This is a genomic window from Neoroseomonas oryzicola (genome assembly GCF_012163135.1).
Lineage (GTDB): Bacteria > Pseudomonadota > Alphaproteobacteria > Acetobacterales > Acetobacteraceae > Neoroseomonas > Neoroseomonas oryzicola.
Genome location: NZ_JAAVUP010000004.1, coordinates 389,230 through 445,298, shown reverse-complemented (window position 1 = coordinate 445,298; position 56,069 = coordinate 389,230). Strand labels below are relative to the sequence as shown.

Annotated in this window: 52 protein-coding genes and 1 riboswitch (2 of these 53 only partly in view); of the genes, 22 read left to right on the top strand and 30 right to left on the bottom strand. The window is 70.7% G+C overall.

Annotated elements, in window-relative coordinates:
* Both GWK15_RS16940 and GWK15_RS16935 read right to left on the bottom strand, forming a co-directional pair.
* Positions 1-369 carry the 5' end (the start) of a lytic transglycosylase domain-containing protein gene (locus GWK15_RS16940; protein ID WP_168042523.1) on the bottom strand. Its footprint begins 420 nt before the window's first position, so 369 of the gene's 789 nt are visible here — the first part of the coding sequence; the start codon lies at positions 367-369; the stop codon falls past the left edge of the window.
* Between the two features lie 260 nt (positions 370-629).
* Entirely contained in the window at positions 630-1,508 is an 879-nt protein-coding gene (locus tag GWK15_RS16935) for an N-formylglutamate amidohydrolase (protein ID WP_168042522.1), read from the bottom strand.
* Positions 1,509-1,596: 88 nt separating this feature from the next.
* Between GWK15_RS16935 and GWK15_RS16930 the strand changes: the two genes are divergently transcribed.
* Both GWK15_RS16930 and motA read left to right on the top strand, forming a co-directional pair.
* Positions 1,597-2,640 carry a flagellar motor protein MotB gene (locus GWK15_RS16930; RefSeq protein WP_168042521.1) on the top strand — a complete coding sequence of 348 codons (1,044 nt, stop codon included), beginning with the start codon at positions 1,597-1,599 and terminating at the stop codon, positions 2,638-2,640.
* A complete protein-coding gene (gene motA / locus GWK15_RS16925; RefSeq protein WP_168042520.1) occupies positions 2,637-3,503 on the top strand; it encodes a flagellar motor stator protein MotA in 867 nt (288 codons plus the stop codon). The genes GWK15_RS16930 and motA overlap by 4 nt, the downstream gene beginning before the upstream one ends.
* Before the next feature lie 16 nt (positions 3,504-3,519).
* Here motA and GWK15_RS26350 read toward each other — a convergent pair whose 3' ends face one another.
* From GWK15_RS26350 to GWK15_RS16885, 9 genes are all read right to left on the bottom strand, one after another.
* The gene (locus GWK15_RS26350) at positions 3,520-3,642 is read right to left on the bottom strand and encodes a hypothetical protein (RefSeq protein ID WP_272870054.1); all 123 of its coding nucleotides are present in this window, start codon (positions 3,640-3,642) and stop codon (positions 3,520-3,522) included.
* Between the two features lie 207 nt (positions 3,643-3,849).
* Complete coding sequence (locus GWK15_RS16920) at positions 3,850-4,599, bottom strand: bestrophin-like domain (RefSeq protein ID WP_168042519.1); 750 nt, start codon at positions 4,597-4,599, stop codon at positions 3,850-3,852.
* 108 nt (positions 4,600-4,707) lie between these two features.
* On the bottom strand, positions 4,708-6,381 hold the full coding sequence (locus tag GWK15_RS16915; protein WP_168042518.1) for a hydantoinase B/oxoprolinase family protein: 1,674 nt from the start codon (positions 6,379-6,381) through the stop codon (positions 4,708-4,710).
* Positions 6,381-8,456 carry a hydantoinase/oxoprolinase family protein gene (locus GWK15_RS16910; RefSeq protein ID WP_209442248.1) on the bottom strand — a complete coding sequence of 692 codons (2,076 nt, stop codon included), beginning with the start codon at positions 8,454-8,456 and terminating at the stop codon, positions 6,381-6,383. The genes GWK15_RS16915 and GWK15_RS16910 overlap by 1 nt, the downstream gene beginning before the upstream one ends.
* A gap of 64 nt (positions 8,457-8,520) precedes the next feature.
* A complete protein-coding gene (locus GWK15_RS16905; RefSeq protein ID WP_168042516.1) occupies positions 8,521-9,318 on the bottom strand; it encodes a putative hydro-lyase in 798 nt (265 codons plus the stop codon).
* Between the two features lie 85 nt (positions 9,319-9,403).
* Positions 9,404-10,291 (bottom strand): LysR family transcriptional regulator, encoded by an 888-nt coding sequence (locus tag GWK15_RS16900; protein ID WP_168042515.1) that lies wholly within the window; start codon positions 10,289-10,291, stop codon positions 9,404-9,406.
* Between the two features lie 83 nt (positions 10,292-10,374).
* A complete protein-coding gene (locus GWK15_RS16895; RefSeq protein ID WP_168042514.1) occupies positions 10,375-11,013 on the bottom strand; it encodes a VOC family protein in 639 nt (212 codons plus the stop codon).
* An 86-nt stretch (positions 11,014-11,099) separates the two neighbouring features.
* Positions 11,100-12,365 (bottom strand): Zn-dependent hydrolase, encoded by a 1,266-nt coding sequence (locus GWK15_RS16890; protein WP_209442247.1) that lies wholly within the window; start codon positions 12,363-12,365, stop codon positions 11,100-11,102.
* 12 nt (positions 12,366-12,377) lie between these two features.
* Positions 12,378-13,169 carry an SDR family oxidoreductase gene (locus GWK15_RS16885; RefSeq protein ID WP_168042512.1) on the bottom strand — a complete coding sequence of 264 codons (792 nt, stop codon included), beginning with the start codon at positions 13,167-13,169 and terminating at the stop codon, positions 12,378-12,380.
* A gap of 126 nt (positions 13,170-13,295) precedes the next feature.
* On the opposite strand from GWK15_RS16885, the gene GWK15_RS16880 reads away from it, so the two are divergent.
* From GWK15_RS16880 to GWK15_RS16845, 8 genes are all read left to right on the top strand, one after another.
* Positions 13,296-14,273 (top strand): 2-hydroxyacid dehydrogenase, encoded by a 978-nt coding sequence (locus tag GWK15_RS16880; RefSeq protein ID WP_168042511.1) that lies wholly within the window; start codon positions 13,296-13,298, stop codon positions 14,271-14,273.
* Between the two features lie 23 nt (positions 14,274-14,296).
* The gene (locus GWK15_RS16875; protein WP_168042510.1) at positions 14,297-14,929 is read left to right on the top strand and encodes a flavin reductase family protein; all 633 of its coding nucleotides are present in this window, start codon (positions 14,297-14,299) and stop codon (positions 14,927-14,929) included.
* A gap of 134 nt (positions 14,930-15,063) precedes the next feature.
* The gene (locus GWK15_RS16870) at positions 15,064-15,969 is read left to right on the top strand and encodes an aldo/keto reductase (RefSeq protein WP_168042509.1); all 906 of its coding nucleotides are present in this window, start codon (positions 15,064-15,066) and stop codon (positions 15,967-15,969) included.
* Positions 15,959-17,275: an NTP/NDP exchange transporter gene (locus GWK15_RS16865; RefSeq protein WP_168042508.1), complete on the top strand. Its 1,317-nt coding sequence runs from the start codon at positions 15,959-15,961 to the stop codon at positions 17,273-17,275. Before GWK15_RS16870 ends, GWK15_RS16865 begins: the two co-directional genes overlap by 11 nt.
* Before the next feature lie 95 nt (positions 17,276-17,370).
* Entirely contained in the window at positions 17,371-18,348 is a 978-nt protein-coding gene (locus GWK15_RS16860) for a Bug family tripartite tricarboxylate transporter substrate binding protein (RefSeq protein WP_168042507.1), read from the top strand.
* A gap of 66 nt (positions 18,349-18,414) precedes the next feature.
* Entirely contained in the window at positions 18,415-19,383 is a 969-nt protein-coding gene (locus tag GWK15_RS16855) for a Bug family tripartite tricarboxylate transporter substrate binding protein (protein WP_168042506.1), read from the top strand.
* Positions 19,384-19,411: 28 nt separating this feature from the next.
* Positions 19,412-21,088, top strand: a complete 1,677-nt coding sequence (locus GWK15_RS16850) for a thiamine pyrophosphate-dependent enzyme (protein WP_168042505.1) — start codon at positions 19,412-19,414, stop codon at positions 21,086-21,088.
* Between the two features lie 205 nt (positions 21,089-21,293).
* Positions 21,294-22,064 carry a TorF family putative porin gene (locus GWK15_RS16845; RefSeq protein ID WP_338147273.1) on the top strand — a complete coding sequence of 257 codons (771 nt, stop codon included), beginning with the start codon at positions 21,294-21,296 and terminating at the stop codon, positions 22,062-22,064.
* 482 nt (positions 22,065-22,546) lie between these two features.
* Here the strand turns inward: GWK15_RS16845 and GWK15_RS16840 are convergent, their stop codons facing one another.
* Genes GWK15_RS16840 through GWK15_RS16825 form a run of 4 tightly spaced genes read right to left on the bottom strand, consistent with a single transcriptional unit; the run spans position 22,547 to position 25,983 of the window.
* The gene (locus GWK15_RS16840) at positions 22,547-23,977 is read right to left on the bottom strand and encodes an NAD(P)-binding domain-containing protein (RefSeq protein WP_168042503.1); all 1,431 of its coding nucleotides are present in this window, start codon (positions 23,975-23,977) and stop codon (positions 22,547-22,549) included.
* Between the two features lie 18 nt (positions 23,978-23,995).
* Complete coding sequence (gene hpxZ, locus GWK15_RS16835) at positions 23,996-24,376, bottom strand: oxalurate catabolism protein HpxZ (protein WP_168042502.1); 381 nt, start codon at positions 24,374-24,376, stop codon at positions 23,996-23,998.
* A gap of 3 nt (positions 24,377-24,379) precedes the next feature.
* A complete protein-coding gene (locus GWK15_RS16830) occupies positions 24,380-25,789 on the bottom strand; it encodes an AtzE family amidohydrolase (RefSeq protein WP_168042501.1) in 1,410 nt (469 codons plus the stop codon).
* The gene (locus tag GWK15_RS16825) at positions 25,786-25,983 is read right to left on the bottom strand and encodes a DUF4089 domain-containing protein (protein WP_168042500.1); all 198 of its coding nucleotides are present in this window, start codon (positions 25,981-25,983) and stop codon (positions 25,786-25,788) included. Before GWK15_RS16825 ends, GWK15_RS16830 begins: the two co-directional genes overlap by 4 nt.
* 107 nt (positions 25,984-26,090) lie before the next feature.
* Between GWK15_RS16825 and GWK15_RS16820 the strand changes: the two genes are divergently transcribed.
* Positions 26,091-27,056: a Bug family tripartite tricarboxylate transporter substrate binding protein gene (locus tag GWK15_RS16820; protein WP_168042499.1), complete on the top strand. Its 966-nt coding sequence runs from the start codon at positions 26,091-26,093 to the stop codon at positions 27,054-27,056.
* Positions 27,057-27,121: 65 nt separating this feature from the next.
* Entirely contained in the window at positions 27,122-28,084 is a 963-nt protein-coding gene (locus GWK15_RS16815) for a glycosyltransferase family 2 protein (protein WP_168042498.1), read from the top strand.
* A 25-nt stretch (positions 28,085-28,109) separates the two neighbouring features.
* On the opposite strand, the gene GWK15_RS16810 is transcribed toward GWK15_RS16815, so the two are convergent.
* Complete coding sequence (locus GWK15_RS16810) at positions 28,110-29,717, bottom strand: DUF6311 domain-containing protein (RefSeq protein WP_168042497.1); 1,608 nt, start codon at positions 29,715-29,717, stop codon at positions 28,110-28,112.
* A gap of 273 nt (positions 29,718-29,990) precedes the next feature.
* Between GWK15_RS16810 and GWK15_RS16805 the strand changes: the two genes are divergently transcribed.
* From GWK15_RS16805 to GWK15_RS16780, 6 genes are read left to right on the top strand one after another with little or no spacing between them, the layout of a single operon-like run.
* A complete protein-coding gene (locus GWK15_RS16805; RefSeq protein ID WP_168042496.1) occupies positions 29,991-30,692 on the top strand; it encodes a sugar transferase in 702 nt (233 codons plus the stop codon).
* Positions 30,693-30,720: 28 nt separating this feature from the next.
* Positions 30,721-32,232 (top strand): flippase, encoded by a 1,512-nt coding sequence (locus GWK15_RS16800; RefSeq protein WP_168042495.1) that lies wholly within the window; start codon positions 30,721-30,723, stop codon positions 32,230-32,232.
* Positions 32,229-33,305, top strand: a complete 1,077-nt coding sequence (locus GWK15_RS16795) for a glycosyltransferase family 4 protein (protein WP_168042494.1) — start codon at positions 32,229-32,231, stop codon at positions 33,303-33,305. The genes GWK15_RS16800 and GWK15_RS16795 overlap by 4 nt, the downstream gene beginning before the upstream one ends.
* Positions 33,302-34,426 (top strand): glycosyltransferase, encoded by a 1,125-nt coding sequence (locus GWK15_RS16790; protein WP_168042493.1) that lies wholly within the window; start codon positions 33,302-33,304, stop codon positions 34,424-34,426. The genes GWK15_RS16795 and GWK15_RS16790 overlap by 4 nt, the downstream gene beginning before the upstream one ends.
* The gene (locus tag GWK15_RS16785) at positions 34,423-35,298 is read left to right on the top strand and encodes a glycosyltransferase family 2 protein (protein ID WP_168042492.1); all 876 of its coding nucleotides are present in this window, start codon (positions 34,423-34,425) and stop codon (positions 35,296-35,298) included. Before GWK15_RS16790 ends, GWK15_RS16785 begins: the two co-directional genes overlap by 4 nt.
* Positions 35,298-36,167, top strand: coding sequence for a glycosyltransferase family 2 protein (locus GWK15_RS16780; protein ID WP_168042491.1), 870 nt, complete (start codon positions 35,298-35,300; stop codon positions 36,165-36,167). The genes GWK15_RS16785 and GWK15_RS16780 overlap by 1 nt, the downstream gene beginning before the upstream one ends.
* A gap of 131 nt (positions 36,168-36,298) precedes the next feature.
* Here the strand turns inward: GWK15_RS16780 and thiC are convergent, their stop codons facing one another.
* Positions 36,299-38,113 carry a phosphomethylpyrimidine synthase ThiC gene (gene thiC / locus GWK15_RS16775; protein WP_168042490.1) on the bottom strand — a complete coding sequence of 605 codons (1,815 nt, stop codon included), beginning with the start codon at positions 38,111-38,113 and terminating at the stop codon, positions 36,299-36,301.
* Between the two features lie 68 nt (positions 38,114-38,181).
* Positions 38,182-38,291, bottom strand: a riboswitch (TPP riboswitch).
* Positions 38,292-38,401: 110 nt separating this feature from the next.
* On the opposite strand from thiC, the gene GWK15_RS16770 reads away from it, so the two are divergent.
* The 3 genes from GWK15_RS16770 to GWK15_RS16760 all read left to right on the top strand — a co-directional run bounded on the left by GWK15_RS16770 (position 38,402) and on the right by GWK15_RS16760 (position 41,016).
* On the top strand, positions 38,402-38,818 hold the full coding sequence (locus GWK15_RS16770; protein WP_168042489.1) for a Zn-ribbon domain-containing OB-fold protein: 417 nt from the start codon (positions 38,402-38,404) through the stop codon (positions 38,816-38,818).
* 4 nt (positions 38,819-38,822) lie between these two features.
* The gene (locus tag GWK15_RS16765) at positions 38,823-39,974 is read left to right on the top strand and encodes a thiolase C-terminal domain-containing protein (protein ID WP_209442246.1); all 1,152 of its coding nucleotides are present in this window, start codon (positions 38,823-38,825) and stop codon (positions 39,972-39,974) included.
* A 70-nt stretch (positions 39,975-40,044) separates the two neighbouring features.
* Positions 40,045-41,016, top strand: a complete 972-nt coding sequence (locus GWK15_RS16760) for a tripartite tricarboxylate transporter substrate binding protein (protein WP_168042488.1) — start codon at positions 40,045-40,047, stop codon at positions 41,014-41,016.
* Between the two features lie 26 nt (positions 41,017-41,042).
* On the opposite strand, the gene GWK15_RS16755 is transcribed toward GWK15_RS16760, so the two are convergent.
* Both GWK15_RS16755 and GWK15_RS16750 read right to left on the bottom strand, forming a co-directional pair.
* A complete protein-coding gene (locus GWK15_RS16755; RefSeq protein WP_209442245.1) occupies positions 41,043-42,251 on the bottom strand; it encodes an LLM class flavin-dependent oxidoreductase in 1,209 nt (402 codons plus the stop codon).
* A gap of 45 nt (positions 42,252-42,296) precedes the next feature.
* A complete protein-coding gene (locus tag GWK15_RS16750; protein WP_168042487.1) occupies positions 42,297-43,004 on the bottom strand; it encodes an NUDIX hydrolase in 708 nt (235 codons plus the stop codon).
* Between the two features lie 82 nt (positions 43,005-43,086).
* On the opposite strand from GWK15_RS16750, the gene GWK15_RS16745 reads away from it, so the two are divergent.
* Positions 43,087-44,637 (top strand): AMP-binding protein, encoded by a 1,551-nt coding sequence (locus GWK15_RS16745; protein ID WP_209442244.1) that lies wholly within the window; start codon positions 43,087-43,089, stop codon positions 44,635-44,637.
* On the opposite strand, the gene GWK15_RS16740 is transcribed toward GWK15_RS16745, so the two are convergent.
* The 11 genes from GWK15_RS16740 to GWK15_RS16690 form a co-directional block, all read right to left on the bottom strand.
* Positions 44,624-45,589 carry a Bug family tripartite tricarboxylate transporter substrate binding protein gene (locus GWK15_RS16740; RefSeq protein WP_168042486.1) on the bottom strand — a complete coding sequence of 322 codons (966 nt, stop codon included), beginning with the start codon at positions 45,587-45,589 and terminating at the stop codon, positions 44,624-44,626. The two genes, GWK15_RS16745 and GWK15_RS16740, sit on opposite strands and share 14 nt — an antisense overlap.
* A gap of 34 nt (positions 45,590-45,623) precedes the next feature.
* Complete coding sequence (locus tag GWK15_RS16735) at positions 45,624-46,784, bottom strand: acyl-CoA dehydrogenase family protein (protein ID WP_168042485.1); 1,161 nt, start codon at positions 46,782-46,784, stop codon at positions 45,624-45,626.
* A gap of 53 nt (positions 46,785-46,837) precedes the next feature.
* On the bottom strand, positions 46,838-47,956 hold the full coding sequence (locus GWK15_RS16730) for a CaiB/BaiF CoA transferase family protein (protein ID WP_168042484.1): 1,119 nt from the start codon (positions 47,954-47,956) through the stop codon (positions 46,838-46,840).
* 3 nt (positions 47,957-47,959) lie between these two features.
* Positions 47,960-48,700 carry an enoyl-CoA hydratase-related protein gene (locus GWK15_RS16725; RefSeq protein ID WP_168042483.1) on the bottom strand — a complete coding sequence of 247 codons (741 nt, stop codon included), beginning with the start codon at positions 48,698-48,700 and terminating at the stop codon, positions 47,960-47,962.
* 1 nt (position 48,701) lies between these two features.
* Positions 48,702-49,664: a Bug family tripartite tricarboxylate transporter substrate binding protein gene (locus GWK15_RS16720; protein WP_168042482.1), complete on the bottom strand. Its 963-nt coding sequence runs from the start codon at positions 49,662-49,664 to the stop codon at positions 48,702-48,704.
* A complete protein-coding gene (locus tag GWK15_RS16715) occupies positions 49,661-51,802 on the bottom strand; it encodes an acetate--CoA ligase family protein (protein ID WP_168042481.1) in 2,142 nt (713 codons plus the stop codon). The genes GWK15_RS16720 and GWK15_RS16715 overlap by 4 nt, the downstream gene beginning before the upstream one ends.
* A 42-nt stretch (positions 51,803-51,844) precedes the next feature.
* On the bottom strand, positions 51,845-52,717 hold the full coding sequence (locus tag GWK15_RS16710; protein WP_168042480.1) for an MBL fold metallo-hydrolase: 873 nt from the start codon (positions 52,715-52,717) through the stop codon (positions 51,845-51,847).
* A 12-nt stretch (positions 52,718-52,729) separates the two neighbouring features.
* Entirely contained in the window at positions 52,730-53,932 is a 1,203-nt protein-coding gene (locus GWK15_RS16705; protein WP_168042479.1) for an MFS transporter, read from the bottom strand.
* Between the two features lie 94 nt (positions 53,933-54,026).
* The gene (locus GWK15_RS16700) at positions 54,027-55,346 is read right to left on the bottom strand and encodes a TRAP transporter large permease (RefSeq protein ID WP_168042478.1); all 1,320 of its coding nucleotides are present in this window, start codon (positions 55,344-55,346) and stop codon (positions 54,027-54,029) included.
* A gap of 5 nt (positions 55,347-55,351) precedes the next feature.
* Positions 55,352-55,909, bottom strand: coding sequence for a TRAP transporter small permease subunit (locus GWK15_RS16695; RefSeq protein ID WP_168042477.1), 558 nt, complete (start codon positions 55,907-55,909; stop codon positions 55,352-55,354).
* An 18-nt stretch (positions 55,910-55,927) separates the two neighbouring features.
* Positions 55,928-56,069 carry the final stretch of a C4-dicarboxylate TRAP transporter substrate-binding protein gene (locus tag GWK15_RS16690; RefSeq protein ID WP_168042476.1) on the bottom strand. Its footprint extends 929 nt past the window's final position, so only the last 142 of its 1,071 coding nucleotides appear in the window; its start codon lies beyond the right edge, outside the window — the gene reads right to left on this strand; the stop codon is at positions 55,928-55,930.

Genomic DNA, 56,069 nt, shown 5'->3' with positions numbered 1-56,069 from the left:
CTGGTCGAGCGTTGCGAAGGCGTCGGGGTGGTGGCGCAGGTTCACCTGCATGCAGCCGATGTCGATCGACCGCACGCCGCCGGCCTGGAGTTGCCGGACCTCGGCAATCGCTGCCTCCCGCGTCGGGAAGAACATGCCGCGGCCCTCGGCGTTGATGGTCCAGGGCCAGGGGGCGAAACGGCCGCTGTCGGGGTCGCGGCGGCCGGATTCCACGCGGCCGATCGCCTGCAGCAATCCGGCGGGAATGCCGGCTTCCCGTTCGGCGACGGCGATCGCGGCGCGGCAGAGATGCGCCGGATCGGCCAGCGCCGGCATCGTCCAGAGCAGCGGGACCAGGAGGCGAATCAGGATGGCGGCACGTCGCGGCATGCCGGGGCGCGGCGCAAGCAGCGTGCCGAACGTCCAGCCGCCGGGCCACGCAACAAATATGCATCCGCATATTGCGGCGCGTCCGTTTTGCTGCGCTGCAAAAAATCCCTTGCGGCCTCATCGAAGCAGGCCTATCTAAACCCCCGCAGCGGCAAGGCATTGCCTCCCGCTGTCTTTCTTGGACGTTTCCTCCCTAAACTTGGCGGTGCCTTCGGGCACCGCCTTTCTTTTTTCCGTCGCCCCGCAGCGGGCGGCGGGGATCAGGCGCGGAGGAAGGTCCAGTCCGCGGCGCAGAGCCGCGCAACGAGGTCGGTCATTTCGGCGACGAAGCCCGCGAAGCCGGGGCTGCGCTCGATCCGCACCTCGTTCATGTAGAGGCCGCGGGCGATCTCGATCTGCAGCGCATGCACGCCGTCGCGCGGCCGGCCGTAGTGGCGGGTCACGTAGCCCCCCGCATAGGGATCGTTCCGCCGCACGCGATAGCCGCGCGAAACGAGCAGGTCCTCGACCAGGCGCGTGGCGCGGGGCGCGCAGGCCGTGCCGTGGGCGTCGCCCAGCACCATGTCCGGCGGGTTGGCCGCCTGGGCTGGGTGGGCCGGCATGGAATGGCAGTCGATCAGCAGGCAGAAGCCGAAGCGGGCGCGCGTCTGGGCGATCAGCTCGGCCAGGGAGGCGTGGTAGGGCTCCCAGCAGCCGCGGATGCGGGCCTCGGCCTCGGCGAAGGTCAGGCGGCGGCGGTAGACCGTCTCCCCGGTCGCGACGATGCGCGCGATGGTGCCGAGGCCGGCGCCGACGCGCGGGCTGGTCGTGTTCACCCAGGGCGGCAGCGGGCCCTCGAACATCGCGGGGTCGAGTTCCCAGGGCTCCCGGTTCACGTCGCACCAGACGCGCGGGAAGGTCGCCGCGATCAGCGGCGCGCCATGGGCGGGGGCGGCGGCGAAGAGCTCGTCGACGAAGGAATCCTCGCTCCGCCGCAGCGCGAGGGGCGCGAGCCGCGCCTCGGCCACCAGCTCCGCCGGGTAGTCCTGGCCCGAATGGGCGGAGGCAAAGACCAGCGGCACGGTCTGCCGCGCCGGCCGGCGGATGACCAGCGGCGCCGTGGCGTCCTGTCCGGGAAGGCTCGGGGCGGGAAGATCCATCGCGACCGACGCTAACCACAGGCCCCGCGCCGTGTCACGCGGCGCGGTTAGCGAAATAGTCAGCAGGCCTGCGCCATGCAGGGACCCGATGGCGGGCAAGGCAAAAGGCGACGGTCGCGCGACCATCGTCATCCGGCGCGAGGAAGGCGGCGAGCACGGGCACCATGGCGGGGCCTGGAAGGTCGCCTATGCCGACTTCGTCACGGCGATGATGGCCTTCTTCCTGCTGATGTGGCTGCTGAACGCGACCACCGAGGAACAGCGCCGCGGCCTGGCGGACTATTTCGCGCCGACCAACCTGCTGGCGCGGTCGGTTTCGGGATCGGGCCAGCCCTTCGGCGGGCAGACGCCGAACGACGACGGCAACCAGACATCGACCACCGGGGCCATGACCATCCAGCAGGGGCGCCTGCCCATCGTGATGGACATCGAGGAAGACGAGAGCGAGACCCCTGCCCGACCGATGCCACGGCGCGAAGGCCCCGAGGGCGCGGAGGATGCCGAGCGGCCGCGCACGGTCACCACCAGCCCGCCCGGCGCGCAGGACGGGACGCAGCCGCCGCGGGGCGGCCCCGCCGAGACGTCCGAGGCGGCGCCCGAGGCGCTGGGCGAGGCGGAACTGCGCCGCGAACTGGCCCGGCGCGAGCGCGAGGCCTTCGACCGCGCGGCCGAGCAGATCCGCCAGGCCGTCGCGGCCGATCCGGCGCTCGCCGACCTCGCGCGGCAATTGCGCGTCGAGCAGACGCCGGAAGGGCTGCGCATCCAGCTGCTCGACGCGGAACGCCAGCCGATGTTCGCCCTCGGCGGCGCGGCGCCGAACGAGCGGGCGCGCGCGCTGCTCGCCCGCGTGGCGCAGGCGACGGCGCGGCTGCCCAACCAGGTCGACATCGCCGGGCATACCGACGCGACGCCGTTCCGCGGCGGCGGGGACCGCAGCAACTGGGATCTCTCGGCCGAGCGCGCCAACGTCACCCGGCGCCTGCTGACCGAGGCCGGGCTGCCCGAGGCGCGAATCCGCAGCGTGAGCGGGCGCGCCGACCGCGACCCGCTGCTGCCGGACCAGCCCAACGCCGCGGCGAACCGGCGCGTGTCCATCACCCTGCTGCGCCAGGTGCCGGAGGCGCTCCCGTGACATCGCTGCTCGGCATCGGCGTGCTCTTCGCCATGGTCTTCGGCGGCTACCTGCTCGCCGGCGGCAAGTTCGACATCATCGTCAAAGCCCTGCCCTTCGAGATGATGATGATCGGCGGCGCGGCGCTCGGCGCCTTCCTCACCTCGAACTCGATGCACGACGTCAAGCACACGCTGGGCGGCTTCGGGAAGGTTGTGAAAGGCGCGCGCTTCCACAAGCAGGACTACACGGAGATCCTCTCCCTCCTCTACTACCTGGTCCGCCTGGCGCAGACGAAGGGACCGATGGCGCTCGAGCCGCATATCGAGAAGCCCGAGGAGAGCGCCGCCTTTCAGAAATTCCCGCGGATCGCGGCCGACCACCATGCCGTCCTGATGATCTGCGACTACCTGCGCATGGTCGGCATGAACGCCGACGACCCGCACCAGATCGAGGAAGTGATGGGCCGCGAACTGAAGAAGGTCCGGGAGGAGGAGCTGCATCCCTCCCACGCGCTGCAGGGTGTTGCGGATGCGCTGCCGGCGCTCGGCATCGTCGCGGCCGTGCTGGGCGTCATCAAGACCATGGCCTCGATCGACCAGCCGCCGGCGGTGCTCGGCAAGATGATCGGCGGCGCGCTGGTCGGCACCTTCCTCGGCGTCTTCCTGGCCTACGGCATCGTCGGGCCGATCGCGACGCGGCTGAAGGGCGTGGTCGAGGAGGAGGCGCGCTACTACGACGTGATCAAGGCGGTGATCGTGGCGCATCTGCACGGCAACGCGCCGCAGGTCGCCGTCGAGACGGGCCGCAAGCTGGTGCCCAGCGCGAGCATGCCGAGCTTCCAGGAACTCGAGCAGGCCCTGCAGGACCTGCAGATCGCCTGACGGTGCGGTTGCGCCGTCAGGCGCCGCCATTCGCGTTGTTGTAGGCGCCACGCGGCGGAATGCTGCAATTGGCGCCCGCGCCGCAGCAGCCTGCGGCGAGAAGGAGGATTGCCAGCACGGATGCAAGACGAAGGGTCATGACACCGGGACCTTACCATCGGTCGGAGCGGCACTTCCCGTGTCGCGGGCCGCACATTAGCCGTCGATGATGCAACCCCGCCAGGGTCGGCTGCGGCCGGGCGTGATCCATGGAAGGCGCAAGACATGACGGCGGGGACCGGCATCGAGGCCATTCGGGGATGGGGCGGCAGTCGGGAACACGTCGTCAGCCGAGGCAACGGCGGTGTCAGCCGCCGACGCGCTGCAGCACGAAGCGCAGCGGCTCGTCCGAGATGTGCAGCAGGCCCGAGCGCGACTGTTCGAGCTCGAGGATCAGGAAGATCGCGCCGCCGACGGCAAGCGAGCCGGCGACCAGCGCCGCGTGGATCACCGAATTGGCCCGCACGAAGAGCCCCATGGCGAGGAACAGCATCGCGAGCCAGGAGACGAGCACCGCGAGGAAGGGCCACTGCACCTGGTCCGTCACGTCCCGCACCATCAGCAGCGCCCGCGCCTGCACGAGCCGCGAGGCGATGGCCAGCGCCTGCTGCTGGGCGGATTGCTGGGCCGGGGTGGCGGTCCGCAGGCCGGCGATCGCGTTGTAGAAGGCGTCCATGCTGGCCGGGTCGACCACCGCGGCCTCGGCGCCGGCTTCCAGCACGCGGCTCGCGATCGCCGCGGCCAGCATGCCGCGCAGGGCGGTCCGGGCTTCCCGCGCATCCGGGCCGACATGAGCCAGCGCGCCGTCGAGGACCATGATGTCGGCGGCGAGCGCCGTCACGCCATCCGCCTGCGCCCGGTAGTGCGAACTGGCCGAGGCGATCAGGAGGCCGAGCACCAGCGTCGCCATGGAGGCGATCAGCGCCTGCACCAGGCGGACGACATCCTTCGATTCGTCGCTGCGGTGATGATCGAGCAGCCGGCGATGCAGCCAGAGGCCGATCAGGCCGGAAAGCAGCGTCAGGGCGAAGACGGCGATACCGACCACGACGGTCATGCGAAACGGCCTCATTCCAGTCGGGCCGCGAATCGAAACGCGCCCCCGGCCGATCATGGCCAGGGGCGCGCGTCGTTGCCAGGGCAGGCGGCCGGGCCGCCCGCCGGGTCAGTCCTTGCGGCCGTAGATCCGGCGCGCCGCCTCGGGGCTGACGAGCCCGTCCTCGACGTCGCGCTGCACCAGGGCGGGATCGCGATCCTTCGGATCGCCCATGCCGCCGCCGCCCGGCAGCTTCAGCAGCAGGCGCCGGCCCTTCGGGATGACCTGAAAGCCCTTGGTGCGGAGCACGGTGCCGTTGGGGTCGTTCAGGCCCACCCAGCCCGCCGCGCCCTCGCCTCCGCCCTCGCGCCCCTTGGGGGGGTTGGCGACGCGGTCGAAGATGGCGTTCACGGCGAATTCGGCATCGCCCTTCGCGCCGATCTCCATCACCTGGCCGAAGCCGCCGCGGGTGCGGCCCGCGCCAGCCGAGTCGGGGCGGAGCTGCTTCTGCCAGAAGATGACCGGGGCGACGTTCTCGGTCGCCTCGACCGGCATGGTCCGCACGCCCGAGGGGAAGGCCGTGCCGTCCAGCCCGTCCTTGCCCGGCCGCGCGCCGGTGCCCCCCGAGTTGAAGGTGATGATCTCGAAATCCTCGGTCTCGGCCGCCTGGCCCGAGACCTGGGAACCACCGCGCAGCGGCGGGTTCCAAAGCGCCGAGGAGCCTTCCGCATTGACCCGCTGCGGCACCGCCTGGTGCAAGCAGCCCATCATCAGGTCGGGCAGCAGCTGCCCGACGACATGGCGCACCGAGACCGGATAGGGATGCGGGGCGTTAAGGATGCACCCTTCCGGGATGTCCATCTGGAAGGGCAGCAGGGAGGCCCAGTTGTTGGGCACTTCCGGCGCCACCACCACCTTGATGCCGAAGCAGGAATAGGCGCGGCAATAGGCGGGCGGGACGTTGATGCCGCGGTTGGAAAGGCCCGAGGTGCCGGCGAAGTCGACCACGATGCGGTCGTCATACACCGTCATCGCGGCCTTCAGCGTGACCGGCGCCTCGTAGCCGTCGGACTTGATCTCCGAGCTGTAGGTGCCGCGCGGGATCTTCGCGATCTCGGCCAGCGTCGCGCGGGTGCTTGCCTCGAAGATGTAGCCGGCGAGCTCGTCGAGGCTGCCCATCGCGAACTCGTCCATCATCTCGACGAGCCGCTTGGCGCCGGCGTCGTTGCAGGCGCACAGCGAGTAGATGTCGCCTTCCAGCTCGACGGGCGTGCGCGATCCCGCGCGGATGAAGTCGAAGAAGGTCTCGTTCGGGACGTTGCGGTCGAAGCACTTCACGATGGGGATATAGAGGCCTTCCTCGAAGACGCTCCGCCCCTCGGGGCCCATGCCGAGGCCACCGATGTCGATGATGTGCGCGGTGTTCGCGAACAGCCCGACGATCTTCCCGTTGCGGAAGGCCGGCGTGACGACCGTGAGGTCATGCAGGTGCCCGGTCGCGAGCCAGGGATCGTTGGTGATGTAGTGGTCGCCCGGCTGCATCGTGTGCGCCGGGAACTTCCTGAGGAAGTGCCCGACCGATTCCGCCATGGAGTTCACATGGCCCGGCGTGCCGGTCACGGCCTGCGCCAGCATGCGGCCTTCGAGGTCGAAGATGCCGGCCGACAGGTCGCCCGCCTCGCGCACCGTGGTGCTGAAGGCGGTGCGGATCATGGTCTGCGCCTGTTCCTCGACCACCGCGATCAGGCGGTTCCACTGGATCTGGCGCTGGATCTGCGCGAGCGCGCCCGTTTCCTTGCTCATCACGCGGCCTCCTGCGTCAGGTCGAGGTAACCGAGCCCATCCATCCGGCAGGTCCAGGATGGGCCGATCAGGGTGCTGGTCTCCGCCTCCGCCACGATGGCGGGGCCGTGGATCGTGGCACCGGGGTTCATGTGCTCGCGGTCATAGACGGGCCATTCGGCGACTTCGCCGGTCGCCGTGTCGCGCACCATCTGGGTGCGGATCGGCGTCGGCGCCGGGGCGTCGGGCACGGGCGCGACCGGTTCCACATGCGCTTCCACGGTGCGGACGGTGACGGCGAAGGAGAGGATCTCCACGTCCGAGCCGGGCACCGGGCGGTCGTAGAAGCGGGTGTATTCGGCGTCGTAGTCGGCGCGGATCGCGGCAACGTCGGCCGCGGTCAGCGCGCGCGGCGGGATGTGCACCGCGATCTCGTGACCCTGGCCGACATAGCGCATGTAGGCGATGCGCGTTTCCTCGACCGCCGCGCCGAAGGCGCCTTCGGAGACGACCTTCGTCGCCTCGGCCGACATGGACGACAGCAGCCCGTTCACCGCGGCGAGGTCGAAGGTGCCGAAGCGCTGGTAGAGCGACTTCACCACCTCATAGGCCACGGGCGCGCGCAGGAAGCCGATGGCCGAACCCACGCCGGCGCCCGAGGGCACCAGCATGCGCTTCACGCCGATCTTCTCGCACACCCGGTAGCCGTGCACCGGACCGCCGCCGCCGAAGGCGATGACGAAGCGGCCTTCATAGCCCTTGCCGCTTTCGATGGCGTGCACGCGGGCGGCATTGGCCATGTTCTCGTCGACCATCTCGACCACGCCGAGTCCGGCCATCTCAGCCGAGAGCGCGAGCTTGCCGCCGACATGCTCGGCGAGCGCGGCGAGCGACAGTTCGGGCTTCAGCGGCAGCGAACCGCCGGCGAAGAGCGAGGGCTCGTAGCGGCCGAGCGAGAGGTTCGCGTCGGTGACCGCCGGATGCGTGCCGCCGCGGCCGTAGCAGGCCGGGCCGGGATCGGCGCCGGCCGATTCCGGGCCGACCTGGATGCGGCCCATGCTGTCCACCTGGGCGATGGACCCGCCGCCGGCGCCGATCTCCACCATCTCGATGACGGGGATGCGCAGCGGCAGGCCGGAGCCCTTCTTGAAGCGGCCGACGCGCGCGACCTCGAAGGTGCGGGAGGCCTGCGGGCGGAAGCCGTCGATCAGGCAGACCTTCGCCGTGGTGCCGCCCATGTCGAAGGACAGCACCTTGTCGAAGCCGCGCTGCTTCGCGACGTGGGCCGAGAAGATCGCCCCACCCGCGGGCCCGGATTCCACCAGGCGGATCGGGAAGCGGGACGCCGTCTCGATGGTGGTCAGGCCACCGCCCGAGAGCATCAGGAAGAGCGGGCAGGTCAGCCCCGCCGCCCGCAGCCCGACCTCGAGGCGCCCGAGATAGGACGCCATCAGCGGCTGGACATAGGCATTCGCGACGGTGGTGGAGAAGCGCTCCCATTCGCGCATCTCGGGGGAGACCTCGCTCGACAGCGAGACCTTCATGCCCGGCCACATCTCCTGCACGATCTCGGCCGCGCGCTTCTCGTGCACCGGGTTCACGAAGGCATGGAGGAAGCCGATGGCGAGGCTCTCGATGCCCTCGCCCTTGAGGAACTCGACCTGCTGGCGGACCGCCGCCTCGTCGAGCGGCAGCAGCACCTTGCCGGTATTGTCCAGGCGCTCGGGCACGGCCACGCGCCAGCGGCGGCGCACCAGCGGCTGGGGGAGGTCGATGTTGAGGTCGTACTGGTCGTAGCGCGCCTCATTGGCCAACGCGAGCACGTCGCGGAAGCCCTCGGTCGTCAGCAGCGCCGTCTTCGCGCCCTTGCGCTCGATGATCGCATTGGTGGCAAGCGTGGTGCCGTGGATGAGCAGGTCGAGGTCGCCCGGTTCCATGCCGGCCTTGGCGAGCACCTGCGTCACGCCCTCCAGCACGCCCTTCTCGGGCGCGGCGGGCGTGGTGAGCACCTTGGTGGTCCAGCGCTGCTCGCCCTTCTCGATGGCGAGGTCGGTGAATGTGCCGCCGATGTCGACGGCGAGGCGTGCTTTGGCCATGTCGGAGGTCATGATTCCTGGGGCAGGGACTGCGCGCGCCATGCATAGCGCGCGCCAGAGGGGTTCAGAAGACCGCGAGACGCGAATTCAGCAGGTCGGTCACCAGCATGCAGCCGGGGGCGTGGGTGATGCAGAAGGGCGGCTTGCTGGCGGCCACCACCGCCTGGGGCGTCACCCCGCAGGCCCAGAACAGCGGCAATTCGTCCTCGGCGACGGTCACCACGCCGCCGGCATCGACCTTCGCGAGGTCATGGATGCCGATCATCTCGGGCTTGCCGATATGCACCGGCGCGCCGTGCACCGAGGGGAAGCGGGAGGTGATCTGGATGGCCCGGATCGCCTCGGCCGGCCGGAAGGGGCGCATGGAGACGACCAGCGGGCCGTGGAAGGGCCCGGCCGGCGTGGTCGGGACGTTCGTGGTGTAGACCGGGACGGCCTTGCCCTCGTCGAAATGGCGCAGGCGCAGGCCATCGGCCAGCAGCGCCTCCTCGAAGGAATGGGAGCAGCCGAGCAGGAAGGCCACCAGGTCGTCCCGCCAGAGATGGGCGATGTCATGCACTTCCTCGGTCATCACGCCGTCGCGCCAGACGCGGTAGGTGCCGATGTCGGTGCGGATGTCGATGTCATTGCCCAAGGTCGGCAGGGAGGGGTCGCCGGGCTCCGAGGTCGCGAGCAGCGGGCACGGCCTGGGGTTCAGCATGCAAAAGCGCTGGAAATCCGCCGCCAGGTCGCGGGGCAGGATGGCGAGGTTCGCCTGGACATAGCCCGGCGCCATGCCCTGGGTGGGCTGCGTCCAGGCGCCGCGGCGGATGCGCTGGCGGACGTCCCAGCCGGTCTCGTGCTGCGATGGCGCGTGGTCCATGGAAGCCTCCTCGGTCGGGCCGGCATTCCAGCCCCCGGCGCGGCGCCTGTCGAACGCGAAATCTGGATCGGGGTGATCGAAAAAATCAGTCGGGGGCGCCGGCCAGGTCGCGGGCCAGGGCGGCGATGGTCGCCGCGACATGGCTGTCGGGCTTGCGGATATAGGCCACGTGGAAGCCGACATCCGGCAGGGCGACGTCCTCGACCTCCAGCCGCCGCAGCCGGCCCTCGGCCAGGTCCCGTTCCGCGGCAACGAGCTGCACGACGCTGATGCAGACCCCCGCGCGGGCCAGTTCCGCCATGGTCGCGATCGAGGTGCTGCCCCACAGCCGCACCCCTGGCACGCCGGCATCGGCGAACAGGCCGCGCAGCGCCGCCGAAACCTCCGTGTCATGGGAGAAGCTCAGGATCGGCCAGCGGGTCAGCTCCGAAAGGCGCAGCGGCCGGTCCGGCAGGCCGAGGCCGGGGCTCGCCAGCCAGCCGAGCGGGTAGGAGCAGAGCGGCTGGTTCACCGCCCGCGGGTCGTCCACCGTGCCGGCCAGCATGGCGATGTCGATATGCCCGGCGACGAGGTGCTGGCGCAGCGCCGGGGTGATGTCGACCACCATGTCGAGCACGATGCCGGGATGCGCCGCGCCGATCCGCTGCACCAGGCGCGGCAGCAGGGTGTGGGCGAGGGTCTCCGAGATGCCGATGCGCAGCAGGCCGCGCATCGCCGCCGGGTCGGCGATGGCGCGCAGCATCTCCTCGCGCAGGTCGACCATCTGCTCGGCGTAGCGCAGCAGGGCGCTGCCCTCGGCCGTCAGGGTGACGCGCGCACCGCGCTGGAAGATGCGGATGCCGAGTTCCTGTTCGAGCTGCGCGACGCGGGCGGAGACCGCCGACTGGGTGGTGTTCAGCCGCGCCGCGGCGGCGCGGAAGCCGCCGAGGCGGACGACCCAGATGACGGTCTCGAGGGAACGGAGGTCGCGCATGGGGCCTTTCGATGAGGGGCCTTGCCCTGTCCGGACGCCCCCGCCCACGAACCTAGGGCAAAACCCGGTCGGGGGCGGCTGGCCTAGTGAAGCGCCCTGGGGCCGGCCGGCGTGTCGATGCGCGCCGAATAGCGCAGGGCGGCGCCCGGCAGGATGGCCGGCGGCCGGTCCACGGCCAGATCCTGCAGCAAGGTCGCGACGCGATCCGCGTCCGGGTGCTCGAGCGAGAAATCCCGAAGGCGGGCGCCGAGGTCGGCGATGGCGGCCATGGCCCGTGGCTTGCCCCGCCGGTCGATGATGGAGGGCATGGCGCCACCCCATGGCAGGGAACCATCCTCCGGGATGGCGAAATCGAATGCCGGCGCGATCGCCGGCAGCGGGACCTTGCGCCCGAAGATGGCCTCGCGATCCCTGATCACGCCGTCGATGTCGTCCGTGCGGGCGACCCAGCCACGGAGGCGCCGGCCGGCATCCCAATCCCGCCTGACCTGCGTCTGGTCATCGAGGCCGAACCAGCGGCGGCGCCCCGGGGATTCGGCATCCGGGTCCAACGCGACGATCTCCAGATAGGTCATGTCCCCGAGCTGCAGCAGATGATTGTGCGTGCCCATGTAGGTGTGGCGCTGGCCGAAGGGCACATCGAGATCGAGGCAGGCGCGCACATGCGCCACGCCTTCGGCCAGGGTGGGCGCGATCACGGTCAGATGGTCGAGCCTTAGCATTCCGCTGACATTCCCGTGCCGGCGCCATGGTCCCGCGGATCCAGGGGGCCGTAGGGCCCCGGCGGGGTGGCGTGGAGGCCCGATCGCTACTGCGCGGCCTCCGCCGCCCAGCGCTGCACGACGGCGCAGGCCGCGGCGAAGTCCTCCATCCGCATGTCCTCGTGCGGGTTGTGGCTGCCGTTCTGGTTGCGCACGAACAGCATGCTGGACGGGATCTTCGCCTCGGCGAAGGCCGCCGCGTCGTGGCCGGCGCCCGAGGCCATGTCGAGATGCGCGATGCCGAGCGCATCCGCCGCGCGCGCAAGGCCGGCGCGGATGCCGGGGTCCATGATGGCCGCGCGGCTGCCCGTCTCGGGGCCGCGCTCGAAGCGCACGCCGCGGCGGGCCTCGATATCGGCCATGAAGCGGTGCATCGCCTCGAACATCAGGTCGCAGGCGTGCGGGCTGACGCTGCGCACGTCGAGGGAGAATTCCGCCTCGCCCGCGATCTTGGTGAAGCCGGCCTCGGCCGTCGTCGCCATGGTGCAGAAGGTGCAGACCAGGACATGGCCCATGGTGTCGAGGCGGCACCATTCCTCGTCCATGCGGTGCACCAGTTCGGCGAGCGCCGCGGCCGCGTCGCGGCGATACTTCCGCGGCGTCGCGCCCGAATGGTTGTACTCGCCGACGACGCGCGCCTGGCGCAGGCGGCGGCTGCCGGGGATGCCGGTGACGATGCCGATCGGCACCTGCTCGGTGTCCAGCACCGGTCCCTGTTCGATGTGCAGCTCAAGGTAGCCGGCGACATTGTGCGCGCCGAGCGCATGCTCCCCGCGCGCCACCGCATCGGGGTCGAAGCCTTCCTCGCGCATGTGGTCGGCGAGCGTCCGGCCGGAATCCTGGCGCTTGATCGCCAGCCCATCGGGCTTCAGCAGGCCGAGCGACATGCGGCTACCGGGATAGGAGACCGGGAACCAGGCGCCCGCCTCCTCGGCCCGGATCGCCATCACGGTGATGTCGCGCCCGGGGACGAAGCCCGCGCGCTTCATCCCCGCCACGGCGGCGAGGCCCGAGAGCACCCCCGCCGCGCCGTCGTAGTTCCCGCCCTGGCGGACGGAATCGAGATGGCTGCCGATGACAAGCCGCTTCGCCGCCCGGTCGGTGCCGGGCAGCGTCATGTAGAGGTTGCCCGCGACGTCGACCGTGCTCTCGAGGCCGATGCGGTCGGCCGCCGCGCGCACCAGGGCATGGGCCATGCGCTCGCCGGGGCCATAGGCCTCGCGCGTCACGCCCTCGCCATCCGCGCTGCCGGCCCTGAGCCCCGCGAAGAGCTCGGCCGCGAGATCCATGTCGGGGGTCAGGTTCGGCAGCATCGGCATGACTCCTCAGAGCATCGACCGCACGCGGCCGCCATCGACGCGGACCATCGTGCCGGTGATGTAGGCCCCGGTCGTCCCTGCGAGGAAGGCGCCCATCGGGCCGTATTCCTTCGGCTCGCCGACACGGCCGGCGGGGACTTCCTTGCCGGCCTTGGCGATTTCCTCGTCCACCGTCGTGCCGGCCTTCTCGGCGCGCACCGCGGCGGTCTGGGTGATGCGGTCGGTGCGGATCGAACCGGGGGCGAGGATGTTCATCGTCACGCCATCCGCCGCGACCTCGGCCGCCAGCGTCTTGAGCCAGGCCCAGATCGAGGCACGCAGCGTGTTGGACAGCGCGAGCGTCGGGATCGGGTGCTGCATGCCCGAGGAACCGACCACGATCACGCGCCCATACTTCTGCGCCCGCATCGCCGGCATCAGCTTCATGGTGATGCGGATCGGCGAGACGACGATGTTCTGGAACCACTTTGTGAGGTCGGCTTCCTTCATCTCGGACGCGGTGCACACCGGCGGGCCGCCGTGGTTCAGCACGAGGATGTCGACGCCGCCCATCGCCTTCACGGCCGCGTCGGCGAGCTTGTCCATCTCCTCGCCGCTCGACACGTCCGCCTGCACGACGGTGACCGCCGGCGCGCCGAGCGCCTTGAGGTCGGCCGCGGCCTTGTCCATCGCCGCGACGTCGCGGCCGCTGATCGTCAGCACCGTGCCCTCGGCCGCCAGCGCATCGGCGATCGACCGCCCGAGACCCTTGGCGCCGCCCATGACCAGTGCGCGCTTGCCCTTCAGACCGAGATCCATAGTCGTGTTCCCTTCGTCCTGTTCCTGGACCCGGCCGGACCCTGCCTCCTCCCCCGCCCCCTGGCAAGACGGGCGGCCCCGCGCCATGGTGCGGGCCCCGTCCCACGAATCCCGCAGGAAGAGCCCATGGCCAAGCCCGTCGTCCTCGTCACCCGGAAGCTGCCGGAAGGGGTGCAGGACCGGCTCGCCGCGATGTTCGACGCGCGGCTGAACCCGGCCGACGAGACCTGGTACCGTGACGGCGCCGAGATCGTCCGGCGCGCGACCGAGACCGGCGCCGCGGGCATCCTCTGCGCCGCGGGCGATGCGCTGAACGTCCAGACCATCGCGGCGCTGCCGCCCTCCGTCCGCATCCTCGCGACCTTCAGCGTCGGGACCGACCATATCGACCTCGCCGCGGCGAGGGCGCGCGGCATCGCGGTGGCCAACACGCCCGAGGTCCTGTCCTTCGCGACCGCCGAGATCGCCTTCACCCTGATGCTGATGGCCGCCCGCCGCGCGGGCGAAGGCGAGCGCATGGTCCGCGCAGGCGCCTGGACCGGCTGGGCGCCGACGCAGCTGATGGGCGTGACGCTGGAAGGCAAGACGCTTGGCATCCTGGGCTTCGGGCGGATCGGGCGGGAGCTCGCGCAGATGGCGCGCGGCATGCGCATGACCATCCATTACCGCAACCGCAGCCGCGTCGCGCCGGAACTCGAACAGGGCGCGGTCTACCACGACAACGACGACAGCTTCCTCGGCGCTATCGACGTGCTGTCGATGCACATCCCGGGCGGGGCCGAGACGCGGAAATGGCTCGACGCGACGCGGATCGCCAAGCTGAAGCGGGGCGCCATCGTGGTGAACACCGGCCGCGGCACCACGGTGGACGACGAGGCGCTGGTCGCCGCGCTGCGCTCTGGCCATCTGCGCGCCGCGGGCCTCGACGTCTATGACGGCGAGCCGAAGGTCTATCCGGGCTACATGGACCTCGAGAACGTGGCGCTTCTGCCGCATCTCGGTTCTGCCACCATCGAGACGCGCGATGCCATGGGCGCGCGCTGCATCGAGAACCTCGAGGCGCTGCTGATCAAGGGCCAGGAACCGCCCTACCGCGCCGCCTGAATTCCCACCGCAAGGACCCCGCCATGCAGTTCGACTTCACGAAGATCCCGCACGACCAGGCCTACAAGCTCTGCGTCGCCGCGATCGTGCCGCGCCCGGTCGCCTGGGTGGTCAGCCAGGACCGCGAGGGGCGCGTGAACGCCGCGCCCTATTCCTTCTTCAACGTCTTCTCGGACAACCCGGTGGTCGTCGGCATCGGCTGTTCCAAGCGGCCGCAGGGCGCGCCCAAGGACACGCTCGCGAACATCGAGGCGACCGGGCAGTTCGTCGTGAACCTGGTCTCGGCCCCCACCGCCGAGCAGATGAACATCACCGCCATCGACTTCCCGCCGGGCGTGAACGAGATCGAGGAGGCCGGCCTGACCACCGCGCCGTCCTCGAAGGTGCGGGTGCCGCGCATCGCCGAAAGCCCGGTCGCGCTGGAATGCGAGGTGTTCCAGTTCGTCCCGACCCACGGCCACACCATCGTGCTCGGCAAGGTCGTGGCGATGGAGGTGCGTGACGACTGCGTGCTGGACGCAGCAAAGTTCTATCTCGACACGCCGCGGCTCGACCTGGTGGGCCGCATGCACGGGCGCGGCTGGTATGCCCGCACCACCGACCGGATCGAGATCCACCGCATCCCGCTGGCCGACTGGGAAGCGCGGAAGAAGTGAGCGACGCGTAATAGCCGCGTCCAAGGCCGGGCGATCCCTTGAATTCGCCCGGCCCGACGTCACAATCGTTGCGGATGCGCCGGCGCCGATCCGCCGGCCGAGGTCCCTGCCCCGCCCAGCCGAGAGGACGAGACATGACCCTGCGCCGCCGTACCCTGCTGGCGGGCCTTGCCGCCGGCGCCGCCCTGAAGCCGGCCTTCGCCCAACAGGCCCCGTTGCTGAAGAAGCCGATCCCGAGCACCGGGGAACTCGTCCCGATCATCGGCCTCGGTTCCGCCCGCCGCTACGAGGAAGCGCGGACGGAGGCCGACATGGCCCCGCTGCGCGACACCTTCCGCCGCTTCCACGAACTCGGCGGCACCGTGGTCGACACCGCCCCCTCCTACGGCAATGCCGAGGGGATCATGGGCGACATCATGGCGAATCTCGGCATCCGCCGGGACCTGTTCGTCTGCACCAAGGTCGGCGTCGACAACATCGAGCAGGGCCGCGCGCAGATCGCGGACTCCTTCCGGAAGCTGCGCACCGAGCGCATCGACCTGATCGCCGTACACAACCTGCGCGACATCACCAATGAGCTCGCCTATCTGCGCGAACTGAAGCAGGCCGGGCGCATCCGTTATGTCGGCGCCACCACCTCCTTCGACCGGCAGTACGAGGCCTTCGAAGCCATGATGCGGCGCGAGACGCTGGATTCGATCCAGATCGACTACGCGCTCGACAACCGCAACGCCGCGGAGCGCATCATCCCGCTCGCTGCCGAGCGCGGCATGGCGGTCTTCATCAACCTGCCCTTCGGCCGCGGCAGCGTGTTCCGCGCGACGGAGGGCAAGACGCTGCCCGCCTGGGCCACCGAGATCGACGTCACGACCTGGGCACAGTTCATGCTGAAGTACCTGGTCTCCCACCCCGCGGTGACCTGCGCGGTGCCGGGCATGGCGCAGGCGCGCTATGTCGAAGACAACCTCAACGCCGCACGGGGCCGCATGCCGGACGCGGCGATGCGCCGGCGGATGGAGCAGTTCATCGATGGCCTCTGACGCCGCGGCCGCCATTCCGGCGGGCGGGGCGATCCAGGGCTTCCTGCGGCGGGTGATCGACCTCCGCCCCGGCGAAGCGCGCGCCCTCGCCTGGTCGTGGCTCTACGTCTTCGCGCTCTTCCTCGCCTACTACGTGCTGCGCCCGATCCGCGACGAGCTCGGCGTCGCGGGCGGGGTGCGCAACCTGCCCTGGCTCTTCACCGGCACGCTGCTCGCGATGCTCGCGGTCAACCCGCTGTTCGCCTACGCGGTCCGGCGCTGGCCGCGCGAGACCTTCATCGCGATCGCCTACCGCTTCTTCATGCTGAACCTGCTGGTCTTCATGCTGCTGCTGACGGTGGCGACGCCCGAGCAGCATGTCTGGATCGGCCGGGCCTTCTTCATCTGGACCTCGGTCTTCAACCTGTTCGTCGTCTCGGTCTTCTGGTCCTTCATCGTCGACGTGTTCGACGCGGAACAGGGCAAGCGGCTGTTCGGCTTCCTCGCTGCAGGCGCGACGCTCGGCGGCATCGCGGGCTCGGCCGTGACCTCCGGCCTCGTCGAGCATGTCGGGCAGAACTGGCTGCTGCTCGCCTCGATCCTGTTGCTCGAGGTCGCGGTCTTCGCGGTGCGGCGCCTGTCCCGCATCTCCGACGCCTTCAGTCATTCGGTGCAGGGGGACGATCCGCACCGGCCGCTCGGCGGCGGCATCTTCGCGGGGCTGACGCATACGCTGCGCTCGCCCTACCTGCTCGGCATCGCGGCCTTCATCCTGCTCTATTCCATCACCTCGACGGTGCTCTACTTCCAGCAGGCCTCGATCGCCGAGGCCAACTTCCCCACCCGCGCGGCGCGCACCGCCTTCTTCGCCAATATCGACTTCTGGGTGAACACGCTGACGCTCGGACTGCAGCTGTTCCTGACCGGACGGCTGACGGCCTGGCTCGGGGTCGCGGTGATGCTCGCGATCCTGCCGGCGCTGTCCGTCTTCGGCTTCGCCGCGTTGTCGACCTGGCCGACCGTCGCGGTCTTCGTGGTGGTGCAGGTGGCCCGGCGCGTCAGCAACTTCGCCCTCGCCCGGCCGACGCGGGAGGTGCTGTTCACCGCCGTCCCGCGCGAGGACCGCTACAAGGCCAAGAACTTCATCGACACGGTGGTCTATCGCGGCGGCGACCAGGTCGCGGCTTGGTCCTATGCCGGGTTGATCGCCCTCGGGCTGAGCCTGAGCGGCATCGCGGCGGCGACCGTGCCAATCTGCATCGCCTGGGCGGCGCTGAGCCTGTGGCTCGGCTGGCGGCAGCAGCGGATGGAACGCGACGCGGCCTGACAGGGGCGGCCGCACTGGACAGTCCGGCGTGCCGGGGTCAGCCTGGGTCGCAAATTCGCGGCCCGGCAAGGCCGCGCGCCGGAGAGGATCTGTCCATGACCCAGTTCGCGCCCAGCCGGCGCAGCCTGCTGCTGCTCGCCGCCGCGCTGCCCGCCCCGGCCCTCGCCCAGGCCTATCCCGACCGCCCGCTGCGCTTTGTGATCCCCTGGCCGCCGGGCGGCACCAACGACATTGTCGGGCGGCTGGTCTCGGACGGGTTGTCGCATCGGCTCGGCCAGCCGGTGGTGATCGAGAACCGCGGCGGCGCCGGCGGCGCGCTTGGCGCCGAGGTCGTCGCGAAATCCGCGCCGGACGGCTACACGCTGCTGCTGGGCGGGTCGGGCAGCCTGACGATCAACCAGCTCGTGCGGAAGCGCCTGCCCTATGATCCGGCGACGGCCTTCGCGCCGGTCGGCATGATCGGCAGCGGAGCGAATGTCATCGTGGTGCATCCCTCGGTCCGCGCGACCACCCTGCGCGAGCTGCAGGCCGCCGCGCGCGCGGCCAGCCCGCCGCTGAACTACGCGTCGCCGGGGGTCGGCAGCACGGGGCATGCGGCGGGCGCGCTCATCACCCAGGTGCTCGGCGTCGAGATGGAGCACGTGCCCTATCGCGGCACCGGGCCGGCGATGAACGACGTGGTCGCGGGGCGCATCCAGGTCTTCACCAATGCGCTCGCGCCGATGCAGCCGCAGATCCAGGCGGGCACGGTGCGCGCCCTCGCCATCGCCGGGCCGCGGCGCAACGCCGCGCTGCCCGACGTGCCGACCACCGGGGAGGCCGGCTTCCCCGACATCCAGGCGGCGACCTGGTACGCGCTGTTCACCACCGGCGGCACGCCGCCGGACCGGGTGGAGCGGCTGTTCGCCGCGCTGTCCGCGACGCTCGCCGACCCCGAGATCCGCCGGAAGCTCGAAGAAGGCGGCCTCGACGTCGAGCCGAGCGCGAGCCCCGCCGCCTTCGCCCGCTTCGTCGCCGAGGACGCGGCACGCTGGGAGCCCGTGGTCCGCCGCGCGGGCGTCAGCGTGGAGTAGCGCCGCGCGCCCTTGCGGCCCCGTCCCGTTGCGGCAGGATGGTCGGCGGGAAGGGAAACAACGTCCATGATCGCTCGCCGTCACCTGGCGCTCGCGGCCCTGCCGCTGCTCGCGCGCCCCGCCATCGCGCAGGCGCCCTGGCCGAACCGGACCATCCGGCTGATCGTGCCCTGGCCGCCGGGCCAGGCGACGGACCTGGTCGGGCGCATCATGGCGCAGCGGCTGTCCGAGAAGCTCGGCCAGCAGGTGGTGCCGGAGAACAAGGCCGGCGCCGGCGGATCGATCGGAACGGACTTCGTCGCGAAGGCGGCGCCGGACGGCTACACGCTGCTCGCCGCCTCGATCGGGCCGATCTCCTTCGGGCCGCTGCTGCATCGCCTGCCCTACGACGTGGAACGCGACCTTGCGCCGATCGCGACCTTCTCGGGCTCGCCCTATTTCCTCGTGGTGCGCGCCGACAGCCCGGCACGCGACGCGCGCGGGCTGATCGAGATGCTGAAGCGGGATCCGGGCAAGCACAGCTATGCCTCCTCGGGCGTCGGCGGCGCGCAGCACCTGCTCACCGCGCTGATGGTCGCGCGCACCGAGGTCGACGTGCTGCACGTCCCGTTCCAGGGCAGCGGGCCGGCCATGGCCGCGCTGCTCGGCGGCCAGGTGGATTTCGCGATCGAGACGTTGGCCGCGAGCGGCGGGCTGATCCGCGAGGGCAAGCTGCGCGCGCTCGGCAGCACGGTCGGCCGGCGCACGGAGCTGATGCCGGAGGTGCCCCCGCTGCAGGAGGCGCTGAACCTGCCCGGCTACGACTACATCGGCTGGATCGGCATGATGGCGCCGGCGGCGACGCCACGGCCCATCCTCGACCGGCTCTCCGCCGAACTCGCCGAGGCGTCGAGGCTGCCGGAGACGCGGCAGCGGCTCGCCGCCATCGGCACCGAGGCCATTCCGCGCGGGCCGGACGAATTCCGCGCCCTGCTCGCCGAGCAGCGCGAGGCCTTCGGCGCCGTCATCCGCCAGCTCGGCATCCGGCCCGAGTGACCCAGACACACGACCCGAGGACCGTCTCATGACCCGCACCGTCGGCCGCATCCTGGCCGAAAGCCTCGCCGCGCATGACGTCGACCTGATTTATTGCGTGCCGGGCGAATCCTATCTCGGCCTGACCGACGCGCTGACCGAGTTCCCGCAGATCCGCCTGGTGGTCTGCCGCCACGAGGGCGGCGCCGGCTTCATGGCCGCGGCCGACGGGCGGATGCGCGACGGGCGGGCGGGGGTCGCGCTCGTCTCCCGCGGGCCCGGCATCACCAATGCGATGATCGGGCTGCACACGGCCTATCACGACGCGACGCCGCTCGTGATGCTGGTCGGGCATGTCGAGCGCAAGGATGTCGGGCGGCTCGCGCTGCAGGAGCAGAACTATTCCCGCCTGCTGTCGGACGTGACCAAGGGCGTCTTCGAGGTCATCCAGCCGATCCAGGCGAGCGAGGTGATCGCCCGCGCCTTCCACCTCGCCCAGTCCGGCACGCCCGGCCCCGTCGCGGTCATCCTGCCCGAGGATATCTTCGACGAGCCCGCTGAGGGCCCTGTCGTGCAGCCCCGCACCCTGCCGAAGCCGGGGCCGCGGGCGGAAGACCTCGATCGCCTGGCGGAGATGCTCGCGAATGCCGAGCGCCCGCTGGTGCTGGTGGGCGGTGCGATGGCCGCGGGCGGGGAGGCGGCGCTGGCCGACCTCAATCGCCTCGCCGAAGCCTGGTCGCTACCGATCAGCCCGACGCACCGGCGGCCCCATCTGTTCGACGCGAACCACCCGAACTACGGCGGCTACATGGGCATCCGCGTGCCCAAGCCGCTGATCGAAGAGATGAAGAAGGCCGACCTCATGGTCTGCCTGGGCGAACGGCTGTCGGACAGCATCAGCCAATCCTACACCTTCCCCGCCGCGCCGGATCCGCAATTGCCGCTGGTCCAGGTCTGGCCCGACGCCAACGAGATCGGCCGTGTCTGGCGCGTCGACCTGCCGATCGCCGCCGACCCGCATGCCGTCATCCGCGGCCTGCTCACCCGCAACGCGCCCGAGGCAAGCGAAGGGCGTAAGCGCTGGGTGAAGGGGCTGAACACCATCCACCGCGGCCTGCTCGCGCCCGAATGGGACCGGATGGAGGACGGGGTGAATTTCGGCGCCGTCTGCGCGGCGATGTCGCGCCACATCCCGGCCGATGCGGCGGTGACCTCGGATGCGGGGAACTTCTCCTCCTTCCTGCACCGCTACTTCCCGTTCCGGCAGACGCACATGTTCCTGGCGTCGAATGTGGGCGCGATGGGAGCAGCCGTGCCTATGGCAGTGGCAGCCGCCCTTCGTCGGCCCGGAAAGCGGGCAGTCGCCTTCGTCGGCGATGGCGGGATTCTCATGACAGGGAATGAGATTGCGACGGCCGTGCGCGAAGGCGTGGCACCCGTGGTCATCCTGTCCGACAATTCCGGATATGGCACGATCGGGATGCACCACGAAGGTCGTTATCCGGGCCGGCCCTACGACCAGGCGACGCGGCTGGTGAACCCGGATTTCGTCGCCTGGGCCCGGTCCTTCGGCGCCGCGGCCTTTTCCATCACGACCGAGGAGCAGGTCGAACCCGTCCTGGCCGAGGCCTTTGCCGTGACCGACCGGCCGGTCGTGGTGCATGTGAAGTCGTCGGCCCTGCAGGCCTCGGCCTGGAAGAAGCGGACCATGCCGCTGCCCGCCTGAACGCGCCGGGGCGGGCGTGCCCGCCCCCCGTGACCTTTGCGGAATCGTTGCGGCCCTGCCGCCGAAGCCGCAGCGCGCCTCTACGCCGTTCCGACCGATCAGGACCGCGTCGCGCCGCAGCCGCCTTCGCGGCACGCACCTTGCTTGATGCGACTTCCATAGGCAGTCCGAGCACGGGCCCGCCTTCGGAAACGTTGCATCGGCGATGCAGGAAAGGATCGGACCGCTTCACATGCTCAAGAAACTCGCCGTCTGCGCTCTTGGACTCTTTGTGGCGGCAGGTGCCGCGCCCGCATCCGCCCAGGTGGAATTCGGAAGCGGCTTCTCGGCCACCGGCACGGTGACCGGCGCCACCGACTACGTCTTCCGCAACATCAGCCAGACCCGCAACCGCCCGGCGATCCAGGGCTCGGCCGAACTCTCGCACGAGGTCGGGCTCTACATCGGCACCTTCGCGAGCAACGTCGCCTTCCCGAACACCAATGCGCGGCAGGAGGTCGACCTGATCGGCGGCTACCGCCGGACGATCGACAACTTCACCTTCGACATCGGCGGCACCTGGTACACCTACCCGGGCTACAGCGAGCAGCCGGGCCAGTACCAGCTCGCCTACGCCGAAGCGATCCTGAAGCTGAAGTATGAGCTCGAGCCCGTTACCTTCGTCGGCACGGCGGCCTGGTCGCCGGACTTCTTCGGGTCCTCCGGCAACAGCCTGTGGCTCGAGGGCGGGGCGGACTGGAAGACGCCGCTGCATGACATCGTGATCTCGGGCCGCATCGGCTACCAGTGGATCGACAACAACGCCCGCTTCGGCGCGCCCGACTACCTCGCCTACAGCATCTACGTGACGGTGCCGATCGCCTACGGCTTCTCGGTCGCCGCGGGCTTCTACGGCACCAACATCAGCCAGTCCGAGTGCGGCGGCCTGAAGGTCTGCGACAACCGCTTCATCGCCTCGGTCAGCTGGACGTTTTAGTTGGTCCTCAGACGCCGGCGGCGGCCGTCCGGCCGCCTTGGCTTGCGCGCCACGTGCTGGCGCACCGGTGATGGATGATGGTCTGGGCGCGGTCGCGCCTTGCGCTCCCGGCCCGAGGCTCTGCCTCGGGCCGATGTTCTTTGAGCCTCAAGTGTCGGCGGCGGCCGTCCGCCCCCCTGGGCTTCCGCGCCGTCCACTGGCACGCCGTCGACAGATGATGGCCGCGGCGCGGCCCCGCCTGGCGCCCCCGGCCCGGGGCTCTGCCGCGGCCCGACGTGTTTGTGGAGCCTCAAGCGCCGGCGGCGGCCGTCCGGCCGCCTTGGCTTGCGCCCCACGTGCTGGCGCACTGGTGATGGATGATGGTCTGGGCGCGGTCGCGCCTTGCGCTCCCGGCCCGAGGCTCTACCTCGGGCCGACGTGTTTGTGGAGCCTCAAGCGCCGGCGGCGGCCGTCCGGCCGCTTGGGCGTCCGGGCCGCGCTCGCTATTCGGCCGCGGTGCGTGCCGGGTCGAGCGTCACCTGCTTGATGTCGTAGGCGCGCAGGTCCGCGTAGAGCCGCGGCAGGTCGGCTTCGAACAATCCGCGCGTCACCCCGGCGGCGAGCCGCGGCGCCGAGATCGACATCGCGTTGATCGACGACCCCGACGGACCGAAGGACATGCTCGCCCCGATGCCGAACAGGTGGATGTCGCGGATCCAGGGCGTCTCGCCCGGCCGCTTCTCCAGGAATGCGTGGTCGGCGCCGAGATAGGGGAACATCGCCAGGCGCTCATTCGCCTCCTCGGGCGGCGGCGTGTAGCGATCGCCCCAGTTCGCGATGTTGGCCGCACAGCCGGCCAGTTCGGGCACCAGCCGCGCATCCATCCGCACGCCCGTGCCGCAGATCGCGAAATCGGCGGCGAAATCCCCCCGCGCCGTCTCGAGCACCGCGCGCCCGCCCTCTGCCCGGGCGCCCGTCCAGGGCCGGCCGAGATGCATGGTGAAGTTCGGGTAGGAGCGGACGCGGTCGTAGGTCTCCTGCGAGAAGCCCTCCCGCAGGCCGAGGATGTGGGACATGAAGCGCCAGCGCCATTCGTCCGGCATGTCGCCCAGGTGGCGCAGGAAGCCGGCGAAGGTCAGCCAGCGATAGGGCTGGATGTCCATCGGCACGGCGCGGCGGCAGAACAGGTGCACTTCCTTCGCGCCGGCCTCGAGCGCGACGGCGGCGTTGTCGAAGGCCGAGGCCCCCGCGCCGAGCACCGCCACCACCTTCCCGCGCAGCGTCGCGAAGTCGATCGCATCCGCGGCGTGCGCCCGCAGCGATCGCGGCAGGGCGCGCACGAAGTCGGGCATCCACCATTCGCCGACACCTTCCTGCCCGGTCGCCATGACGATTTTGCGCGCGAGCATCACGCCGTCGGAGGTCTCGACCGACAGGCAGGGCAGCCCGTCATCCGTCCGCGCCGGTCCGATGCGGCCCGCGCTGACGCCGTTGCGCACCGGGATGCCGGTGACGCGGCGGAACCACAGCAGGTAGTCGGCCCAGAGCCTGGTCGGGATCAGGTGCAGGCGCGCGAAGTCGGCGGCGCCGAACTGCGCCTCATGCCAGGCCTGGTAGGTCAATGAGGGCGTGCGCAGGTCCGGCCCGGTCTGGTCCTTCAGCGAACGCAGCGTGCGCATCCGCGCGAAGGTCGACCACGGCCCTTCCTGGGCATAGGGCGCGCGGTCGATCACCAGCAGGTTGTCCACCCGGTCGCGCTTCAGCGCGAAGGCGACGGCGAGGCCGCATTGCCCGCCGCCGATCACAAGGCAGTCGAGGACAGGCTTTCCGCCAACGGTCTTGGGCACGAGCCAGGGCGCGCGGGGATGGGCGGTGAGGGCGAGGTCGCGGACGACATCGGCCTCGAGTTCCAGAAGCGTACGGGGAGACGGCATGGTGGCGGTCGGTGGTCCTCAGGGCGCGTCCAGCAGGCTGACGTGGGCCGCGACGACGCGCCAGCCCTCGGGGAAGCGGACCCAGGATTGCTGCTGCCGCCCGATGCGGGCGCTGCCATGGCGCCGGAAGGTGATGGAGGCGGTCGCGAAGTCCCACCCGAAGGTGGTGATCGAGGTGCGCAGGACCTCGCGCGAGAGGCCGACCGGCGAGCGGCCGGCGCGGAAGGCGGCGATCTCCTCGGCGCCGAACAGGTTCTCGGTGGCGCCGAAGCGGACGGTCGCGGGGCTCACCCAGAACAATTCGTCGAGCACCGGCACGTCGTTGGTGACGAGCGCCGTCTCGTAACGGGCGAAGACGGCCTCGACCTCGGCCTTCACCTCGGGGATGTCGATGTCCATGCGTCAGGCTCCGAAGGGGGCGACGGGGGCGCGGGCGATGCCCTCGCGTTCCAGCACGCGGGCGACCCGCAGCGCGAGGTCCTCCCGCCAGGCGGGCGCGATGACCTGAACGGCGAGCGGCAGCGCCGCGCCGGCAGACCAGATGGGCGCGGCGACGACCGGCAGGCCGATGAAGGAGATCGGCTGGGTATAGACGCCGATGTTCGGCCGCAACGGCATCTCGACGCCGTCGAGCGTCACCGTCGCGGTGCCGAGCGGCGGTGCAGACATCGGCGTCGCGGGCGCGAGCAGCACGTCGTGGCGGCGGAACAGATCGGCGGCCTGGTCCGCGAACCAGCGCCGAAATCGCTGCGCCGTCTGCACCCAGGTCGCCGGCAGCAGGGCACCGGCGATCAGGCGGTCGCGCACGGCGGGGTCGAAGTCGCCCGGGCGTTCGCGCAGGCGCGGCAGGTGGAATTCCGCGGCCTCGGCCATGGTGATGAGGAAGGCGGCGCCGCGGGCACGCTCGGCCTCGGGCAGTTCCGCTTCGGCGGTGACGCCGAGGGCGGCGCAGGCGGACGCGAGCGCCGCGTCGCTCTCCGGCAGCCGGTGCCGCGCGAACCAGCCGCCGAGGCGCGCGATGCGCAGCCCCGTGATGCCGCCCTCGAAGCCCTGCCCGATCGGTTCGGGCGCGCGCGCCGAGCAGCCGGGATCGGCCGCATCAGGCCCCTGCATGACGTCGTAGGACGCCGCGAGATCGCGCACCGAGCGCGCGAGCGGGCCGACATGGTCGAGCGCGCCGACGAAGGGGAAGGAATGCCCGCGCGACAGCCGCCCGTAGGTCGGCTTCAGCCCGAAGGTGCCGCAGAAGGAGGACGGCACGCGGATCGACCCGTTGGTGTCCGACCCCAGCGCGATCGACGCCATGCCGCCCGCGACCGCGCCGCCCGATCCGCCCGAGGACCCGCCCGTCATCCGCGTCGGGTCGTGCGGGTTCCGCGACGGGCCGTCATGGGCGTTCTCGCCGGTGAAGTCGTAGGCGTATTCGCCCATGTTGAGCCCGCCGAGCAGCAACCCGCCGGCGGCTTCCAGCCGCTCGACCAGCGTCGCGTCGCGCGTGGCGGGGGGACGGTCGCGATTGATGCGCGACCCGGCACGGGTCGGCAGCCCCGCAATGTCGAACAGGTTCTTCGCCGCGAAGGGCGCGGCCGCGAGCGGCGGCAGCGCCTGTCCCGCCGCGCGCACGGCATCGAGCGCGGCGGCATGGCTGCGGGCGCGATCGGCCGTCACGTCGGTGAATGCGTTGAGCACCGGGTTGCGCGCGGCGATCCGCGCGATCGCGGCCGCGGCGATCTCGGCGGCGCTGGCCTCCCCGGTGGCGAAGGCCGCGGTGACCCCGACCGCGTCGCGGTCGAGCAGCTCGGCGATGCTCATCGGCCGGGCTCGTAAACGGGCGCGGGCTCGACCGAATCGGGCAGCGGGAAGGCCTGGAGGTTGGTCGCGATCGCGCCGGCCACGCGCAGGTTCGCTGCGACCGCGGCGCGCCAGGCGGGATCGCAGGGAATGCCCGTCGCGGGCAGCATCGCGGCGATCAGTGCCTCGGGGTCGGGGGGCGTCGGCTCGGACATGACGGCAGGCTCCGTGGGGTCCGCCGATCATGCAATCCCCGCGCCGGTTGCGAAGGCCTGCGCGCGCCTCCTAGGCTGCCCCCAACGAGATAATGGGAGGACACGACATGGACCGTCGCGGCATCCTGGCGGGGATGGCAGCACTCACCCTGGCGCGGCCGGCACTGGCGCAGGGGACCTGGCCGGACCGGCCGATCCGCTGGATCGTGCCCTTCCCGCCCGGCGGCTCGACCGACCTGTGGGCCCGGCTGATGGCCGAACCCATGGCCGCGGAACTCGGCCAGCCCATCGTGATCGACAATCGCGGCGGCGCGGGCGGCTTGATCGGCACGGAAGCGGCGGCGCGGTCCACGCCCGACGGCCACACGATGCTCTTCACCATCACGACGCATGTCACCTCGCCCGTGGTGCTGCGGCGGTTTCCCTATGATCCGGTCAACGACTTCGCCCCGATCGGCAAGCTCGGCGTCACGCCGCTGGTGCTCTGCGCCTCGCCTTCCACCCAGGGGAACACGGTGCAGGAGTTCGTCGCCTGGGCGCGGGGGAAGGACCTTTCCTACGGCTCCTATGCGCCGGGATCCTCGGGGCATGCCTATGGGCAGATGTTCTCGGACGAGGCGCGGCTGAACATGACCCATGTCGCCTATCGCGGCGAAGGGCCGATGCTGCAGGACATGCTCGCGGGCAACGTCGCCTGCGCTTTCCATTCCATGGCGGCGAGCGGTGGGGCGATCCGCTCGCGGCGCATCCGTCCGCTGGCGCTGTCGGGCACGCGGCGGCTGCCCTCGCTGCCCGAGGTGCCGCTGATGGAGGAGGCCGGCTTCTCGAAGCGCTTCGCCTTCTCGGGCTTCATCGGCCTGCTGGCGCCGGCGCGCACGCCGCAGCCGATCGTCGACCGCACGGCCGACCTGTTCCGCCGCGTCGTGGAGAATCCGGCGACCCAGCGCCGGCTGCTCGAGATCGACACCATCCCGGACTGGCTGGGCCCCGCCGCCTTCCGCGAGGACATCGCCCGCTGCCTGCGGGAATGGGAGGTGATCGCGACGGAGCTGAACCTTTTCGTCCAGGGTTAGGCACAGTGGCGCCTTGATTTGGCCAGAGCGGTGCTGTTCCTGGGACCGATCGCCCGGAATGTCCCATGACCACCCCTGACGCGCCCGCCCTGTCCGTCGTCGTCCCTGCCTATAACGAGCAGGAGGTCCTGCCCGAGTTCCATCGCCGTCTGGCCGCGGCGCTGGCGGATATCGGCATGTCCTGGGAGGTCGTCTACGTGAACGACGGGTCCCGCGACACGACGCTGTCGGTGATGATCGGCATCCAGGCGCAGGACCCGCGCGCGGCGGTGGTCAACCTTTCCCGCAACTTCGGCAAGGAGATCGCGCTCACCGCGGGCCTGGACCATGCGCGGGGGACCGAGGCGGTGGTCGTCATCGACGCCGACCTGCAGGACCCGCCCGAGGTCATCCCCGCCCTGGTCGCGACCTGGCGGGAGGGCTTCGACGTCGTCTACGCCCAGCGCAACACGCGCGAGGGCGAGACCTGGCTGAAGAAGGCGACGGCGGCCGGCTTCTACCGCGTCATGCAGCGGATCGGCGGCAAGGTGCATCTGCCGCCCGACACCGGCGACTTCCGCCTGATGTCCCGCCGCGCCATCGATGCCCTGCTGCAGTTGCGCGAGCAGCACCGCTTCATGAAAGGGCTGTTCGCCTGGATCGGCTTCCCGTCCAAGGCGGTGCGCTACGACCGCGCGCCGCGCGCGGCGGGCGAGACGAAGTGGAACTACTGGAAGCTGTGGAACTTCTCACTGGAGGGGATCACCTCCTTCACCGTGGCGCCGTTGAAGGTCGCGACCTATGTCGGTTTGCTCACAGCGATCGGCGCCGTGATCTACCTGTCGCAGCTGGTCGTCCGCACGGTGTTCTTCGGCAATCCCGTCGCCGGCTATCCCAGCCTGCTCGCCGTCGTGCTGTTCCTGGGCGGGGTGCAGATGATGATGCTGGGCATCATCGGGGAATATCTCGGGCGCATCTTCAACGAGACGAAGCAGCGGCCGCTCTATTTCGCCGAGCGCTACCTGCCGAGCCGCAGCCGGGACGCGTGATGCGACGGAGGGCGGCGCCCCTCCGCTAAGGCCTGCGGCAGGCGAGGATATCCCCCACCTCCGTACAGGCCCCCGCCGCCATCGCCGCCTGGCGCGCCCCGGGGAGGATGATCCGCAATTCCCCCGGCGCGATCGGCCGCGCCATCGCCGTCGCATCGTCGCAGCGCGGCCGCTCGCCCCGCCAGCGCGCGACATACATCGTGTTGGCCGGCACCGGCCTCTCCGCCGCGAGGCTCAGCACCTGCAACTGCCGGACATGGTCCCCGAAAGTGTCGGGCTTCGGCACGCAGGGCCAAGTCGGGAAGACCGCGACCGATTCCGCCCCAGCCAGCAGCCGCCGCAGCGCCGGCGCATCCACCGTCCAGGGTTCGCGCAGATGCGCCCAGTCGTGCATCGCCTGGCGGTTCGGCTGGGCATCGGCGAACTGCGCGACGCCGAGCGCAAGCACCAGCGGCACCCCGATCCGCGGCAGACGCGCGAGCAGCGCGACCGTCGCGACCAGCATCGCGAGGCCCACCGGCCAGAAGAAGCGGCCCGAAGCGCGGAACTGCTCGAGGAACCCCGGCGGCTTGCCGAGATCGAGCACGACCGCTTCCCCCACACCGAGGCGAAAGGAGACCGCGATGGCCGTCAGACCCGCCAGCACCAGTGCCAGCCCGGCATGGCGGCGCAGCACCTCGAGCGCCTGCCGCGGCGCCAGCACCGCCACGGCCAACAGCCCCGCAACAAGCCCGAGGCCGAGCCAGTTATAGCCTTCCCACCCGCCATGGCCGGTCGCGTCGATCTCCCGCGCGGCGAATCCGCCGAGCACCCAGGACCGGTAAGGCCAGACCGGGGAGAGCAGGTTCAGCGCGAAATCCCCATAGCCGCCGTCGCCTTGGGCGCCGAGGTAGCCGAAGGCTGCCATGGTTCCGCCGACCCCGGCCGCACAGGCCGCGACACCCGCCGCCGCGCCGATCCAGCGCCGGTCCCCGCGCAGCAACAGCGTCGCCGGCACCGCGCCGAGCAGCGCCAGCACCATCGCCGCGAGGTAGGGATGAACCAGCAGCGTCGCGACCGACGCTATGACCGCCGCGCCCCACAGCGCGACGGACGGCGCCCGCACAAGCCGCAGGTAGAGGCCGAGCCCGGCCAGGATCGTGAAGTGCCCGGTCAGCGCCGCATGGCCGTAGCGGTTGATGAAGGCCGGCATGGCCGAGGCCGCGAGCGCGATAGCCACCGCCGGCAGCAAACGCCGCTCGCCGGTCCCGCGCAGGCACCAGACCGCCGCGACCGGCTGCAGCGTCCAGGCGATGGCGTACCACAGGCCGATTCCGTGGAAGCCGTCCGGCAGCAGCGCCCGCAGCGCCTTGATCGGCAGCGCCAGCAGCGGGATGCCGTCGGAAAAGGCGATGTTCAGCCCCTCGGGCGGGAGGATGTTCGCGGCCAGCAGCGGCGGCCAGCGCCAGGCGTCGCCGATGAAGTAGCGCTGCGCGATGGCGTGCTGCGCGGCATCCCCCTGCGGCGCGAATCCCGCCCCGGCGCGCGGCACCAGCATCTCGGGCGGGAGGATCCAGGCAGCCAGCGCCGCGCCGAGCAGCAGGGCGAAGGCGTAGGACAGGGTCGTGGAAAGCCGTTGGGACAGGACGCGCACTCCGCTCCGGGGCCGAGGCGGCTCTAGGGCCCGCCGGGCGGGACGGCAAGCGAGGCCTGCCGCGTGAAACTTCTGCGGCGGTCTGCTGCGCCGCCACAATCATGCCGCAAGCAGGTCCCAAATCGGTCAGCGCCAAGGGTCATCTTCCGGGTCAACCAAGGTTCGGTGTGCCTCCCCCCCGCCATCGCGGCGGCAGCAGCCGGGCCGGAAACCCCCTTTGGCCGTCGCCAGCCCCCGCTGGCGGTGGTCCAGTCCAAAAGGCCGTTGTCGCTCATGTCCAGCGTTCCGGTTGGCCCCCTTCCCCCGCATGGCGCGCCCGCGCGCGCCGTCCATGGCGTTTCCGTCCGCGATCGCGCCGCCTGGCTGCTGCCGGTGGCGAAGCGCGCGATGGACATCGCCATCGCCGGCGCCGCCCTGCTGGTCGCCCTGCCCTTCTTCCTGATCGTGGGCGCGCTGGTGCGCGCCGATGGCGGCCCGGCCTTCTACGCGCATCCGCGCGTCGGCCGCGGCGGGAAGATCTTCGGCTGCCTCAAGTTCCGCTCCATGGTGATCGACAGCCAGGCGCGGCTCGAGGCGCTGCTCGCCGCCGACCCCGCCGCCCGCGCGGAGTGGGAGGCGACCCGCAAGCTGAAGAACGACCCGCGCATCACGCGTGTCGGCCGCTTCCTCCGCGCCACCTCGCTCGACGAGCTGCCGCAGCTGATCAACGTCCTCAAGGGCGAGATGAGCATCGTCGGCCCGCGCCCGGTGACGCAGTCCGAACTCGACAGCTACTACGGCGCCGCCGCCGCGCATTACCTGACCGTCCGCCCGGGCATCACCGGCCTGTGGCAGGTCAGCGGCCGGTCCGAGACCTCCTACGACCAGCGCGTCGCGCTCGATGTCGCCTATGTCTCGCAGGCCTCGCTGCTGGCGGACATCCGGATCCTGCTGAAGACGCCGGCGGCGGTGCTGTCCCGCCGCGGCGCGCACTGAACCGCGGGACCGACAAGGCATTCATCCCATGACAGGCACGGCGTCCGAGGGCCCGGAAGACCGGGCCGGCGGACGCCGGCTCGTTTCCGGGGTCCTGTGGAACGCGCTGGGCCGCGCGGTCCCGTTGATGGTCGCGCTGGTCCTCACCCCGATGCTGGTCCACCTGCTCGGGACCGAGCGGTGGGGCCTCTTCACCCTCGCGCTCGCCATGGTCGGCATCTTCGGGGTGTTCGACCTCGGGCTCGGCATGGCGCTGACGCGCGCGGTGTCGGAGCGCATCGGCGAAGGCCGCCTGAGCGACACCCCCTCGCTCATCGGGGCGACGATCTACGGGCTTCTCGGCCTCTCGGCGGTGATGGCGGCGATCGCCTGGACGCTGATGCCGTTGCTGGTCGGGCGCGTGCTGCTGGTGCCTGAATCGCTCCAGGCCGAGGCGATCTCCGCCTTCCGCGTGCTCGCCCTCGCCGCGCCGCTGGTGGTGCTGAACGCGGCGCTGTGGGGGGTGCTGGCCGCCTGGCAGCGCTTCCGCGTCGCCAACCTCGTGAACATGCCGGTCAGCATCTTCTACGCGCTCGGGCCGGTGATCGCGCTGCTGATCTGGGACAGCCTGGCGGCGGCGATCGTGTCGGTGGTGCTGGTGCGGCTGGCGAGCGGCCTCGCCTATGCGGCGCTGGCCTGGAAGGACGTGCCGGGGCTCGGGCTGAACCGGCCGCGCTTCGGCCTGCTGCGGCCGCTGCTGCGCCAGGGGGGATGGATGAGCCTCTCGGGCGCGCTGACCCAGGTGCTGCTCTATGCGGACCGCTTCCTGATCGGATCGCTGATCGGCCTGACGGCGGTCGCCTTCTACGCGACGCCGCTCGACCTCGTGATGCGGATGTGGATCCTGCCGGTCGCGGTGGCGCAGACGCTGCTGCCGGCGATCGCCTCAGCCTACCGCACGGCGCCGGAGCAGACCGCGCTGCTGCTGCGGCGCGGGGCGCTGATGGTGGCGGGGCTGGCGCTGCCCGCATGCCTCGGGATCGTCGCGCTGGCCTGGACGTTGCTGTGGCTGTGGCTCGGCACGACCTTTGCTGACGGCAGCGGCATGGTGCTGCGCATCCTCGGGGCCGGGATCTTCTTCTCCTGCGTGGCCTTCGTGCCGGGCACCTTCCTGGACGCGATCGGCCGGCCGAACGTCACGGCGACCTTCTCCCTGGCGCAGGCGGCGGTGTTCCTGCCGCTCGGCGCGGGGCTGCTGCTGCTGATGGGCATCGAGGGCGCGGCCATCGCCTGGGCGCTGCGGGCGGCGACGGACTGCTTCGGGCGCTTCATGCTCGTCGCCCACTTCTATCCGGCGGGCACCGACACGGGCCGGGCGCTGCGCCCGCCGCTGGCGGCGGCCGCGCTGGGCTTTGCGCTGATGATCCCGATGCCCGGCTTCGTCGCCTCGGCCGTGGTGGGCGCGGTGACGCTGGCCGTCGCCGGCTGGCTGGGCTGGCGCGTCGCGCCCACGGAGGATAAGGCCCGCCTCATGCGACTGATCCGACGGGGAACCGCATGACCGGCATCGCCCTCAATGGCCGGTTCCTGACCCAGGGCATGACCGGGGTGCAGCGCTTCGCGACCGAGATCGTCGCCGCGGCGGATGTGCTGGCGGCGACCGGGGAATGGCCGGCAGTGCGCGTCCTGCACCCCGCCGGCGCCCGCGACGCCGGGCTGCGGCACCTGCGCGCCGAGTCCGTCGGATCACGGGGCGGCCAGGCCTGGGAACAGCTCGACCTGCCGCGGGCGCTGAAAGGCGAGGTGCTGGTCAACCTCGGCAACACCGCGCCGCTGATGGCGGGCGGGCGGCAGGCGGTGGTGATCCACGATGCCGGCGCCTTCGACACGCCGGAATCCTATTCCTTCGCCTTCCGCACCTGGTATCGGCTGCTGCAGACGCGGCTGGCGCGCCGCGGGGCGCAGATCCTGACCGTCTCGGAATTCTCCCGCGGGCGCATCGCCGCGGCGCTCGGCATCGATGCGGCCTCGATCGGGGTCCTGCCCGAAGGCGGCGAACATATCCTGCGCTTCCCGGCCGATGGCGCGGTGCTGGCGAAGCACGGACTGACGCCGGGGCGCTTCGCCCTCGTCGTCGGGAATCCGGCAGCGCACAAGAATCTCGCGGCCCTGACCGCCGCGGCGGCGACGCTCGGCGCGCATGGGCTGACCCTCGCGGTGGCCGGGGCGGCGGATCCGGCGGTGTTCCGCGCCGGCGGCGGCATCGCGGCCGAGGCGGCGCGCGTGCTCGGCCGCGTGTCGGATGCCGAGTTGCGCACGCTGTACGAGAACGCGCTCTGCCTGATCTTCCCCTCCCGCTACGAGGGCTTCGGCCTGCCGCCGCTCGAGGCCATGGTCTGCGGCTGCCCCGTCATCGCCGCGCGGGCGGGGGCGGTGCCGGAGGTCTGCGCCGATGCCGCGCTGTGGTTCGACACGGCACGGCCGGCGTCGCTGCAGGACGCGGTCGGGCGCCTGGCGACCGACCGGGGGCTGCAGGCCCATCTGCGCGCGGCGGGGATCGCCCGCGGCGCGGGCTTCACCTGGGACGCGGCGGCGCGAAGGCTGCTCGCGCTGGTGCAGGAACGCTTCCGATGAAGGTCGCCATCGTCCACGAATGGCTCGACACCTATGCGGGGTCCGAGCGTGTCCTCGAGCAGCTGATCGCCGAGTGGCCGGAGGCCGACCTCTTCGCCGTGTGCGACTTCCTGCCCGAGAAGGAACGCGGCTTCCTGCGCGGCAAGACGGTGACGACGACCTTCATCCAGCGCCTGCCGCTGGCGCGGAAGCATTTCCGCAAGTTCCTCGGCCTCATGCCGGTGGCGATCGAGCAGCTGGACCTGTCGGGCTATGACCTCGTGCTCTCCTCTTCCCACGCCGTCGCGAAGGGGGTGCTGACCGGGCCGGGGCAGCTGCATGTCTCCTACGTGCACAGCCCGATGCGCTATGCCTGGGACCTGCAGCACCAGTACCTGCGCGAAGCGGGCATGGAACGCGGGCTGAAGGGCCTCTACACGCGGAACCTGCTGCACAAGATGCGGCTGTGGGACCGCGCCAGCGCGCTCAATCCTGACGTGGTGGTGGCGAATTCCACCTATATCGGGGAGCGGATCCGCAAGGCCTGGCGGCGCGAGAGCATCGTCGTGCACCCGCCGGTCGACGTGCAGCGCTTCGCCCTGCGGGCCGAGAAGGAGGACTACTTCCTCGTCGCCTCCCGCATGGTTCCCTACAAGCGGATCGAGTTGATCGCCGAGGCCTTCCGCCGCATGCCCGGCCGCCGCCTGGTGGTGGTCGGCGACGGGCCGAACGCGCCCAAGGTGCGCGAGGCCGCCGCCGGCGCCCCGAACGTCGAGCTGCGCGGGCGGGTCGGGACCGAGGAGCTGGTCCGGCTGACCCAGGGCGCGCGCGCCTGCGTCTTCGCCGCCGAGGAGGATTTCGGCATCGCGACCGTCGAGGCGCAGGCCTGCGGCACCCCGGTCATCGCCTTCGGCAAGGGGGGCGCGCGCGACATCGTGATCCCCCCGCCACATGACGGCCCGACCGGCCTTTTCTTCGCGGATCAAACTGCTGAGGCTATCATTGCCGCGGTGGAATGCTTCGAAACGACCGAGTTCGTGCCACAAGTTTGCCGCAGCAATGCGGAAAGGTTCAGTCCTGAAGCCTTCCGGAGTGCGATGCGTCGCGTCGTGCAGGGAGCGCTCGAGGGACAATCCCGATGAAGTTCTCGCTTGTCGTTGCGACCATCGGCCGGGACCGGGACGTCGCGGAACTGCTGGACAGCCTGCTCGCGCAGGGGCGGACCGATTTCGAGGTCATCATCGTCGACCAGAACGAGGATGAACGCCTGGCGGCCGTCGAGTCCGCCTACGGCCACCGGCTGGACCTGCGCCGGCTCCGCTCCTCGGTGCGGAATGCGAACCATGCGCGCAACCTCGGCCTGCGTCATGCGCGCGGCGAGATCGTGGCCTTTCCCGATGACGACTGCGTCTACCCGGCCGGCGTTCTCGACCGCGTCGACGCCGCCTTCCGGGCGAACCCCGCCCTCGGCGTCCTGACGGGCCCCGCGGCCTCCCCTGCCGGCGGCCTGGGCTCCGGTCGCTGGCGCGAGGAAGGCGGGGCGATCGACCTCGGCAACGTCTGGACCAGCGTCATCGAGTTCAACCTGTTCCTGCCGCGCAGCATCGCGCTCGACCTCGGCGGCTTCGACGAGCGGATGGGCCCGGGCACCGTCTTCGGCTCGGCCGAGGGCAACGACTTGGTCTGCCGCGCCATCGCCCGGGGGCTCGAGGCGCGCTACGAGCCGGAACTGCGCATCATCCACCCCGACAAGCGCCTGACCGATGTCGCGGTGACGCGCGCCGAGCGCTACGGCCGCGGCCTGGGCTTCGCCCTGCGCCGGCACAGCGCGCCGGCCTCGACTTGGCTCGCCTTCCTGGTGCGGCCGCTGGGCGGCGTGGCGCTGAGCCTGCTGCGGCTGCGGCTGCACGACGCCGCCTACTACTTCATGACCTGGCGCGGCCGCGTGGCCGGCGCGCTCGCCGCCGAAGCCCGTCGCCCCCCCAGCCTGGCGCCGCTCACCGAATTCGCCTGATGCGCATCGCCATCGGCATTGCGACGCGAGGACGCCCGGCGATCCTCGCGGGGGTCCTACGCGACCTGGAGCGCCAGACGCGCCGGGCCGACCGAACGATCGTCTGCCATGTCACCCCCGACGACGTGACGGGCTGCGAGGCCATCGCCGGCATCGAGTTCATCACCGCCCCCGCCGGCCTGCCGCGGCAGCGCAACGCCATCCTCGAAGCGGTCGGCGACTGCGACGTGGTGCTGTTCCTCGACGACGACTTCCTCTGCGCGCCGGACTACCTCGCGGTGACCGAGGCCGCCTTCGCCGCGCATCCGGACATGGTGGTCGCAACCGGGACCGTGGTCGCGGACGGCGCCAACGCGCCGGGCTACACGCTCGAGGAAGGGGCGGCGCTGCTCGCCGCCGACCGGCCGCCGGCCGATCCCTCGGCCATGGCGCCGCACTTCAACGGCTATGGCTGCAACATGGCCTTCCGCATGTCGGTGGTGCGCGCGCACGGCGTCCGCGTCGACGAGCGCCTGCCGCTCTATGCCTGGTACGAGGACATCGACGTCACGCGCCGCCTCGGGGAACACGGGACGATCATGCGCCTTGCCGGCGCGCGGGGCGTGCATCTGGGGTCGAAGTCGGGGCGGGTGAAGCAGTTGCGGCTGGGCTACTCGCAGGTGGTGAACCCGGTGTACCTGGCGCGGAAGGGGACCTTCCCCTGGAACCATGCCATCCCGAGCGCGGCGCGGCATTGCCTCGCGAACCTGGTGCGTTCGCTCAAGCCCGAGCCCTGGGCGGATCGCTGGGGCCGCTTCCAGGGCAACATGATCGGGCTGTGGGACCTGATGCGCGGCAAGGCTGCGCCGGAGCGGATCCTGGAGCTCTGACGGGGCTTCGCCCCGAGTCCGCCAAAGGCCGAAGGGCCCCGTGGAAACCAATGCCAAGTGACGGTTCCCAAAGGCCTTCCGGCCTTTGGCGGGGAGAGCGCGAGAGGGGCGGCGCCCCTCTCGCATCGCGTTTACCCGGCGGGCGCCACGTAAATGGCGCCGCCGCCCGCGCGGAATTCCTCCGCCTTCCCGGCCATCCCCTGTTCAACCGCCGCGCGGATCTCCTGCGAGATCTTCATCGAGCAGAACTTCGGCCCGCACATCGAACAGAAATGCGCGAGCTTCGCGCCCTCGGCGGGCAGGGTCTCGTCGTGGAAGCGCTCGGCCGTCTCGGGGTCGAGCGCGAGATTGAACTGATCCCGCCAGCGGAACTCGAAGCGCGCGCGGGACAGCGCGTCATCGCGCTCGCGCGCCGCCGGATGGCCCTTGGCGAGGTCCGCCGCATGCGCCGCGATCTTGTAGGTGATGACGCCCGTCTTCACGTCGTCTCGGTCCGGCAGGCCGAGGTGTTCCTTCGGCGTGACGTAGCAGAGCATCGCGCAGCCGAACCAGCCGATCATCGCCGCGCCGATGCCCGAGGTGATGTGGTCGTAGCCCGGCGCGATGTCGGTGGTGAGCGGCCCGAGCGTGTAGAACGGCGCCTCCCCGCAGGCTTCCAGCTGCTTCGTCATGTTGACCTGGATCTTGTGCATCGGGACGTGGCCGGGGCCTTCGATCATCACCTGGACGTCCTGGTCCCAGGCGATCTTCGTCAGCTCGCCGAGCGTCTCGAGCTCCGCGAACTGCGCGGCGTCGTTGGCATCCGCGATGGAGCCGGGACGCAAGCCGTCGCCGAGCGAGAAGGACACGTCATAGGCGCGCATGATCTCGCAGATCTCGGCGAAGTGCGTGTGGAGGAAGTTCTCCTGGTGATGCGCAAGGCACCACTTCGCCATGATCGACCCGCCGCGCGAGACGATGCCCGTGACGCGCTTCGCGGTCAGCGGGATGTAGGCGAGGCGCACGCCGGCGTGGATGGTGAAGTAGTCCACGCCTTGCTCGGCCTGCTCGATCAGCGTGTCGCGGAAGATCTCCCAGGTGAGGTCCTCGGCCTTGCCGCCGACCTTCTCGAGCGCCTGGTAGATCGGCACCGTTCCGATCGGCACGGGGGAATTGCGGATGATCCATTCGCGCGTGGTGTGGATGTTCCGCCCCGTCGAGAGGTCCATCACCGTGTCCGCGCCCCAGCGGATGGCCCAGACGAGCTTGTCCACCTCCTCGCCAACGGAGGACCAGACGGCGGAATTGCCGATGTTGGCGTTGATCTTCACCAGGAAGTTCCGGCCGATCGCCATCGGCTCGGATTCCGGGTGGTTGATGTTGGCGGGAATGATGGCGCGACCGCGCGCCACTTCGTCGCGGACGAATTCAGGCGTGACGTGGTCGGGGATGGCGGCGCCGAAGGATTCGCCGTCGCGCGCCGCGGCCTCGCGCGCGCGTTCGCGGCCGAGGTTCTCGCGGATGGCGACGTATTCCATCTCGGGCGTCACGATGCCGCGGCGCGCATAGGCGAGCTGCGTCACCGCCGCGCCGCCGCGCGCGCGCAGCAGGCGCCGCGCACCGCGGTCGAACACCGGCACCTGCGCCGTCTCGCCGGGCTTCAGCCCGTTGTCCTCCGGGCGGACCGCGCGCCCGTCATGGGGTTGCACGTCGCCGCGCGCCTCGATCCAGGCGCGGCGCAGCTCGGGCAGGCCGCGGCGAATGTCGGTAGCCTGCGCCGGATCGGTATAGGGGCCCGAGGTGTCGTAGACGCGCACCGGCGGCTCCTTCGCGCTCGGCGCGAGGTCGATCTCGCGCATGGCGACGCGGATCTGCGGATGCAGTGTCCCCGCAACATGCACCTTGCGGGACGCCGGCAGCGGCCCGGTGGTGACCTCGGGGATGGTGGGCGGAAGTGAATCTGGCATCTGGATCTCCAATCGAAACGCGACGGAGATCCGGGCTCCTACGAAGCGCGGGACGGAACCGGGGTACCCGGTTCCGCATGTTCCTGTCCCTACGCCGGCATGACCCGGATCAGGTTCAAAGGGTCACCGCACGTAAGCGGACTCTCAGCCCCTGCCTGGGGCCCCCCTTGGAACGCGTGGAATCTGTGCCTCGCGGCACGATCGGTCAACGTCTTGGCACACCCCCCCTTTCCCCGCGGGCGGGCTCGGGTGAACATGACTTCACGCATGTAAGGAGGAAGCGCCGAAATGGCTCTCGAACCAGGCCGCCCGCGGCCGGAGCCCACGCCCGAAACGAAGCATTTCTGGGAAGGGACCAAGAACGGGAAGCTGCTGCTGCAGCGCTGCGGCGACACCGGCAAGGCCTATTTCCCGCCCCGTCCCTTCAGCCCCTACACCGGCACGTGCAACGTGCAGGTGTTCGAGGCCTCGGGCCGCGCGACGCTGCATTCCTACGTCATCCACCACCGTCCCGTGCCGGGCTTCAAGCCGCCCTACGCGATCGCGGTCGTGGAGCTCGAGGAAGGGCCGCGCATGATGACGAACATCATCGACTGCCCGCAGACGCCCGACGCGCTGGTGCTCGACATGCCGCTCGAGGTCGCCTTCACGCCGATGGACGACGACATCACCCTCGCCCTCTTCCGTCCCGCGAAGGGAGCCTGACGCCATGACGATCAAGCCAGGCGAGATCGCCATCGTCGGCGCGGCCGAATCCACGCGCATCGGCGCCGTGCCCGAGATGGCGCAGATCATGCTCCATGCCGACGCCGCGCTGAACGCGATGGCCGATGCGGGGCTGAAGCCGTCCGACATCGACGGCGTGGCCTGCGTCGGCCCGATGATGCCGCAGCAGATCGCCCACTACCTCGGCATCACGCCGAAATGGGTCGACGGCACCGGTGTCGGCGGCTGTTCCTTCATGCTGCATGTCCGCCACGCCGCGGCGGCCATCCATGCGGGCTATGCCAAGACGATCCTCATCACCCATGGCGAGAGCGGCAAGTCCCGCATCAACGCGACACCGCGCCCGCCGGAGCCGCAAAGTCTGAACGGGCAGTTCGAGGCGCCCTTCGGCCCGATGGGCCCGCCGACGCTCTTCCCCATCCCGGTGCTGCGCTACATGAAGGCGACGGGCACCACGCATGAGCACCTGGCGCAAGTCGCCGTGGTGCAGCGCGAATGGGCGGGAAAGAACCCGCGCGCTGCCTTCCGCGATCCGATCACGATCGCCGACGTGCTGAACAGCAAGATGATCGCCTATCCGTTCCGGCTGCTGCAGTGCTGCCTGGTCACGGATGGCGGCGGTGCGCTGATCCTCACCTCGGCCGACCGGGCGAAGGATTTCCCGCAGAAGCCGGTCTACATCCTCGGCAGCGGTGAATCCGTCGAGACGACGATGGTCAGCCAGATGCAGGACTTCACGTCGTCCCGGGCGTTCCGCGTCGCGGGGCCGACGGCGATGGAGATGGCTGGTATCAAGCATTCCGACGTCGATCACCTGATGATCTACGACGCCTTCGCGCACCTGCCGCTCTACGGGCTCGAGGACCTCGGCTTCGTCAAGCGCGGCGAGGCGAAGGACTTCATCTGGGAAGGCAACACGCGGCCCGGCGGCAAGCTGCCGCTCAACACCAATGGCGGCGGCCTGTCCTACACCCACACCGGCATGTACGGCATGTTCGCCCTGCAGGAGAGCGTGCGCCAGGTGCGCGGCATCGCGCCGGCGCAGGTGCCGGATGTCGAGATCAGCGTCTGCCACGGCGTGGGCGGCATGTTCTCCGCGTCCGGCACCATCGTGATGTCGAACCAGCGGCCCTGAGTCGCGCCCCCGGCCCCGCGGCAACGACCGCGGGGCCTGCACGACATGATCCAGCGGGAGGATTCAACGCATGACCATCACGACGTCGCGTCGTGCCTTGCTCGCGGCCGGGGGCACGCTGCTCGCCGCGCCGGCCGTGGCGCAGTCCGGCTTTCCCAGCCGCCCGATCCGCCTGATCGTGCCCTGGCCGCCGGGCGGTTCGACGGATGGTCAGTTGCGGTCGCTCGCGGACCTCGCGACGCGGCATCTCGGCCAGCCCGTCATCATCGAGAACCGCAGCGGCGTGTCCGGCACCATGGCCGCGCAGATCATGGCGGCCGAGCAGCGTGGCGACGGCTACCTGGTCGGCCAGATGCCGATCACCGCCTTCCGCGTGCCGATGATGACGTCGCGGCCCGGCTGGGACCCGATGAAGGACTTCACCTACGTCATCCACCTGACCGGCTACCTGTTCGGCGTGGTGGTGAAGGCGGACAGCCCCTGGCAGACGTGGCAGGAGTTCATGGCCTACGCGAAGGCCAATCCGGGCAAGATCGCCTATGGCTCGCCCGGCGTGGGCAGCACGCTGCACATCACCATGGAACGCATCGCCGCCGAGAACGGCATCGAATGGCTGCACGTGCCCTTCCGGGGCGGGGCGGACAACATCCAGGCGGTGCTGTCGGGCCAGACCCAGGCGAATGCGGATTCCACCGGCTGGGCCCCGCTGGTCGAAGCCGGGCAGCTGCGCCTGCTGGTGACCTGGGGTGAGAACCGCGCCGCGCGCTTCCCGAACGTGCCGACGCTGCGCGAGGTCGGCATCAACATCGTCTCGGCCTCGCCCTATGGCCTCGCGGGTCCGAAGGGGATGGATCCGGGCGTGGTCCGCGCGCTACACGACGCCTTCAAGGCCGCTCTGTACGACCCCGCGCATGCCGAGGTGCTGGCGCGCTACGACATGCCGCTGATCTACAAGAACAGCGCGGACTACACGTCCTATGTCGGGCAGGTCATGGAAGAGGAAGGCACCATGATCCGCCGGCTGAACCTGCGGATGAACTGAGTCGGGAGGGCGTGACGCCCTCCCCTTCACTCGCCGGCCGGCATGTCCACCTTGCCGGTGTGGAGTTGCAGGCGCGAGAACTCCGGCGCTTCCTGCCCGGCATCCTTGAAGGCCTGCTTCAGCGCCGCGATGTTCGGCGCGAGGATGGTCTCGCGGTTCGCGCTGACCCAGTCGCGCGACTGCTGCGGCATCGCGAGCGAACCCTGGAAGCGCGGCATCACCCAGCGCGCGAACAGCTCGAAGGAGCGCCAGGTCGCCTCGCGGTCCGCCCATTCATGCGCGCGGAACAGGATGCCGCCGGTGCCGCCATCGGTGAAGGACAGCAGCCGCTCGATCCCCTTGGCGATGGTCTCGGGCGAGCCCACCAGCGTCGAGCCCTGCGCGAGGCCATCCCGCAGCGGATCCTCCGATCGCATCGGCGGGCGGCCGAGGGTTTCGCTGAAATAGGTCAGCGTCTCGAGCGCCTCGCCATGGCGCACCTCGCGCAGGGCGCGTTCGTCGTCCTCGGCGCAGTGCATGTTGACGACCAGGCGCCAGTTCTTGCGGTCCATGGTCTTGCCGTGCTTCGCGGCCTCGGCTTCCGCCATGCGCCACTGCTCGGCGAGCATCTTCGGCCCGCCATGCAGCCCCGCGCCGAGCGAGAGCAGGCCGACGCCATGCTTGCCCGCGGCCAGCGCACCGGAGGGCGTGGTCGAGGAGGCGACGGTGACCGGGAAGCGCGGTTCCGACCACGGCGCCATGTGCAGCCGCGCCTCGCGCAACGTGAACCAGTCGGTCTGCATCGTGACCGGTTCCTCGCAGGCGAGGAGCTTCATGATCGCGGTCAGCGATTCATCCATCCGCCGCCGCTGGTGCGCCGGGTCGATGCCCATCATGTAGGCGTCGGAGACCAGCGCACCCGGGCCGCAGCCGAGGATGACGCGCCCCTTCGTCATGTGGTCGAGCTGCACGAAGCGCTGCGCGACCAGCAGCGGGTGGTGGTAGGGCAGGCTCGTCACGCCCGAAGCCAGCGTGATGTGCTTCGTCTTCTCGGCCAGCGAGGCGATCATGATCTCGGGGCTCGCGATCAGTTCCCAGCCGGCTGAATGGTGTTCGCCGATCCAGGCCTCGTCATACCCCAGGGAATCAAGCCACTGGATCAGCGCGCCGTCGCGATCCATCGCGAGCGTCGGATTGTCGCCCACGCGATGGAAGGGGGCGAGGAAGATGCCGAAGCGCATGCGTCGCGGAGCCATGGATGTTCCCCTGTGTCGTGTCTGCATTCAGGCCCGACGCGCCCTTCACATGGAAGGCGGGTCGCCGGCGAGGAATTCCTCCCCGCCGTAATCGGCCTCGATCGGGATGCGGAGGTAACGGCCCTCCGGCGCATCGCGCTGGATCGGCTGCACCGTCACGACGGGCCTGGCGCGCGCGGCGGCGAAGGCCTCGGCGACCGAGGTGCTGCGCGCCAGCTTGTTGAGGTTCATGCGCGTCGGGAAGACGATCTTCTTGGTGCCGGCCTCGGCCTCGGCCAAAGCATCGAGGGGGCGGATCCAGACGCTGTCCACCGCCTCCCCGCCATCATGCACCGCGTCCTGGTCGGCGGGCGCGGCGGCGAGGAAGAAATGCGTGTCGAAGCGCTTCGGCACCGCAACCGGCGTGATCCAGTGGGCGAAATGCGCGAGCGCATCCTGGTCCGGCTGCAGACCGCGCGCGGCAAGCATGGCTGCGAAGTCGCCTTCCGCCGCGGGCGCGGCACCGGGGGCGGCGAGCAAGACCCCGCATTCCTCCCAGGTCTCGCGGATGGCGGCGATGCGGAAGGCGCCATGGGCATCGCCGCCGGCGAGCACCAGGTCGGAGGCCTCGACCCGCCCGCCGGGGAAGACGAGCGCGCCCGAGGCGAAATCGATCTGGTGGTGGCGGACCACCATGAAGACCTCGAGCCCCCGCCGCCCGTCGCGCAGCAACAGGACGGTGGAGGCAGGGCGGGCGGGGACGGGACTGGACATTTCCCCCGTATTGCAGCGCGCCCCGGCCCCCACCGCAAGGCACGTTGACGGCACGGCGGCGCCACATCAGCCTTGCAGGAAAATGAGGGGACGGAACGGCATGGTGCTGCTGGCGCGTTGGGCCCGCGAGACGCCGGACAAGGTCGCGGCGCATTTCCCGGACCTCGGGACGAGCATCACCTTCGATGCCCTCGACGCCCGGTCCAACCGCGCCGCGCAATGGCTGATCTCGCTGGGGCTGCAGCCCGGCGACGGCATTGCCATGCTGATGGACAACCGGCCGGAATTCCTGGAGCTCGCCTTCGCCTGCCGGCGGGCGGGGCTCTACTACACGCCGCTGTCGGTGCATCTGCGGCCGCAGGAAGTGGCCTACATGCTGACCGATGCGCAGGCGAAGGCGATCGTCGTCTCGCCGGCGCTGGCCGACCTCGCGACGTCGCTGGTGCAGGAAGGTGCGACCGGGGACGTCCCGCGTTTCGCCGTCGGCGACGGGGTCGAGGGTTATCGGTCCTATGAGGAGGCGCTGGCCGTCTTCCCCGCGCCGGCCCGGCTGCCCGAACGGCCGATCGGGCGCGAGTTCCTCTATTCCTCCGGCACCACCGGCCTGCCCAAGGGCATCAAGCGTCCGATGGTCGCATGGGAGAACCGCACCGCGCCGGAATGGGACATGACCTGGAAGTCGTTCTACGGCTTCGGTCCGGACACGGTCTATCTCTCGCCGGCGCCGCTGTATCACGCCGCGCCGCACACTTTCTCCATCCGCCGCACCATCGCCGAGGGCGGCACCGTCGTGGTCATGGCGAAGTTCGATCCGCTGCGCGCGCTGGAGCTGATCGAGCGCTACCGCGTCACCCACAGCCAATGGGTGCCGACCATGTTCGTGCGCCTGCTCGCCCTGCCCGAGGAGGATCGCCGGCGCTTCGACCTGTCCTCCCATCGCTGTGCGATCCACGCCGCCGCGCCCTGCCCCGTCGGAGTTAAGCAGCGGATGATGGAATGGTGGGGGCCGATCATCTGGGAATACTACGCGGGGTCGGAGAGCGTCGGGACGACCGTGGTCTCCCCGCAGGACTGGCTCGCGCGGCCGGGCACGGTGGGACGGCCGGTGAACGGCGTGAAGCTGCACATCTGCGACGATGAGGCCAACGAGTTGCCGCCCGGTGAGGTCGGCCGCATCTGCTTCGAGGGCGCGCCGCGCTTCGCCTACCACAACGCGCCGGAGAAGACGGAAGCCGCCTACAACGCGAAGGGGTGGGCGTCGCTCGGCGACCTCGGGCGCGTCGATGAGGATGGGTGGCTGTTCCTGTCCGACCGGCGGGCCGACCTGATCCTGTCGGGGGGCGTGAACATCTACCCGGCCGAGATCGAGGCCGTGCTCGCGAAGCATCCGGGCGTGGCGGAAGTCGCCGTCGTCGGCATCCCCAACCCCGATTTCGGGGAGCAGGTGCACGCCGTAGTCGTGCCGCGCACCGGTGCCATCGGGCTGCAGGCGGAACTCGAGGCGCTGTGCCGCGAGCAGCTCGCCGGCCCGAAGCGCCCGCGCAGTTACGAATTCGCCGAGGAGCTCCCGCGCAGCGAAGCCGGCAAGCTGCTGCGCAGGATCCTCAAGGAACGCTACCTCAGCCCGACCTGAGGCCGAGGCGCTCGACGCGCTGGCGTTCCTCTCCATAGGTCTCGATGATGAAGCGGCCGTAGTCCGCGCTGTTCAGGTATTCCATCGGCATGTCGAGCCGGCGCAGCGCGGCGATATGCGTCGGGTCGTCCAGCGCCGCCTTGAAGCCGTCATGCAGCGTGCGGACGATGTCGGGCGGCATGCCCGCGGGGCCGACCAGGCCGTAGGGCGAGGTCACGACCATTCCCTGGTAGCCGAGTTCCAGCAGCGTCGGCACGTTCGGCCAGCGCGGCGAGCGCTCGCGCGACCAGACGTTGAGGAAGCGCAGCTTGCCCTCGTCGACCAGCTGGCCGACGCCCGAACCGGTCGCGCCCGCCTCGATATGGCCGCCGAGCAGCGCGGGCGTCAGGTCGCCTTCCCCGCGGAAGGGGACATGCGTCACGTCGAGCTTCTCGCGTTCCGCCAGGTCGACCATGGTCAGGTGCGGCGTGCCATTGGCGCCCGTATTGCCGATGCGCACCTGGCCGGGGCGGCGCTTGGCATCCGCCACCAGGTCGGCCCAGGTCTGGTACGGGCTTTCGGTACGCACGGTGACGGCGAACAGATAGCCGGTCAGGTGGATGACCGGCGTGTAGTCCTTCGTCACGTCATAGGGCATGCGCTGCATGTGAGGCAGGCGCAGCGCCGGCAGCGTCAGCTGCGCGAGCAGGTAGCCGTCCGGCCGTGCGCGCGCGATGTTGGCCGCCGGCAGGGTGCTGCCCGCGCCGGGACGGTTCTCGATCAGCACGGTCTGGCCCAGGTGCCGCGTCGCGGCATCGGCGAAGGCGCGCATCTGCACGTCGGTCGCGCCGCCCGGCGGGAAGCCGATCTGGATGGTGATCGGTTTGTTCGGGAAACGCTCCTGCGCGCCGGCGCCGCGCACGAAGGGCGTGGCCAGCGCGGCGCCAAGCGCGCCGCGGCGGGTGATGGTCATTTCTCTTCTCCTCCCGGTCGTTACTGTCCGCGCGTCACAGCGTGCGCGCGATGATTTCCTTCATGATCTCGGAACTGCCGCCGTAGATGCGGCCGACGCGCGCATCTGCCCAGGCGCGCCCGATCTCGTATTCGGCCATGTAGCCGTAGCCGCCATGCATCTGCAGGCAGTCGTCGAGCAGGCGATTCTGCATCTCGGTGCCGAGCAGCTTCGCCGTCGCCGCCATCTCGACCGACAGCCCGCCATCCATGTGCAGCGCCAGGCAATGGTCGGCGAAGACGCGGAACATCGTCGCGTTGGCCTTGAGCTCCGCCAGCTTGAAGCGGTTGTGCTGGAAGTCGAAGACCGTCTGGTTGAAGACCTTGCGGTCCTTCGCGTAGTCGATGGTCTTCTGCAGCATCGCTTCCATCGACGCCGCGGCGCGGATGGCGATCACCAGGCGTTCTTGCGGCAGGTTCCGGATGAGGTAGGAGAAGCCCGCATTCTCCTCGCCGAGCAGGTTCTCCGCAGGCACGCGGACCTCGTCGAAGAACAGTTCCGAGGTGTCGGCGGCGTGCAGGCCGATCTTCTCGAGGTTGCGGCCCTTGGTGAAGCCGGGCGTGCCTTCCTCGACGCAGATCAGGCTGATGCCCTTGCGGCCCGCGCCGGGATCCGTCTTGCAGACGACGATCACCAGGCCGCAGTTCTGCCCGTTGCTGATGAAGGTCTTGGACCCGTTGATGACCCAGTCGGACCCGTCGCGCCGCGCCGTGGTGCGCACCGCCTTGAGGTCGGATCCCATGCCGGGCTCGGTCATGGCGATGGCGGTGATCATCTCGCCCTTCGCCATGCGCGGCAGCCATTCGCGCTTCTTCTCCGGCCGCGCGAGGGCCTCGATGTAGGGCACCACGATGTCGGAATGCAACGGGAAGCCGATGCCCGAGGCATTGGTGCGGCCGATCTCCTCGATGATCACGGCGGAGTAGCCGAAATCGGCGCCGGCGCCGCCGTATTCCTCGGCGAGCATGGGGCAGAGCAGGCCTTCCGCGCCGGCCTTGCGCCAGACCTCGCGCGGGACGATCTCGGCGCGTTCCCAGTCGCGGTGGTAGGGCACGATCTCGCGTTCGAAGAAGCGCCGCACCTGGGTGCGGAACATCTCGTGGTCGGCGGTCAGCACGCTGCGCGGCGCGCCGCCGGGCGGGGCGGTCGTGTCCATGGACGGTTCCTCATTCGTGTTGGGGCGAGCCTACCCCGCGCGGCGCGGCCATGTCAGCCCGGGAGAAGGGCCGCGATCTCCTCGGCCGAGAAGCCCCAGTCGCGCAGCGCCGCCGCGCCATCCGCGCCGCGCAGCGCCGCGGGGCCCGGCGACGGGGCCGGCGTGCGGGAGAAGCGCGGGCTCGGCGCCGGCTGCATGCCGGCAGGGCCTTCGATGAAGGTGCCGCGCGCGACGTTGTGCGGGTGGCGCGGCGCTTCCTCGAGGTCCAGCACCGGCGCGACGCAGGCGTCCGTGCCCTCGAAGACCTGCGCCCAATGGTCACGGGGATGGCGCGCGAAGACTTCGGCGAAGTCGGCGCGGATGGCCGGCCAGCGCGCAGGGTCCGTGCGGTAGGCATAGCGTGCGGGATCGAGGCCGAGGCCCTTGAGCAGCAGGGCGAAGAACTGCGGTTCCAGCGCACCGACCGCGACGAACTTCCCGTCCGCGCATTCGTAGGTGTCGTAGTAGGGGCAGGCGCCGTCGAGGAAATTGCCCTCCCGCGCATTGCGCCAGCGGCCCTGCGCCATCAACCCGTAGATGAAGCCCATCAGCGTCGCGGAGCCGTCGGTCATCGCCGCATCGACCACCTGACCCCGGCCGCGGCGCGTCGCCTCGAACACCGCGGCCATGATGCCGAAGGCGAGCAGCATGCCCCCTCCGCCGAAATCGCCGATCAGGTTGAGCGGCGGCACCGGCCGCTGACCCGCCCGGCCGATCGACCAGAGCGCGCCGCTGAGCGCGATGTAATCGATGTCATGGCCGGCCGCCTGCGCGAGCGGCCCGTCCTGCCCCCAGCCCGTCATGCGGCCGAACACAAGCCGTGGATTGCGCGCGTGGCAGGCCTCGGGCCCCAGGCCGAGGCGTTCCATCACGCCGGGGCGGAAGCCCTCCACCAGCACATCGGCGCGCTCGACCAGGCGCAGCACGGCCTCGACCGAAGCGGGGGACTTCAGGTCGAGTGCCAGGCTGCGCCGGCTGCGGGAGAAGACGTCGCCGGGATGCCCCGGCGGCCCCTCCGGCCGGTCGATGCGCAGCACATCGGCGCCGAGATCGGCGAGGAGCGTGCAGCAGAAGGGGCCGGGCCCGATGCCGGCCATCTCGATGACGCGAAGGCCGGCGAGCGGGCCCGGCATGGCTCAGCGACCCTCGAACTTCGGCGCGCGCTTCTCGCGGAAGGCGGCCTTGCCCTCGACGAAGTCGGCGGAATTGCGGATCGCGGCCATGCGCTGGCCATGGATCGCCATCTGCTCGGACGGGCCGCGAGGGATGATCTCCTCGGTCACCATGCGCTTGATCTCGCCGAGCACCATGGGGGCCATGCCGCAGAGCTCGACCGCCCATTCCTTCGCCTTGGCGAGCGCCTCGCCCTCCGGCACCACCTCGTTCACCAGGCCGACGCGCTCCGCACGCTGCGCGTCGATGGTGCGGCAGAGCAGCGCGATCTCCATCGCGATCTTGTGCGGGATGCGGGAGACGAGGCCGGCAATCATGCCCCCCGTGAGGCCGAGCTTCGCCTCAGGGTAATAGAACTTCGCCGTCGCCCCGCAGACCATCAGGTCGCACATCATGGCAAGCACGATGCCGCCGCCGACGCACCAGCCTTCGACGGCGCAGATCACCGGCTTGAGCGGCCGGTAGCCGACGGTCGGGATGCAGCGCCACAGCTCGGGCGGATCGGCAACATCGGCGCCGAAGGTGAAGGCGCGCGTGCCGGTCGCGGTGATGATGGCGCAGCGCAGGTCGGCGCGCTGCTCGAATTCCTGCATCACGCGCTGCAGCTGCTCGGCCATCGGCTTGCTGATGGCGTTGCCCTTCGCCGGATTGTTCAGCGCGACGATGCGGATCGGACCCTCATCCGTGACAGTCACCAGTTCCACGTCAGTTCACCCCTGCTCCAGTGCGGCGCACGATCGCGCCGAAGATCTCCCGGTCCCGCCGGATGCGGTTGGCGAATGGCTCGCCGGTCTCGAAGGCGGGCCAGAGCCCGCCCACGGCCATGGCCCGCGCGACGGGCTCGGGCTTCAGCGCCTCCTCGAGCGTCGCCGCGATGCGGCGCACGATCTCGGGCGGCGTGCCCGCCGGCGCGGCGACGCCGAACCAGGACATCGCGCCGCGCTCCGCCAGGCCAAGTTCCATCAGCGTCGGCACGTCGGGGAATTCCGGATGCCGGTTCTCACCGAAGGTGGCGAGCGGGATCAGCCGCCCGTCGCGCAGCGCCGGCAACGCGACGGGATCGCAGATGATCTGCACGCGCCCGGCAAGAAGGTCGGTGAAGGACGGGCCGGAGCCCCGATAGGGCACGTGTTCGAGCCGCAGGCCCGCGGCGTCGCCGAAGACCTCGCACTGCATCTGGGTGATGGTGCCGTTGCCGGCGGATCCGAAGCGGATCTCGCCCGGGCGCGCCTTCGCATAGGCGACGAAGTCCCGCATCGTGCGCACCGGGACGGAAGGATGCATCGCGACCATCGCATCCGAGGCGGCGACGCGCGCGATGGGCACGAAGTCGCGGTCGACGTCGTAGGGCAGCCGCATCATGTGCGGGCTGATGGTGAAGATGGCGGTGGGGAACAGCAGCAGCGTATAGCCGTCCGGCCGGGCGCGCGCGACGCCATCGGCGCCGATCGATCCGCCGGCGCCGCCGCGGTTCTCGATCACCACGGGCTGGCCGAGCACGCGCCCCCATTCCTGCGCGAGCGGCCGCGCCACCGTGTCGGTGCTGCCGCCCGGCGGATAAGGCACGATGAGCGTCACCGTCCGCTGCGGCCAGGCACCCTGGGCGCGGGCGATCGCGGGTGAAAGCAACGCAGCGCCGAGTGCCCGGCGCGAGAGGCAAGCCGTCATGTCGTCACCTCCTCCGTCAGCGTCGCGCGGGCATCGACCGCGATCGCCCCCTGCCCTGCCGCGCGCAGGATCAGCGGGTTGACGTCGAGTTCGGCGAGCCGCGGCCCAAGATCGGCCGCGAGCCAGGACAGACGCATCAGCGCATCGGCAGCCGCGTCGATGTCGGCGGGCGGACGACCGCGCAGGCCGCGCAGCAGCGGCGCGACACGCAGGCCCTCGATCATGGCGCGCGCACCGGACAGGGAGAGCGGCGCCGGCGCCATGGCGACGTCCTGCAGGAATTCCACCAGCACGCCGCCGGCACCCGCGAGTACCATCGGGCCGAATTGCGAATCCTGCGTCGCGCCGAGGAAGAGCTCCGCCTCGCCGCGTGCCATCTCCTGCACCACGCAGCCCTCCGAGGCACCTTGCGCGGCGCACTCCAGCGCGGCGGCGACCTCGGCGAAGGCGGTGCGGAGTGCGGCCTCGTCGCGCAGGTTCAGGCGCACCAGGCCGAGGTCGCTCTTGTGCACCACCGCGCGGCTGACGCCCTTCAGCACGACGGGAAAGCCGATGCGGCGGGCGGCGGCGGCGGCTTCGTCCGCGGTGGGGGCCGAGGCCTCGCGCGTGACGGGAATGCCATAGGCGGCGAGCAGGCGCTTGGCCTCGCCTTCGGTGAGGGATCCGCGCGGGAGCGCCGGCGACGGCCCGGCGCACTCGGGCCGAACCGGCGCGATGCGCACTGCGCGTCCCGCCGCCGCCGCGTCCAGCGCGCGCGCCACGGCGAGGGCATCCGACATGCGGTCGAAGAAGGGGAAATCCGCCGCGCGCATGACGTCACGCGAAGCATCGCCGACCGCACCTGCCGTCATCAGGTAGAGCAGCGGCTTGCCACCATCCCGCGCCAGCGGCGGGAACAGTGACGTGCGCCCGGCCATGTCGGGCTGGGTCGTCATCGGCACCACCACGGCGCCGACATCCGGATCGGCCATGAAGGCGCGGATGCAGTCGGACAGGCCGTCGCCGCTGGTGCCTTCGTGGAAGGAGCCCGTATCGACCGGCAGCGCCACATGCGTCTCCGGCATCCAGCGCGCCAGGGCGGCGCGCGTCGCATCAGACATCTGCGCGAGCCGCAGCCCCGCGCCCGGCATCATGTCCGCGAATGTCACCGTGCTGCCACCGGAGGACGCGATCGGCGCGAGGCCAAGCCCCGGCGCGGGCCAGGGCGGCAGGCGGATGGCGGCGTCGCAGGCGAGCACCAGCGTCTGCGGATCCTCCATCACCACCGCACCGGCATCACGGCAGATCGCCTCGAAGGCCGGGAAGGCGCCGGCGAGGCTCGCGGTGTGAGATCGCGCCGCCTGGGCGCCGGCCTCGCTGCGCCCGGCCTTGACGATGAAGACCGGCTTGCCCGCGGCGCGCGCGCCCTGCAGCAAGGCGCGGAACCGCGGCGGGTCCTTCAGCCCCTCGATGTAGAGGCCGATCGCGCGCGTAGCGGGGTCCTCGACGAGGAAGGCGAGGAAATCCTCGAGCGCCAGATCGGCCTGGTTGCCGACCGAGACGCAGCGCGAGAAGCGCGCCCCGTGATGCCGCCCGAAGGACAGCAGCGTACCCATCAGCGCGCCGGACTGGCTCACCATGCCGATGCCGCCGGGGGCGTAGCCTTCTTCCTCCAGCGCGAGGCTGGAGGAGAGCATGGCGCGGTCGACCGGGTTGAAGATCCCGAGGCAGTTCGGCCCGACCAGGCGCATCCCGGCGCCGCGCGCGATGGCCAGCACGCGGTCCTGCAGCGCCGCGCCCTCGGGCCCGGCCTCGGCGAGCTTGCCCGTGATGACGATGCAGGCCCCGACGCCGGCCGCGGCGCAATCGGCGATCTGCGCCTCGAGCGAGGCGGCGGGCACGGCGAGGATCGCGACATCCGGCGGTGCCGGCGCGGCCGAGACGCGCGGATAGGCCGGCAGCCCGCGGATCGTCGCCCGGTTCGGGTTGATCGGCAGGATCAGCCCCGGGAAGCCGTGCTTGAGCAGGTAGTGGATGACGCGGCCGCCAAACTTGCCGACATCGTCCGAGGCACCGACGACCGCGACCGACCGCGGCGCGACGATGCGCGCGATCGGCAAGGGCCGGCTGGCTTCCGCTTCCTCCACGCCCGTCTCCATGTGCGGGGTCCGGGGGAAGGCTAGGACAGGATGGCGGGCGCGTCAGCCCACCGGTTCGGCGCGGAAGCCTTCGCCCCAGCGGACCAGCCTGGCCCGCGAGGGCGAGGGGAAATGCGCGAAGCACATCAGCGTGCGCGCCTCGCAGCAGGATTCCAGCACGCGGCGGCGCGTCTTGGCGGCGAGCACCGGATCCCAATCCGCGCGCATCGAGATCTGGGGATAGCGGGCCTGCAGCGGGGAATGGATCAGGTCGCCGGTGAACAGCGCCTCCGTATCGCCCTTGCCGACGCGCAGCGCGACATGGTGCGGCGTGTGCCCCGGCGTGGGCTCGAGCCGGATGTCGTCCGCCAGAACGTGGTCGTCGGCCACCATCTCGGCGCGGCCGGCCTCGACGATGGGCAGGACGGAATCGGCGAAGGGCAGCACCGGCGTCTTGGCGTTCTCGCCGTTCCAGTACGCGAATTCCTGCGCCGAGAAGACGTAGCGCGCCTTGGGGAAGGTCGGCACCCAGCGCCCGTTCTCGAGCCGCGTGTTCCAGCCGACATGATCCACGTGCATGTGCGTGCACATGACGATGTCGATGTCGTCCACCGTGAGGCCCAGCGCCGCGAGGCCGCGCATATAGGCGTCGCTGCGCATTCGGTTCCAGAAGGGATGGTTCGGGCGGTCCTTGTCGTTGCCGACGCAGGTGTCCACCAGGATGGTGTGGTGCTTCGTGCGCACCACCCAGGACTGGATGCAGAGGATCAGCTTGCCGGTCGCGGGATCGAGCGCGAAGGGCTCGAGCCAGGCGCGGTTCTCCTCCAGCAGGTCCTTCGTTAGGGTCGGAAAGAAGGTCAGCGGATCGAAGAGAGGGCTCTCCCCCTCGATGATGCGCTGGATGGTCACGTCGCCGAGCGCGAAGCCGTCTGCCATGGTCCTTCTCCCTTATCGTGAATCCGCGTCGCGCGGCGCGCGCAGCAGGGCAATGCCGACGACCAGCGCCGGCAGGCCGCAGGCCGTGAAGCCGAGGCCATAGCTGCCCGTCGCCAGCAGCACGCCCGAATAGACCAGCGGCAGGATCAGCCCGCCGAGCTGCCCGAAGGAGAGCACGCCCCCGGTCGCCGCGCCACGCTGGCCGGGGGCCGCGAGGCGCGCGGCCTCGGCCAGCAGGACACCGTGCCAGGACATGACGGTCGCGCTGAGCACCGTCGCGACCAGGCCGATCAGCAGCAGCGGCCAATGCGGGCCGAGCAGCGCCATCGCCGCCGCGCCGCCCGCCATGCCGAGGGCAAGCCAGCACATCACCACCGCCGGATCGACCCGCCCGCTGCCGAGCCAGCCCCAGAAGATGCGCCCCGGCACCGCGATGACCATCGCCGCGGAGAAGACGAAACCCGCCGCCGCGAGGCCATGACCGAGCTCGGTCAGCGCCACGACGAAATAGGAGGTGAACACCGTCTGCAGCCCATTGAAGGCGAAGCAGGCAAAGGCGAGCCGCCGTAGGTCCCCAGTGCCGACGACGCTCGCGATGGTGCGGTGGAAGTCGGACAGCCGGAACGCCTGGTCCGGCACGCGGTCGGAATCGAATTCGGTCCGCAGGGGCTCGAGCATCACCGCGAAGACCAGGCAGGACAGGCCGGCGATCAGCAGCGTGCCGCGCCATCCCGTCAGGCCCGTCAGCCAAGGGCCGAGGATGCCGGCGACGAGCAGCCCCGCGGGCACCGCCGTCTGCTTGATGGAGAAGACCAGCGGCGCCTGCCGCGGCGGGGAATAGCGACCGAGCAGGTGGGAACTCGCCGGCGTCGACATCGCCGCCGCGCCGCCACCGATCACCGCCGAGACGAGGAACAGCACCAGCGGCCCCGTTGTCGCCACCGCCATGCCGATGCCGAGCAGGACGAGCGCCACCTGGCTCATCCGCATCGCACCGTAGCGCAGGATGAAGGACCCGCAGCCGAGTTGGAACAGCAGCGCTGACAGGGCCGCCGCCCCGACATAGATGCCGAGCCAGGCCGGATCGATGGCGAGGTCGTCGAGGATGGCCGGGGCGATGATGGGCGGCAGCGACCGGCCGAGGGTGGCGAAGGTCTGCTGCAGGAACATCGCCCCGAGGACGATCAGCAACAGCCTGGTCGATCGGTCCGCCATTTCATCCCGTCGCGCGGGCCTTCGCCGGCGGCGCCGGGGACCCTCCCGGCGACACGATAGGCGCAGGCGGCGGGGGCTGCGAAGCCCCCAGCCCCTATCGGACCAGCGCGGTCGAGAGCACCGGCACCAGGGCGATCAGCACCAGCGCCACGCCCATCACCGCCACGAAGGGCAGCGCGCCGGCGAAGACCGTCTCGATGCCGACGCGCGGATCGGCCAGCGTCGCCTTCACGGTGAAGACCGAGATGCCGAAGGGCGGCGTCAGCAGGCCCATCTCCACGGCGATGATGACGACGATGCCGAAATGGATCAGGTCGAAGCCCATGGCCTGCGCGATGGGCGTGCCGATCGGCACCATGATCAGCAGGATGGAGGTGCTGTCGAGGATCATCCCCATCAGCAGGATGATGACGACGAAGGCGGTGAGGAAGCCATAGGGGCCGAGGCCGAGATGCTCGACCATGTCGCCGATCGCCTGCGGCACGCCGGCCATGGAAAGCATGCGCGAATAGAGCCCCGCGGCGATCAGAAGGAACAGGATGGCAGCGGAGACGAGCCCCGTCTCCTTCAGCACGCGCCAGAACTTCGGCAGGTCGAGCTGCCGGCGGGCGAGTGCGATCAGCAGCGCGCCGCCGGCGCCGACCGCCCCGGCCTCGGTCGGCGTGAAGAAGCCGGAATAGAGACCGCCCAGGATCAATGCGACGAGCAGGAGGATCGGTACCGACTTCTGCGCCATCTCGCCTGTCGTCATCACCTTCTCGGTGACCGAGGGCGCCGGCCCCTCGACGGCCATGATGCGGTTGGGGAAGAAGGTCGCGTAGATCCAGATCATGATCGCGAAGCCGACCGCGATGATGATGCCGGGAATGACCCCGGCGATGAACATCGATCCGATCGAGACCTCGGCCAGCACGCCGTAGACGATCATCAGCAGCGAAGGCGGGATCAGCATGCCGAGGATGGAGGACCCCGCCACGGTGCCGGCCGCGAAGCGCATGGTGTAGCCGTGGCGCACCATCTCCGGCACCGCGACCTTGGTGAACACCGCGGCGGAGGCGATGGACACGCCGGTCACGGCGGCAAAGACAGCGTTCGCGCCGACCGTCGCCATGCCGAGTCCGCCGCGGATTCGTCGCAGCAAGGCCGCCGCGACCTCGAAGGTGTCGCGCCCGACATTGGATACGCTGACCAGCAGCCCCATGAGCACGAACAGCGGGATGGTCGCGAAGAGATAGTCCTGGATGCCCGAATAGGTGGACATCGCGGTGAAGCGGAAGGCGAGTTCGGGATTCTCGCGGATCAGCCAGACGCCGACGGCCCCGGTCGAGATCAGGGTGATGCCGATCGGCAGGCCGAGGATGATCAGCGCCACCATCACGCCGATCAGCGTGAAGCCCAGGGTCACGTCTTCCATCGGGGTCAGCCTTGCCGGGGCGCGCCGAAGCGCCGGATCTCGAGGAACAGGAGGGATGCATAGGCCAGCGCCCCGGCGGCGCCGCCCAGCACGATGAGGGCCCGGAAGGGCCAGGTCGGAACGGTGAAGAGGCCCTGCACGCCAAAGAACTCATGGCGCTCGAGGCTGTTCAGCACGCCCGGCCAGGCCGATTGCGCGACGAAGGCCATGACCGCCGCGCCCGTGAGATAGAACAGCGCCTCGATCGCGCGGCCGAGCGCGGGCGCGCGCGCAAGGATGCGCTCGATCAGGAAGTCCGCGCGCGTCATGCGGCGGTGGTAGATGGTCGCGCCGATCTGCAGGAAGACGATGCCGACCACGGAATGGGCGGCGATCTCCGCCACGCCCGTGATGGGCGCGTTGAGGAAGGACCGCCCGATCACGTCGGCGCAGATCAGCACCATCAGCCCGAAGGTCCAGATCGTCCCGACGGCCGCGAGGCCGTCGAGCAGCAGTCGGACCGGGTCGAAGGGCTGGGGCTTCTCCGCGGCGTCGAGCGCCGCCATGTCGATGTCATCGGCCATAGCGGCGCTCCGTCAGGATCAGGCGGCGACTTCGCGGTCCCAGTTGCGCCCCGGCGTCTGGCCGGCGGCACGGATCGCCGCGAAATAGGCGTTCAGCACGTCGCGCGCCGCGGGCCCGGAACTGTCGACCCAGGTGCGCGCGATGTTCGGCAGGCCACGG

Coding starts and splice junctions, on each gene's coding strand:
- GWK15_RS16935 (WP_168042522.1), bottom strand. CDS start 1,508: ATGGATCTTCCCGCCCCGAGCCTTCCCGGACAGGACGCCACGGCGCCG.
- GWK15_RS16930 (WP_168042521.1), top strand. CDS start 1,597: ATGGCGGGCAAGGCAAAAGGCGACGGTCGCGCGACCATCGTCATCCGG.
- GWK15_RS26350 (WP_272870054.1), bottom strand. CDS start 3,642: ATGACCCTTCGTCTTGCATCCGTGCTGGCAATCCTCCTTCTCGCCGCA.
- GWK15_RS16920 (WP_168042519.1), bottom strand. CDS start 4,599: ATGACCGTCGTGGTCGGTATCGCCGTCTTCGCCCTGACGCTGCTTTCC.
- GWK15_RS16915 (WP_168042518.1), bottom strand. CDS start 6,381: ATGAGCAAGGAAACGGGCGCGCTCGCGCAGATCCAGCGCCAGATCCAG.
- GWK15_RS16910 (WP_209442248.1), bottom strand. CDS start 8,456: ATGGCCAAAGCACGCCTCGCCGTCGACATCGGCGGCACATTCACCGAC.
- GWK15_RS16905 (WP_168042516.1), bottom strand. CDS start 9,318: ATGGACCACGCGCCATCGCAGCACGAGACCGGCTGGGACGTCCGCCAG.
- GWK15_RS16900 (WP_168042515.1), bottom strand. CDS start 10,291: ATGCGCGACCTCCGTTCCCTCGAGACCGTCATCTGGGTCGTCCGCCTC.
- GWK15_RS16895 (WP_168042514.1), bottom strand. CDS start 11,013: ATGCTAAGGCTCGACCATCTGACCGTGATCGCGCCCACCCTGGCCGAA.
- GWK15_RS16890 (WP_209442247.1), bottom strand. CDS start 12,365: ATGCTGCCGAACCTGACCCCCGACATGGATCTCGCGGCCGAGCTCTTC.
- GWK15_RS16885 (WP_168042512.1), bottom strand. CDS start 13,169: ATGGATCTCGGTCTGAAGGGCAAGCGCGCACTGGTCATGGGCGGCGCC.
- GWK15_RS16880 (WP_168042511.1), top strand. CDS start 13,296: ATGGCCAAGCCCGTCGTCCTCGTCACCCGGAAGCTGCCGGAAGGGGTG.
- GWK15_RS16875 (WP_168042510.1), top strand. CDS start 14,297: ATGCAGTTCGACTTCACGAAGATCCCGCACGACCAGGCCTACAAGCTC.
- GWK15_RS16870 (WP_168042509.1), top strand. CDS start 15,064: ATGACCCTGCGCCGCCGTACCCTGCTGGCGGGCCTTGCCGCCGGCGCC.
- GWK15_RS16865 (WP_168042508.1), top strand. CDS start 15,959: ATGGCCTCTGACGCCGCGGCCGCCATTCCGGCGGGCGGGGCGATCCAG.
- GWK15_RS16860 (WP_168042507.1), top strand. CDS start 17,371: ATGACCCAGTTCGCGCCCAGCCGGCGCAGCCTGCTGCTGCTCGCCGCC.
- GWK15_RS16855 (WP_168042506.1), top strand. CDS start 18,415: ATGATCGCTCGCCGTCACCTGGCGCTCGCGGCCCTGCCGCTGCTCGCG.
- GWK15_RS16850 (WP_168042505.1), top strand. CDS start 19,412: ATGACCCGCACCGTCGGCCGCATCCTGGCCGAAAGCCTCGCCGCGCAT.
- GWK15_RS16845 (WP_338147273.1), top strand. CDS start 21,294: ATGCAGGAAAGGATCGGACCGCTTCACATGCTCAAGAAACTCGCCGTC.
- GWK15_RS16840 (WP_168042503.1), bottom strand. CDS start 23,977: ATGCCGTCTCCCCGTACGCTTCTGGAACTCGAGGCCGATGTCGTCCGC.
- hpxZ (WP_168042502.1), bottom strand. CDS start 24,376: ATGGACATCGACATCCCCGAGGTGAAGGCCGAGGTCGAGGCCGTCTTC.
- GWK15_RS16830 (WP_168042501.1), bottom strand. CDS start 25,789: ATGAGCATCGCCGAGCTGCTCGACCGCGACGCGGTCGGGGTCACCGCG.
- GWK15_RS16825 (WP_168042500.1), bottom strand. CDS start 25,983: ATGTCCGAGCCGACGCCCCCCGACCCCGAGGCACTGATCGCCGCGATG.
- GWK15_RS16820 (WP_168042499.1), top strand. CDS start 26,091: ATGGACCGTCGCGGCATCCTGGCGGGGATGGCAGCACTCACCCTGGCG.
- GWK15_RS16815 (WP_168042498.1), top strand. CDS start 27,122: ATGACCACCCCTGACGCGCCCGCCCTGTCCGTCGTCGTCCCTGCCTAT.
- GWK15_RS16805 (WP_168042496.1), top strand. CDS start 29,991: ATGTCCAGCGTTCCGGTTGGCCCCCTTCCCCCGCATGGCGCGCCCGCG.
- GWK15_RS16800 (WP_168042495.1), top strand. CDS start 30,721: ATGACAGGCACGGCGTCCGAGGGCCCGGAAGACCGGGCCGGCGGACGC.
- GWK15_RS16795 (WP_168042494.1), top strand. CDS start 32,229: ATGACCGGCATCGCCCTCAATGGCCGGTTCCTGACCCAGGGCATGACC.
- GWK15_RS16790 (WP_168042493.1), top strand. CDS start 33,302: ATGAAGGTCGCCATCGTCCACGAATGGCTCGACACCTATGCGGGGTCC.
- GWK15_RS16785 (WP_168042492.1), top strand. CDS start 34,423: ATGAAGTTCTCGCTTGTCGTTGCGACCATCGGCCGGGACCGGGACGTC.
- GWK15_RS16780 (WP_168042491.1), top strand. CDS start 35,298: ATGCGCATCGCCATCGGCATTGCGACGCGAGGACGCCCGGCGATCCTC.
- thiC (WP_168042490.1), bottom strand. CDS start 38,113: ATGCCAGATTCACTTCCGCCCACCATCCCCGAGGTCACCACCGGGCCG.
- GWK15_RS16770 (WP_168042489.1), top strand. CDS start 38,402: ATGGCTCTCGAACCAGGCCGCCCGCGGCCGGAGCCCACGCCCGAAACG.
- GWK15_RS16765 (WP_209442246.1), top strand. CDS start 38,823: ATGACGATCAAGCCAGGCGAGATCGCCATCGTCGGCGCGGCCGAATCC.
- GWK15_RS16760 (WP_168042488.1), top strand. CDS start 40,045: ATGACCATCACGACGTCGCGTCGTGCCTTGCTCGCGGCCGGGGGCACG.
- GWK15_RS16755 (WP_209442245.1), bottom strand. CDS start 42,251: ATGGCTCCGCGACGCATGCGCTTCGGCATCTTCCTCGCCCCCTTCCAT.
- GWK15_RS16750 (WP_168042487.1), bottom strand. CDS start 43,004: ATGTCCAGTCCCGTCCCCGCCCGCCCTGCCTCCACCGTCCTGTTGCTG.
- GWK15_RS16745 (WP_209442244.1), top strand. CDS start 43,087: ATGAGGGGACGGAACGGCATGGTGCTGCTGGCGCGTTGGGCCCGCGAG.
- GWK15_RS16740 (WP_168042486.1), bottom strand. CDS start 45,589: ATGACCATCACCCGCCGCGGCGCGCTTGGCGCCGCGCTGGCCACGCCC.
- GWK15_RS16735 (WP_168042485.1), bottom strand. CDS start 46,784: ATGGACACGACCGCCCCGCCCGGCGGCGCGCCGCGCAGCGTGCTGACC.
- GWK15_RS16730 (WP_168042484.1), bottom strand. CDS start 47,956: ATGCCGGGCCCGCTCGCCGGCCTTCGCGTCATCGAGATGGCCGGCATC.
- GWK15_RS16720 (WP_168042482.1), bottom strand. CDS start 49,664: ATGACGGCTTGCCTCTCGCGCCGGGCACTCGGCGCTGCGTTGCTTTCA.
- GWK15_RS16715 (WP_168042481.1), bottom strand. CDS start 51,802: ATGGAGACGGGCGTGGAGGAAGCGGAAGCCAGCCGGCCCTTGCCGATC.
- GWK15_RS16710 (WP_168042480.1), bottom strand. CDS start 52,717: ATGGCAGACGGCTTCGCGCTCGGCGACGTGACCATCCAGCGCATCATC.
- GWK15_RS16705 (WP_168042479.1), bottom strand. CDS start 53,932: ATGGCGGACCGATCGACCAGGCTGTTGCTGATCGTCCTCGGGGCGATG.
- GWK15_RS16700 (WP_168042478.1), bottom strand. CDS start 55,346: ATGGAAGACGTGACCCTGGGCTTCACGCTGATCGGCGTGATGGTGGCG.
- GWK15_RS16695 (WP_168042477.1), bottom strand. CDS start 55,909: ATGGCCGATGACATCGACATGGCGGCGCTCGACGCCGCGGAGAAGCCC.